The organism is Shewanella sp. SM101 (genome assembly GCF_025654465.1).
Lineage (GTDB): Bacteria > Pseudomonadota > Gammaproteobacteria > Enterobacterales > Shewanellaceae > Shewanella > Shewanella oncorhynchi.
In genome coordinates this window covers 1-57671 of the sequence record NZ_JAKKRH010000028.1, presented here as the reverse complement: position 1 = coordinate 57671, position 57671 = coordinate 1, and the positions used below count along the sequence as shown (strand labels likewise).

The 57671-nt window shown below is 45.5% G+C and carries 50 protein-coding genes and 2 pseudogenes; 29 read left to right on the top strand and 23 right to left on the bottom strand.

From position 1 onward, the window contains the following. The first annotated feature begins 308 nt into the window (after positions 1-308). From L5M38_RS15710 to L5M38_RS15690, 5 genes are all read left to right on the top strand, one after another. Positions 309-779, top strand: a complete 471-nt coding sequence (locus L5M38_RS15710) for a GNAT family N-acetyltransferase (RefSeq protein ID WP_105251887.1) — start codon at positions 309-311, stop codon at positions 777-779. Between the two features lie 152 nt (positions 780-931). Next, entirely contained in the window at positions 932-1141 is a 210-nt protein-coding gene (locus tag L5M38_RS15705) for a DUF3820 family protein (RefSeq protein ID WP_006082494.1), read from the top strand. A 125-nt stretch (positions 1142-1266) separates the two neighbouring features. Next, positions 1267-1569 carry a hypothetical protein gene (locus tag L5M38_RS15700; protein WP_006082493.1) on the top strand — a complete coding sequence of 101 codons (303 nt, stop codon included), beginning with the start codon at positions 1267-1269 and terminating at the stop codon, positions 1567-1569. A gap of 186 nt (positions 1570-1755) precedes the next feature. Continuing rightward, positions 1756-2277 carry a GNAT family N-acetyltransferase gene (locus L5M38_RS15695; RefSeq protein WP_219250966.1) on the top strand — a complete coding sequence of 174 codons (522 nt, stop codon included), beginning with the start codon at positions 1756-1758 and terminating at the stop codon, positions 2275-2277. A gap of 166 nt (positions 2278-2443) precedes the next feature. After that, positions 2444-2968, top strand: coding sequence for a GNAT family N-acetyltransferase (locus L5M38_RS15690; protein ID WP_173243682.1), 525 nt, complete (start codon positions 2444-2446; stop codon positions 2966-2968). A 242-nt stretch (positions 2969-3210) separates the two neighbouring features. On the opposite strand, the gene L5M38_RS15685 is transcribed toward L5M38_RS15690, so the two are convergent. Next, complete coding sequence (locus L5M38_RS15685) at positions 3211-3921, bottom strand: pirin family protein (protein WP_263179617.1); 711 nt, start codon at positions 3919-3921, stop codon at positions 3211-3213. A 12-nt stretch (positions 3922-3933) separates the two neighbouring features. Next, positions 3934-4377, bottom strand: a complete 444-nt coding sequence (locus L5M38_RS15680; RefSeq protein ID WP_263179616.1) for a DoxX family protein — start codon at positions 4375-4377, stop codon at positions 3934-3936. A gap of 183 nt (positions 4378-4560) precedes the next feature. On the opposite strand from L5M38_RS15680, the gene L5M38_RS15675 reads away from it, so the two are divergent. Next, positions 4561-5454: a LysR substrate-binding domain-containing protein gene (locus L5M38_RS15675; RefSeq protein ID WP_263179614.1), complete on the top strand. Its 894-nt coding sequence runs from the start codon at positions 4561-4563 to the stop codon at positions 5452-5454. Between the two features lie 84 nt (positions 5455-5538). On the opposite strand, the gene L5M38_RS15670 is transcribed toward L5M38_RS15675, so the two are convergent. Both L5M38_RS15670 and L5M38_RS15665 read right to left on the bottom strand, forming a co-directional pair. Next, on the bottom strand, positions 5539-7284 hold the full coding sequence (locus L5M38_RS15670; protein WP_263179613.1) for a bifunctional metallophosphatase/5'-nucleotidase: 1746 nt from the start codon (positions 7282-7284) through the stop codon (positions 5539-5541). 144 nt (positions 7285-7428) lie between these two features. Continuing rightward, a complete protein-coding gene (locus L5M38_RS15665; protein ID WP_028761257.1) occupies positions 7429-8520 on the bottom strand; it encodes a CNNM domain-containing protein in 1092 nt (363 codons plus the stop codon). A 151-nt stretch (positions 8521-8671) separates the two neighbouring features. Here L5M38_RS15665 and L5M38_RS15660 point away from each other — a divergent pair, with 151 nt between their 5' ends. From L5M38_RS15660 to der, 8 genes are all read left to right on the top strand, one after another. Next, the gene (locus tag L5M38_RS15660) at positions 8672-9793 is read left to right on the top strand and encodes a bifunctional tRNA (adenosine(37)-C2)-methyltransferase TrmG/ribosomal RNA large subunit methyltransferase RlmN (protein WP_028761256.1); all 1122 of its coding nucleotides are present in this window, start codon (positions 8672-8674) and stop codon (positions 9791-9793) included. 32 nt (positions 9794-9825) lie between these two features. After that, positions 9826-10614, top strand: a complete 789-nt coding sequence (gene pilW / locus L5M38_RS15655) for a type IV pilus biogenesis/stability protein PilW (protein WP_263179612.1) — start codon at positions 9826-9828, stop codon at positions 10612-10614. Further along, positions 10611-11681: a RodZ domain-containing protein gene (locus L5M38_RS15650; RefSeq protein WP_263179611.1), complete on the top strand. Its 1071-nt coding sequence runs from the start codon at positions 10611-10613 to the stop codon at positions 11679-11681. Before pilW ends, L5M38_RS15650 begins: the two co-directional genes overlap by 4 nt. Before the next feature lie 48 nt (positions 11682-11729). Further along, entirely contained in the window at positions 11730-12845 is a 1116-nt protein-coding gene (gene ispG / locus L5M38_RS15645; RefSeq protein ID WP_105251894.1) for a flavodoxin-dependent (E)-4-hydroxy-3-methylbut-2-enyl-diphosphate synthase, read from the top strand. A gap of 144 nt (positions 12846-12989) precedes the next feature. Continuing rightward, complete coding sequence (hisS, locus tag L5M38_RS15640; protein WP_113939438.1) at positions 12990-14267, top strand: histidine--tRNA ligase; 1278 nt, start codon at positions 12990-12992, stop codon at positions 14265-14267. 13 nt (positions 14268-14280) lie between these two features. Beyond that, the gene (locus L5M38_RS15635; RefSeq protein WP_113939439.1) at positions 14281-14901 is read left to right on the top strand and encodes a tetratricopeptide repeat protein; all 621 of its coding nucleotides are present in this window, start codon (positions 14281-14283) and stop codon (positions 14899-14901) included. A gap of 11 nt (positions 14902-14912) precedes the next feature. Beyond that, on the top strand, positions 14913-16100 hold the full coding sequence (gene bamB, locus L5M38_RS15630; RefSeq protein ID WP_113939440.1) for an outer membrane protein assembly factor BamB: 1188 nt from the start codon (positions 14913-14915) through the stop codon (positions 16098-16100). A gap of 79 nt (positions 16101-16179) precedes the next feature. Then, on the top strand, positions 16180-17646 hold the full coding sequence (gene der / locus L5M38_RS15625) for a ribosome biogenesis GTPase Der (protein WP_006082478.1): 1467 nt from the start codon (positions 16180-16182) through the stop codon (positions 17644-17646). Between the two features lie 241 nt (positions 17647-17887). Here the strand turns inward: der and L5M38_RS15620 are convergent, their stop codons facing one another. The 5 genes from L5M38_RS15620 to L5M38_RS15600 form a co-directional block, all read right to left on the bottom strand. Then, positions 17888-21010, bottom strand: coding sequence for an NAD(P)-binding protein (locus L5M38_RS15620; RefSeq protein WP_263179610.1), 3123 nt, complete (start codon positions 21008-21010; stop codon positions 17888-17890). Between the two features lie 237 nt (positions 21011-21247). Beyond that, complete coding sequence (locus L5M38_RS15615) at positions 21248-21409, bottom strand: hypothetical protein (protein WP_006080915.1); 162 nt, start codon at positions 21407-21409, stop codon at positions 21248-21250. Between the two features lie 288 nt (positions 21410-21697). After that, positions 21698-23089, bottom strand: coding sequence for an RsmB/NOP family class I SAM-dependent RNA methyltransferase (locus L5M38_RS15610; RefSeq protein WP_263179609.1), 1392 nt, complete (start codon positions 23087-23089; stop codon positions 21698-21700). A 236-nt stretch (positions 23090-23325) separates the two neighbouring features. Next, on the bottom strand, positions 23326-23994 hold the full coding sequence (locus L5M38_RS15605) for a glutathione S-transferase family protein (protein WP_011790070.1): 669 nt from the start codon (positions 23992-23994) through the stop codon (positions 23326-23328). A 78-nt stretch (positions 23995-24072) separates the two neighbouring features. Next, positions 24073-24699 carry a glutathione S-transferase gene (locus tag L5M38_RS15600; protein WP_263179607.1) on the bottom strand — a complete coding sequence of 209 codons (627 nt, stop codon included), beginning with the start codon at positions 24697-24699 and terminating at the stop codon, positions 24073-24075. A 196-nt stretch (positions 24700-24895) separates the two neighbouring features. Between L5M38_RS15600 and L5M38_RS15595 the strand changes: the two genes are divergently transcribed. Further along, positions 24896-25492, top strand: coding sequence for a TetR/AcrR family transcriptional regulator (locus tag L5M38_RS15595; RefSeq protein WP_263179605.1), 597 nt, complete (start codon positions 24896-24898; stop codon positions 25490-25492). Positions 25493-25586: 94 nt separating this feature from the next. Here L5M38_RS15595 and L5M38_RS15590 read toward each other — a convergent pair whose 3' ends face one another. Further along, the gene (locus L5M38_RS15590; RefSeq protein WP_168823266.1) at positions 25587-26300 is read right to left on the bottom strand and encodes a DUF2461 domain-containing protein; all 714 of its coding nucleotides are present in this window, start codon (positions 26298-26300) and stop codon (positions 25587-25589) included. A gap of 351 nt (positions 26301-26651) precedes the next feature. Here L5M38_RS15590 and L5M38_RS15585 point away from each other — a divergent pair, with 351 nt between their 5' ends. Continuing rightward, positions 26652-28871 (top strand): TonB-dependent receptor, encoded by a 2220-nt coding sequence (locus tag L5M38_RS15585; RefSeq protein ID WP_263179603.1) that lies wholly within the window; start codon positions 26652-26654, stop codon positions 28869-28871. Between the two features lie 134 nt (positions 28872-29005). Then, positions 29006-29569 (top strand): PhnA domain-containing protein, encoded by a 564-nt coding sequence (locus tag L5M38_RS15580; protein WP_011790067.1) that lies wholly within the window; start codon positions 29006-29008, stop codon positions 29567-29569. A 98-nt stretch (positions 29570-29667) separates the two neighbouring features. Here L5M38_RS15580 and L5M38_RS15575 read toward each other — a convergent pair whose 3' ends face one another. Beyond that, a complete protein-coding gene (locus L5M38_RS15575) occupies positions 29668-30873 on the bottom strand; it encodes an MFS transporter (protein ID WP_263172309.1) in 1206 nt (401 codons plus the stop codon). A 230-nt stretch (positions 30874-31103) separates the two neighbouring features. Here L5M38_RS15575 and L5M38_RS15570 point away from each other — a divergent pair, with 230 nt between their 5' ends. Together L5M38_RS15570 and L5M38_RS15565 are read left to right on the top strand one after the other, a co-directional pair. Then, positions 31104-31682 (top strand): MarR family winged helix-turn-helix transcriptional regulator, encoded by a 579-nt coding sequence (locus L5M38_RS15570; RefSeq protein ID WP_212600316.1) that lies wholly within the window; start codon positions 31104-31106, stop codon positions 31680-31682. A gap of 124 nt (positions 31683-31806) precedes the next feature. Next, positions 31807-32820 carry a succinylglutamate desuccinylase/aspartoacylase family protein gene (locus tag L5M38_RS15565; protein ID WP_028760658.1) on the top strand — a complete coding sequence of 338 codons (1014 nt, stop codon included), beginning with the start codon at positions 31807-31809 and terminating at the stop codon, positions 32818-32820. A gap of 26 nt (positions 32821-32846) precedes the next feature. On the opposite strand, the gene L5M38_RS15560 is transcribed toward L5M38_RS15565, so the two are convergent. Further along, entirely contained in the window at positions 32847-34874 is a 2028-nt protein-coding gene (locus L5M38_RS15560) for a methyl-accepting chemotaxis protein (protein WP_263179600.1), read from the bottom strand. Between the two features lie 208 nt (positions 34875-35082). Between L5M38_RS15560 and L5M38_RS15555 the strand changes: the two genes are divergently transcribed. The 3 genes and pseudogenes from L5M38_RS15555 to L5M38_RS15545 all read left to right on the top strand — a co-directional run. Next, positions 35083-35709: a fumarylacetoacetate hydrolase family protein gene (locus L5M38_RS15555; protein ID WP_263179599.1), complete on the top strand. Its 627-nt coding sequence runs from the start codon at positions 35083-35085 to the stop codon at positions 35707-35709. A 23-nt stretch (positions 35710-35732) separates the two neighbouring features. Beyond that, positions 35733-36344, top strand: a complete 612-nt coding sequence (locus tag L5M38_RS15550; RefSeq protein WP_263179598.1) for a Crp/Fnr family transcriptional regulator — start codon at positions 35733-35735, stop codon at positions 36342-36344. A 139-nt stretch (positions 36345-36483) separates the two neighbouring features. Continuing rightward, positions 36484-36837: pseudogene (locus L5M38_RS15545) on the top strand (YgjV family protein); the annotation flags it as partial. Here the strand turns inward: L5M38_RS15545 and L5M38_RS15540 are convergent. Further along, positions 36827-37240: pseudogene (locus L5M38_RS15540) on the bottom strand (MFS transporter); the annotation flags it as partial. The pseudogenes L5M38_RS15545 and L5M38_RS15540 overlap by 11 nt on opposite strands. A 513-nt stretch (positions 37241-37753) precedes the next feature. Here L5M38_RS15540 and L5M38_RS15535 point away from each other — a divergent pair. Continuing rightward, positions 37754-38683 (top strand): AraC family transcriptional regulator, encoded by a 930-nt coding sequence (locus tag L5M38_RS15535; RefSeq protein ID WP_263165776.1) that lies wholly within the window; start codon positions 37754-37756, stop codon positions 38681-38683. A 9-nt stretch (positions 38684-38692) separates the two neighbouring features. Here L5M38_RS15535 and L5M38_RS15530 read toward each other — a convergent pair whose 3' ends face one another. Next, a complete protein-coding gene (locus L5M38_RS15530) occupies positions 38693-40237 on the bottom strand; it encodes a tryptophan halogenase family protein (protein WP_263165777.1) in 1545 nt (514 codons plus the stop codon). A 66-nt stretch (positions 40238-40303) separates the two neighbouring features. Then, positions 40304-42940, bottom strand: a complete 2637-nt coding sequence (locus tag L5M38_RS15525; protein WP_263179597.1) for a TonB-dependent receptor — start codon at positions 42938-42940, stop codon at positions 40304-40306. A gap of 341 nt (positions 42941-43281) precedes the next feature. On the opposite strand from L5M38_RS15525, the gene L5M38_RS15520 reads away from it, so the two are divergent. The 3 genes from L5M38_RS15520 (at position 43282) to L5M38_RS15510 (ending at position 45945) form a co-directional block, all read left to right on the top strand. After that, positions 43282-44421: a polysaccharide deacetylase family protein gene (locus tag L5M38_RS15520; protein WP_263179596.1), complete on the top strand. Its 1140-nt coding sequence runs from the start codon at positions 43282-43284 to the stop codon at positions 44419-44421. Between the two features lie 213 nt (positions 44422-44634). Then, positions 44635-45411 (top strand): hypothetical protein, encoded by a 777-nt coding sequence (locus L5M38_RS15515; protein WP_105249748.1) that lies wholly within the window; start codon positions 44635-44637, stop codon positions 45409-45411. A gap of 129 nt (positions 45412-45540) precedes the next feature. Further along, complete coding sequence (locus L5M38_RS15510) at positions 45541-45945, top strand: DUF3224 domain-containing protein (RefSeq protein ID WP_263138089.1); 405 nt, start codon at positions 45541-45543, stop codon at positions 45943-45945. A gap of 265 nt (positions 45946-46210) precedes the next feature. On the opposite strand, the gene L5M38_RS15505 is transcribed toward L5M38_RS15510, so the two are convergent. Further along, positions 46211-46765, bottom strand: a complete 555-nt coding sequence (locus L5M38_RS15505; protein ID WP_105249747.1) for a BON domain-containing protein — start codon at positions 46763-46765, stop codon at positions 46211-46213. Between the two features lie 276 nt (positions 46766-47041). Beyond that, on the bottom strand, positions 47042-47497 hold the full coding sequence (locus L5M38_RS15500) for a glutamyl-tRNA reductase (RefSeq protein WP_219250161.1): 456 nt from the start codon (positions 47495-47497) through the stop codon (positions 47042-47044). 246 nt (positions 47498-47743) lie between these two features. On the opposite strand from L5M38_RS15500, the gene L5M38_RS15495 reads away from it, so the two are divergent. The 3 genes from L5M38_RS15495 (at position 47744) to L5M38_RS15485 (ending at position 51172) form a co-directional block, all read left to right on the top strand. After that, complete coding sequence (locus tag L5M38_RS15495; RefSeq protein WP_263179595.1) at positions 47744-49114, top strand: sigma-54 interaction domain-containing protein; 1371 nt, start codon at positions 47744-47746, stop codon at positions 49112-49114. A gap of 109 nt (positions 49115-49223) precedes the next feature. Then, positions 49224-50300: a major royal jelly family protein gene (locus tag L5M38_RS15490; RefSeq protein WP_263179594.1), complete on the top strand. Its 1077-nt coding sequence runs from the start codon at positions 49224-49226 to the stop codon at positions 50298-50300. A 212-nt stretch (positions 50301-50512) separates the two neighbouring features. Next, positions 50513-51172, top strand: coding sequence for a hypothetical protein (locus L5M38_RS15485; RefSeq protein ID WP_113941067.1), 660 nt, complete (start codon positions 50513-50515; stop codon positions 51170-51172). Positions 51173-51222: 50 nt separating this feature from the next. On the opposite strand, the gene L5M38_RS15480 is transcribed toward L5M38_RS15485, so the two are convergent. The 6 genes from L5M38_RS15480 to L5M38_RS15455 all read right to left on the bottom strand — a co-directional run. Further along, the gene (locus L5M38_RS15480) at positions 51223-52902 is read right to left on the bottom strand and encodes a diacylglycerol kinase family protein (protein WP_263179593.1); all 1680 of its coding nucleotides are present in this window, start codon (positions 52900-52902) and stop codon (positions 51223-51225) included. 144 nt (positions 52903-53046) lie between these two features. Continuing rightward, a complete protein-coding gene (locus L5M38_RS15475) occupies positions 53047-53241 on the bottom strand; it encodes a hypothetical protein (RefSeq protein WP_028760637.1) in 195 nt (64 codons plus the stop codon). A gap of 24 nt (positions 53242-53265) precedes the next feature. Continuing rightward, positions 53266-53442: a DUF1328 family protein gene (locus L5M38_RS15470; RefSeq protein WP_263179592.1), complete on the bottom strand. Its 177-nt coding sequence runs from the start codon at positions 53440-53442 to the stop codon at positions 53266-53268. Positions 53443-53969: 527 nt separating this feature from the next. Then, positions 53970-56804: an NACHT domain-containing protein gene (locus tag L5M38_RS15465; RefSeq protein ID WP_263179591.1), complete on the bottom strand. Its 2835-nt coding sequence runs from the start codon at positions 56802-56804 to the stop codon at positions 53970-53972. A 1-nt stretch (position 56805) separates the two neighbouring features. Continuing rightward, the gene (locus L5M38_RS15460) at positions 56806-57363 is read right to left on the bottom strand and encodes a hypothetical protein (RefSeq protein ID WP_263179590.1); all 558 of its coding nucleotides are present in this window, start codon (positions 57361-57363) and stop codon (positions 56806-56808) included. 69 nt (positions 57364-57432) lie between these two features. Then, positions 57433-57671, bottom strand: a 239-nt coding sequence (locus L5M38_RS15455) for a transposase (RefSeq protein ID WP_263179589.1), incomplete at its 5' end; no start/stop codon positions are given.

The window sequence follows — 57671 nt, the reverse complement described above, 5'->3', positions numbered from 1 at the left end:
AAATGTTTTTTTATCTTATTGGTTTTACATTGTTTTATCTGTTATCCGTCAGCTAAAAGGGTTGTTTGTGGTGATCGGTAACTGTGCATAGGACTTAGGGTGTAGTTTTTTATTTCTTCCTTGGTACAAATGTTAATTTTATATTTCTAAATGTTATTAACTGAACTGAGTAAATTATCAGCTTCTCAGTCGAAAGTGGTCTTGTTTGGTGAGGCACTTGTCATCAAACTGCCAAATGCTGGCTTTATCATCTCTATAGACTGACGTCTAAATCGCTTGAAATTTCAACCATGGAGAAGGGATGCCAAATGGATATCAAAACTATTATGCCTATTAAGTTTGAACTCGTTGAAACTGCACCGTTATTTCATGAACTACTTAATCTGCGGGCCACAGTTGGCCTCCCTTCTATTGGCGTTGAACTTGCGGATGTACAGGCATTGTTCTGGGTCTCTATTCGATTAAGTGACAAGACTGAATTGGAGCATGCCGGCGCTGGGGCCGCTAAGTCTAATCTATTGGCAACGGCGTGTGTTTATGGCAACAAGCCCGGGCATTTGATGATTGAAGATTTTATTGTCTTACCCGAATACCAATCCTACGGGCTAGCAAAGATAATACTTGAGCGGGTGATGGCTTTTGTTGATGACCATGCGAGTGCGGGAACTTGTGTCAGTATGACCGCCCATGGTGAGCATGAACGCTTATGTAGTGAATATGGTTTTCAGTATGCTCCCTGCGCTAACTTAGGGCCTAATCTGTTAAAAATTATCGCTTAATATTCGTGTGATAATGCCTTTTGGATGTTAGCTAGCGCGTATTTTAGCCCTTGGGTATATAGTTACTTTTGCGTGAGTTAACGGCGACATTCGTTCGCTTATGTTGTAGCATCCGTAGGATTATCGTGACGTTCTGTATGAGATAACAACCTATGGATCAGCAACTCCTTATTGATGCTGTTAATCAAAAAATGCCCTTTGGTAAGTACGCTGGACGTAAGTTGCTCGAATTACCCGAACCTTATCTGGTGTGGTTCCATAAGCAAGGTTTTCCTCAGGGGAAACTTGGTGAGCAATTAGCGCTAATGTACGAAATCAAACTTAATGGCTTAGAAGGCATGCTAAAACCGCTGTTGAAATGAGTTCCCGTCTTTTAAGAAAAATACTGCTTTTGCGATAAGTGTTGTATTTCGTGATAGAGATTAGCGATTTATTGTTTTTAGCGTGCTTTAATGCAGCATATTAGCAAAACAAAAGGAACGCAGGCATGATGGCAAAATGGGTAAAATTAGCGGCAGTAGCGACTTTAGCGTTAGGCATGTCAAGTGCTTGGGCTCAGGGTGTCACCCACGAAGGTACTGTTGTTGATACGATGAACGGTGGTGGTTACACCTACGTACAGATTAAAGAAGCTGATACCACTTTTTGGGCCGCGGGTCCTCAAACTGAAGTGAGCAAAGGCGATAAAGTGGCTGTGGTTGAGCAAATGTGGATGAACGAATTCACCAGCAAAACCTTGAACCGCACCTTTGATAAACTGTTATTTGTTGGCCAAATCGATAAGAAATAGTCAGCAGTATCGAGTGCGCTAACCTGAGCGCCTCTGTAATTCAACGGCTTCGATACTTTCGAGGCCGTTTTTGTTTTTAGCGTTCAATGCCGCTAAATCTGAGTTTGTGACTATCTCGATGGGGACAAAGGCGGCAAAATAGCGGCTATTTTTCTAGCCGTTATTACTCAGCAGGGGATCACTCAAGTGATGGCGTTTGAACAGTTCGAGATCCAGCCTTATCAGTCATGTTATGCACGTGAAGTGAGTGAGTTATTTCACCTTTGCGTGCACAGCATTACCCATGTTCGTTATGCGCAGGCGCAGCTTATGGCTTGGTCTGCGGCGCCAAGATCGGCTAAACATTGGGATTTACGGTTACGTCGCTCGAAGGCGTGGGTGGTTTTAGCCATAGATGAAGCGACTGCTTCTTCTGTTTGTTGCGGTTTTATCAATGTCGAAACCCATTTCCCCCGTCAAGGTTACTTAGATAGCTTATATATACATCCAGATTATCAAGGTCAGGGATTAGGTGAGCGCGCTTATCTTGTTTTAGAAGCTTGGGCTAAGGCACAAGGCTATGTGCGCTTGAGCTTGGACGCATCTTATCTCTCTAAAGGCTTGTTTACTCGGATGGGATTTATTCAAATACAGCGCAGTTATCAGCAAAAACTTGGGCAAGTGATCCCCGGTTTCTATATGGAAAAGAATATAGGAAAGAATATTTAACGCGCGTTTACTATGGTTTCAGCTAGAAAGTGATGTAAGGTATTCCACAGTAAAACATTAGCTTAACGCCGTTTAGTGACACTATTTAACTAAATAAGCACTGTTTAGCTTAAATTAGAATTCGGTTAATCTAAGTCAATTAATGATTCAAGATGGAGGGCAGAGAATGAAGATTCGACTATTTACGCCATCGGATGTCTCGCAGTTGGCGGCAATCTTTGAGGCGAGTGTAATGCAAGGCTCTGGCGAGTTTTACTCGTTTGCCGAGCGCTCTGCTTGGGCTTATATCGAAGGTGAGATCCGCAGTGAGAACTATTGGCTTGAACGCTTACAGGGAACCACTATTTGGGTTGCCGAAACCGATAATATGCTGGTGGGTTTTATCAATCTTAAGATAGGCGCCGACAGCGATGTTGAAGCCGCTGCTGAAGTGGAATGTTTGTTTGTTCATCCAGAATATGCCCGTTCTGGGGTGGCTACCTCTTTGTATTTTGCGTTGTTTGAAGAAGTTAAAATCTTAGCGCTGAAACGATTAACGGTTGAAGCATCCTATCTCGCGCGGCCTTTTTTTGAGAAACAGGGATTTCGCAGTATTCGTCGTAATGAACATAAGCGTTTTTTGAATGCGGCGGATAAAGCACAGGGCCAAGCTCAAGTGTTGGTTAACTTCAGCATGACGCTCGCCCTCTAACTCAGCTTATCAAGGGCTGTTCTGGTAGCTAAACGAAGCCGTTAGCACTGCTTTATAACATCGCCATAGAAGCGCCAATAAAAAACACTGCCAAAGATGACTTGTGGCAGTGCTTCTAGGTGAGTGCTTATTAAGCTGGCATCTAATCACTTACTCAATCGTTTGCTTGGTAGTTTGTGAATAACCAATAACTAATAAATAGTGAAGCCGCATTATTGAATCGCTTTGCTAAATCACTTGTATTATGCGTTAGGCGATAAATCGAACACTAATGCGGTAACTGGGTCGCTTGTTGCAGTAAAGTCGACACTCGCGAGTTGTGTCAGATGTGCGCCGTCCCCAGCCATGAGTGTTGTGCCATTGATATCCAACGTACCTTCAATCAATTGAACAAACAGATGACGATTTGCTTGAGCGGCGTTTCTGTCCATCGTCATTTTTTCGCCTTCACTCAACACTAAACGATATAGGGTCGCATCTTGTTGCACTTTGAGCGTGCCATTTTCACCGTTTGGTGTCACTACAGCCGTCAGTGGTGAGCTTTGCTCAAATGCTTTTTGCTGATAGCCCGCATCTATGCCTAAAGTATCTGGGCGGATCCAAATCTGTAAAAAGTGCAGCGGCTCGGTTTTAGAGGCATTAAACTCGCTGTGGTAAATGCCTTTACCTGCGGACATCAATTGAAACTCACCTGCGGGTAAGGTTTTGATATTGCCGAAGCTATCCTTGTGGGCGATAGTGCCGGATATCACGTAACTGATTATCTCCATGTCTTTATGACCATGGGTATCAAAACCTGCACCGGGTGCCACTCTGTCATCGTTGATGACTCTTAGGGATGATATCCCCATGTGCTCTGGGTCATAGTAGCTAGAGAAAGAGAAGGTATGTTGACTCTTTAGCCAGCCTAAGTCTGCTTGACCGCGATCCTGTGCTTTTCTTAATGTGATCATCTTGCTTCCCCTTTATTTGATGCGGTTAGCGAATAGGTTATCTACAGCGAACTTACCGGCGCCTGAAACCGCCAATGACACTGTGGCTGCGAGTAGGGCGAGACCAAATTCGTAACCGTTATTGGCAAGGAACAGACCGTTGCCTATATGTACCGAGAAAATCGCCACAACCATAGTGAATGACAAGACGAGGGCGGTTGGGCGAGTCAGCAGGCCAAGTAACAGGAATAGGCCGCCGAAAAATTCGCTTGAACCTGCCATCAGTGCCATTAAGTAACCTGGCGTCAAACCTATGGATGCCATCCATTGTCCAGTGCCTTCTAAGCCGTACCCACCGAACCAGCCAAACAGTTTTTGTGAACCATGGGCGATTAAGATAATCCCGATAGGAATACGCAGTGCCAGTGGGGCAAGACTAGGGGCTGATTTCAGTGTTTTTGCGATCAGTGCTTTCATGGGATATTCCTCATTTCAAATTATTTAACGAATAGTTAAGGGTATTGTTCACTCAGTCTTAAGTCAGTTTGGCTGCAGTTCCGTAGAACCTCTCCATTGCTAAGCAGTGTAGACTTGACCTTTGGCAAAGAAAATCGGAACATTTTCAATGTCGACTTCAAATAATTTGAATATGAGGTTTTTATGTTGCCATCTATTAGTCTCGATGGATTAATCGTGCTCGATGCTATTGATAAGAAAGGCAGTTTTTCCGCAGCGGCCGAGTCCTTGTTTCGGGTGCCGTCGGCACTGACCTACACAGTGCAGAAACTGGAAAGCGATTTAGGCACAAAATTATTTGAACGTAAGGGCCAGCGCGCCGAGCTGACCTTAGTCGGTCAACTTGTGCTGCGCCAAGGCAGAGAAATCCTTGCGGCAACATCAAGGCTCGAAGAGGCGGTGCGTCAACTCGAGACAGGCTGGGAGTCTTCATTGACCTTAGCTATAGATACAGTGGTGCCGGATTTACCCCTGCTGCAGTTGATTGGTGAGTTTACTGAGCTGGGTAAGCAAGTGACTGTGAATATCAGCGAAGAGTCCTTAGGTGGCGGCTGGGATGCGCTCTATTCTGGCCGTGCCGATATCGCCATCGGCGTAACAGGGGAGTTGCCCAAAGGCCAATATCATGTGGTTGAAATTGGGGAGTTGGAGTTTGTATTTGCTTTAAATCCCGCGCACCCATTGGCGCAACATGCTGGCCCAATTCCGACCGAGGCATTGTTGCAATTTCCTTCTATTGTGGTGGCAGACAGTTCGACCGCCCTAGCACAGCGATCAAGTGGTTTATTTGATAGTCGCCAAGTGATCCGAGTGCCGAATATGCAGACCAAAATTAAGGCACAGCAATTGGGATTAGGTGTGGGTTACATTCCAAAGCACTTGATCTTAGATGCGTTGGCGGCGGGAAGCCTAGTGGCTTGTCATGTGGAAATGCCGCGCCCAACGCAAGCTGTGTTTATGGCATGGCGTAAATATGCTGAAGGCAAGGCGCAGGATTGGTTTACTGCGCGTTTATCGCAATGTGATTGGCAATTTTAAGCTCAAGTTTGTTTAGCGCTTTGTAAGCAACCACTCACTTTGTTCCTCACAGCATTAATGCTTACGCCATGAGGATCATAGCGCCTAACCTATACGTTGGCTGTGGCTGGTGTAATGCACATGCTGTGACAATAAATCAGACAAATTCGGTGAGCGATTCAAGAATCGAATAAAGGCCTGTGGCAAAGTCAGTGACTCCATCGACTCCTGCCAGCGGGCTTGCAACAATGGAGAATAACCTTCTTTACCAGCGGCGGTATAAGATGTTGAAACTCCTACGTAAAGTGACTCAGGCTCAACCGGATACCAAAGAGATTGACTGTCTTGCTGCATCATCTCTAGTCTGAATAAACGTTCACCCAGTGGGCGTCGCCCATCGTAGTAATACCGTAGGCCGTAAGTGTAGGGGAAACTACCCGCACCTGTACCACGGACACTGTTGTTGGTTGCCGCGTTAATCGCCGATTCGAGCGCTTGATAGAGAAACTGACCTTGAATTTCATACTTAACTAATGGTAATTCGAAGGGGAGTAATTGCCCCATCACATCGGCTAGTGTCAATTGTCCTTGGGCCACCGATTGGCGCACACCGCCAGCATTATGCAGAGCAAAGTTCACTCTTGGGTCGACCAGTTTGGCTTCTTGGAACATGCTGCGACTCACCCAAGGTGCTATTTCACTGCCGTGGGGCAGGGCTTTAGAGGGTAAGCGGGTATGGACTAAGTTCTTCGGCACCAGTGCTAACACTTTGTTTTCCATCTCTGCGATAGCCGGTTTGTAGATATCTCGGATCACGCCATCGATATCGGCATCGGCATCATCCCAAAAGATATTCGGATGCTGATTAAGCTGCTGGCGCACAGCTTGGTAATCTTGGTTATCGACGGCCGTGTTAGCACTTAAGATAAAGTGTTGATCTAGCATGAAGTAGTTGCCGCCCTTTAAATTCAGCACTTTCCCATCAGCGTCAAACGTTATCTCGGCTAAGCCGACGACTTCGGCATACTTACCCGCATGCACTATGGGCGTGTTATTGATGACTTCACCGTAGGGCAGGTTGCTCAAACCTAAGGCGCGAAAATCCCCCTGTAGCGTATGCGTGTGACCGCCGACGATAAGGCTAATACCATCGACTTCGGCCGCGAGGCGTTTATCCTGATCTAAGCCTAAGTGACTGAGCACGATAATATGCTTAATACCTTGATTTTTAAGGTGCTCAACCGTGCGCGCGGTAGTGGCGATAGCATCGACAAAATGGGTGTCGGGATCGGGACGAGCGATCTCTTTCATCTGATCTAAGGTAATACCGACAATGGCTAAGGTCTTATCGTGGAAGGGCTTAAGCAGGTATTTCGCGCGTTTTTGCTCATGATCATAATCCAAGATATTAGGCAAACCTCGCAGGCAACCGTGTTTGTTGAGATCTTCTTGGCTTAAATCCATATTGCCCGCAAGCAATGGGAAATCAATTTGCTTGGCAAACTCGGCAAGTCTGGCGTTACCTTCATCGATATCGTGGTTGCCAATGACCATAGCATCAGGTGCCAACAGATTGAGTAAGTGGGCGTTGGCCTTACCTTTAAAATGGCTGAAATACAGCGTGCCCTGGAAGCAGTCACCACCATGCAGGAAAATAAAAGGAGTATTGGTTTGTGCAGCGGTGTGACGCGCTTTTGTGATGTGATGGCCGATGCGGGCATAACCACCGCTATGGCTGGTCACATCTAGCTTATGTTGGCCTATGTTAAGGCTAAATTGGACGCGGCAGGGTTCAAAATTCGAATGGGTGTCATTAATGTGCGCGAGTGAGAGTGTGTAGCTCTGTGTCATAACTTACCTCTATTACGGCGGGTGAGTATATACCCAAGCAACCTGAAAATGCGAGTTTCAGAGGGTTCTGAGTCATCCGCATTCTAAAAGAATAAAGGGAGCTAGGCTCCCTTTATATTAACAAGCACTAAACTTGGTTAGCCTTCAGCCGGATTTGGCTTCGTCATCATCGGATGCGGCTTCAAAATCACCGTCATCGGATAGGCGAATGCCTTTTTGCTTCATGCGCTTAGTCCAAAGTTTACGTGCCAATTGCTGCATATCGGTCGCGGGGTCGTTTAGATCGACAATCTCTAATCCTAACATAGATTCGATGATATCTTCTTGAGTTACGATACCTTGGCTACTGCCGTACTCGTCGACCACCATCGCAATTTGGGTGTTACGTTTAATCATACGCTCAAAAAGTGGCAGTATTTTTGCGGTTTCAGGCACCACAAATAAACTTCGTTTAAGTTCACCAATCGGTGCTTCTGGCGTGTAACGCTCTGCTAGCAATACATCGGTGCGGGTAATGTAACCAATCACATCATCATGATCTTGGTCGTAAACTGGAATTCGGGTAAAAGGCTTGTCGCGGTATTGGCGCACAAACTCATTTTGGGTGAGATCTATGGGCAAAGAAAACATCACAGTGCGCGGCGTCATGATCGCCGTGACTGGCATATCTCGCACCTTCAGCATTTGCGTCAAAATTTTTGACTCTTGCTCATCAAGCTCACCGGATTCATGGCCAATTTTGGCCATAGCACTCATCTCTTGGCGTATATAGTGGCCTTCATCACCTTTGCCCATTAGGCGAGTGACTTGCTGTGACATCCAGATCAGCGGTTTAGTGGTACGCTTCATCCACAGCACGGCAACAGAAACACTTGGTGCGAGGCGACGCCAATGGTTTGCACCCAATGATTTAGGAATGATTTCTGAGAAAAACAGAATAATAAAGGTTAATACGCCCGAGAAAACACCTAACATATCGTCACCAAATACTTTAGCCGCTTGCGCACCTGCAACGGCGGCACCGACGGTATGAGCGATAGTATTTAGGGTAAGGATTGACACCAAAGGGGCTTCGACATTCTCTTTCAATCTACGCAAGCGCGCGGCTGCGGCACTGTCAGTTTGTTCGAGTGATGCGATATAACTTGGGGTAACCGATAACAGAACAGCTTCGAACACACTGCACAGAAAAGAAACAGCGACAGCGACAAGCACTATAATGATGAGGGTTAACATATAGGTGGAATTACAACTCCGTATTTTAGGCCAATATTAGCCCTTGGAGATTCTATCATAGGTGAATTGAGTTACTGGCTAAAATTTATTTGCGTCTGTATAATTCGCCGCCCTGTTGCAGGATCCGGTTTTTGGTGTTGAGGTTAGCTATATGAGTGAAAAGAAGATCAATTTATTAGACCTTGATCGTAAGGCGATGCGCGCATTATTTGCGGAAATGGGTGAAAAACCCTTTCGTGCCGATCAGCTCATGAAATGGCTATATCATTTCGGTGTCAGTGACTTCGAAGAGATGACCAACATCAACAAAGTGTTACGTCAAAAGTTGGCGGCCCGTTGCGAGATCGTTGCACCAGAAATTTCGAGTTTCCAAAAATCGACCGATGGTACGATAAAATTTGCAATCAATGTTGGCCAAGGCCAAGAAGTGGAAACGGTTTATATTCCTGAGGATGATCGTGCGACCTTGTGTGTATCTTCACAGGTTGGCTGTGCGCTGGAATGTACTTTCTGCTCGACGGGTCAGCAAGGTTTTAATCGTAACTTAACGGTTTCTGAAATCGTCGGCCAAATCTGGCGCGTGTCGCACTTTTTAGGATTTGCAAAAGACACGGGCGAGCGTCCGATCACTAACGTCGTGATGATGGGCATGGGTGAGCCATTACTCAATTTAGCCAATGTGATCCCTGCGATGGACATCATGCTCGATGATTTTGGTTTTAGTTTATCAAAGCGCCGCGTGACCTTATCAACCTCAGGCGTAGTGCCAGCGTTAGATAAACTGGGCGATGCCATCGATGTGGCACTTGCTGTCAGTATTCATGCTCCCAATGATGAGTTGCGTGACATTCTGGTTCCGATCAATAAAAAGTATCCGCTGGATGAGTTTTTAGCGGGTATTCGTCGCTATATTGCTAAATCAAATGCTAACCGCGGCCGCGTGACGGTTGAATATGTGATGCTAGATCATATCAACGACAGCACAGACCAAGCTCATGAGTTAGCGAAGTTAATGAAAGATACGCCATGTAAGGTGAATCTGATCCCATTTAATCCGTATCCTGGCTCGCCTTATGGCCGCTCATCTAATTCACGTATCGACCGTTTTTCTAAGGTTCTTATGGAATACGGTTTTACTGTCATCGTACGTAAAACCCGTGGTGATGACATTGATGCCGCTTGCGGTCAGTTAGCTGGCGATATTCGCGACAGAACGAAACGTTTAGCGAAAAAACGCATGCAAGAAAACCAGATTTCAGTCACAATGAATTAACTCTTTGTTTGCACAGATTTATAGGCTTGCCCATGAAGCATGGATTGCCAAGGTTTTCGTTGATTTTAAGCCTGTCATTATTGATGACAGGATGCGTCACTGAGCGTACTTATACTGGGACAGATATTCCTGTTTCGGAACGAAAGTTAGACAAAGTCGCCGCCGCAAGAGAGCGGATGCAGCTCGGTTTAACCTATTTAAATCGAGGTAGCACGGAACAAGCCAAATACAATCTTGATAAAGCATTAGAATATGCTCCAGAGCTCGAAGATGTGCATACCGCTCTGGCTTATTACTATCAAACCGTGGGCGATTTAGTGCGTACCGAAGAGTCGTACATGAATGCCATTAGTACTAAGGACGCCTCTGGCGATTCCATAAATAATTTCGGGGTGTTTTTGTGCCAACAAAAGCAATACAACAAAGCTGAAAAAATGTTTTTGGCCGCAATTGAAATGCCCAAATATACGCGCACTGCCTCAAGCTATGAGAACTTAGGTCTTTGTAGTCGCGAAGCAGGACAAGCAGAAAAGGCACGACAGTATTTTCAGATGGCGTTAAAGTATGACCCGAGACGCTCGGTGTCATTACTGGAGTTGGCAGAGTTAGAAGTCGATCAAGGTGATTTTATTCAGGCGCGAAACCAATTAGCGCGCTATCACCAAGTGGCTGAGCAAACTCCAGAAAGTTTAGCGCTCGGGATCAAAATAGAGCAGGCAGTGAATGATGATGCCGCTGTGAAGAGATTTGGTATTTTATTGCTTGCCAAATTCCCAGCATCACCTCAGGCCAAGCAATACAGAGTTAATTTGCATCAATGAAAGATCATGAAACCAATGCGCCAGTTGAGTCGGTAGCACCGCAATCAGTCGCGCTAGATGTCACGCTTGGTACTTTATTAAAAGCCGCCCGCGAAAAAATGGGCCTTAGTATTCAAGATGCCGCTGTAAAGCTGCATCTACGTCCTCGTATTATTGAAGATATTGAAGCTGACAATTTTACGAATATAGCCTCATCGACTTATGTACGTGGCTATGTGAAAAACTACGCGCGTATGGTCAGTGCCGATGCGGCTTTGATTGAAGCTTGTCTTGTGCAGCAAGTGCCAGTTGTGACTGAGCCTGCAATGCAAAGTTTTTCACGCAAAACCACATATCAAGCTCGCGATACACGTTTAACTTGGCTGAGTATTTTTATCGTCATAGTGTTACTCGGTTCGTTAGTCGTCTGGTGGATGCAAAAAACGACCTTGCTAAGCACTATTGATGTGTCGCAACCCACGGCTGAAGAGGTCGCAGCAGCGAATCAGACGCTGCCAGGTGATGTGTTATTGACCGAAACGGATGCCAGTCCTCGTTTGACTGAGATTGCCGCAAACGGCTCAATGTCTATCGATGGTCCAATTAAAGATACTGATGCAAGCACTATTGATGTCAGCACAGGACCAACGGACAATAATTATCCTCAGACCGTTGATACGAGTAATGAAGATGGCGGTTCAGCAATCGCAGCCACTACGACAACGCCATCGGTTCCGCAAACGACAGCTCCTGTGGTCCAACAGCCTGTTAGTGCAACGCCTTCACCGACCACAACATCAACGACCACTGCCACTGCAGTAAGTACTTTAGTTGCTGTTGCAGGACAATCGATTATAGATGTCCAGTTGACGGGTGATTGCTGGATAAATATTGTTGATGCTAAAGGTAAAGCGTTAGTCGATGGTGTTAAAGGCGCTGGCGCAACAGTGCAAGTGAGCGGTGTACCGCCGTTTAAAGTCATTTTAGGTGCACCCCATGTAGCGACCTTAAGCTTAGATGGTCAAATTGTTAGCCTAGCGGATTTCCCCAAGGGACGAGTCGCGCGTTTAACCTTGCCTAAAGCCTAACGACCGCGTAATGATCTGCAGCACGTACCGAAATAGAGCGTATTAAGCATGTATAATGAAACTCCCATAAAAAGACGTCCTTCCACCCGCATTTATGTGGGTAATGTACCGATTGGTGATGGGGCGCCGATTGCGGTTCAGTCAATGACCAATACTAAGACCACAGATGTTGAAGCGACAATTGCTCAAATTCGTGCCTTAGAGAAAGTCGGTGCCGATATAGTGCGTATCTCTGTACCCACTATGGATGCGGCTGAAGCCTTTAAACTCATTAAGCAAGCGGTCAATGTTCCTTTAGTGGCCGACATTCATTTTGATTATCGCATTGCTCTAAAAGTTGCTGAGTACGGTGTCGATTGCCTTCGAATCAATCCGGGTAATATAGGCAATGAAGAGCGTATTCGTAGCGTGGTGGAATGTGCCCGTGACCATAATATTCCCATCCGTATTGGTGTGAATGGTGGGTCATTAGAAAAAGATCTAATGGACAAGTACAAAGAACCCACACCTGAAGCCTTGCTTGAATCAGCTATGCGCCATGTGGATATTCTGGACAGATTGAACTTTGACCAGTTTAAGGTCAGCGTTAAAGCCTCCGATGTATTTTTAGCGGTCGAATCCTACCGTTTATTAGCAAAACAAATTCGCCAACCCCTGCATTTAGGCATTACCGAAGCTGGTGGCGCGCGCGCGGGTTCAGTGAAATCGGCCGTAGGCTTAGGTATGTTATTGGCTGAAGGCATAGGTGATACCCTACGTATTTCCTTGGCCGCTGATCCGGTCGAAGAAATCAAAGTCGGTTTTGACATTTTAAAGTCGCTGCGTATTCGTAGCCGTGGGATTAACTTCATTGCCTGTCCATCTTGTTCTCGTCAAGAGTTCGATGTGATCAGTACCGTTAATGAGTTAGAGCGTCGCCTCGAAGACGTGACTACCGCCATGGATGTGTCTATTATCGGCTGCGTAGTTAACGGCCCAGGTGAAGCCTTAGTGTCGCACATCGGTTTAACTGGTGGGCACAATAAGAGCGGTTACTATGATGAGGGTGAACGTCAAAAAGAACGCTTTGACAACGACAACATTGTCGATTCCCTCGAAGCGAAAATTCGCGCAAAAGCCAGTCAAATGGCGAACCGTATTCAAATCAAAGATACAACTGAGTAATATGTACCCGCATTTGGGCATAGATTACGCCTAATGATGTTGAGCTAGGCCCCGAAACCGACGGGGTCGTTTTACGTTTTACGCTCAAAAGCCTATAATGCGTGACATTTTTATTAATTTAGAGAAATCGGACGAGTCGATACAGTGGCAAAACAGATCCAAGCGATTCGCGGAATGAATGACATTCTGCCAACTCAAAGTCCTCTATGGCAAAAAGTGGAAGCGGTACTACGTTCGAGCGTCAGTGCTTACGGTTACAGCGAAATCCGCACTCCAATAGTGGAAAATACCGATCTTTTTAAACGCTCTATCGGTGAAGTAACTGATATTGTTGAAAAAGAAATGTATACCTTCGCAGATAATAACGGTGACAGCTTAACGCTACGCCCTGAAGGTACCGCGTCGACAGTGCGTGCAGGTAACGAAAACGGTCTGCTATATAACCAAGAGCAACGTCTTTGGTATATGGGTCCTATGTTCCGCCACGAACGTCCACAAAAAGGCCGCTATCGCCAATTTAACCAATTTGGCGTTGAAGTGTATGGCATTGGCTCGGCTGATATTGATGCTGAAGTCTTGATGCTATCGGCACGCCTGTGGGAAAAACTCGGTATTAGCGAGCACGTCTCGCTAGAGCTAAATACCTTAGGTGATCCTGCTGAGCGCGCTGTTTATCGTGATGCCTTGATTGCGTTTTTAGAGCAGCATAAAGATGCGCTCGATGAAGACAGTAAGCGTCGCATGTACAGCAATCCGCTGCGAGTATTGGATTCAAAAGATCAAAATGTCCAAGCCATATTGGTTGATGCACCTGAGTTAATGGATTTTCTCGGTGAAGAATCGAAGACACATTTTTCACAATTGCGTGAACTACTTGATGCTGTGGGTATCAAATACACCATTAATCCGCGTCTAGTACGTGGTTTAGATTACTATAATCGTACTGTATTTGAATGGGTTACATCTAGTTTAGGCTCACAAGGTACTGTACTTGCGGGTGGTCGCTACGATGGTTTAGTCGCCCAGTTAGGTGGTAAAGATACTCCAGCGGTCGGTTTTGCTATGGGCTTAGAGCGCATTGTCTTGCTGCTTGAAACCTTAGAGCTGACCAAAGATATTCCGCCAGAAGTGGATGTGTATGTCACGGCCATGGGTGATAGCTGTCTGGTTGAAGCCATCAAGGTCGCGCAGGAATTACGTAACGCACTGCCAAACCTTAAAGTGATGAGTCACTGTGGCGGCGGTAACGTGAAGAAACAAATGAAGCGTGCCGACAAAAGCGGTGCGAGTGTGGCACTACTGATAGGTGAAGATGAACTTGCCGAAGGTATGGTTACGGTTAAACATTTACGCAATGACATCGAACAACAACGGGTAGCTCGAAGTGCCTTAGGCGCATTTTTGGCTGAACTGATCAAATAAAGGGGACGTGCGCGTGGAAATTTATAGCACAGAAGAACAACAAGTTGATGCTATCAAGCAGTTCTGGAAAGATTACGGAAATTCAATTTTAATCGGTGCCGTAGTGGGTTTAGGCGGCCTATATGCGTGGAATTATTATTCTGACGTTAAAGTGGCGCAAGCGGAAGAAGCTTCAAAAGCGTTCCAAAATTTGACCACTAAATCTGCCGATGAAGCCGCTATGCTTGCGGGTGTCGCCGAGTTTTCTAAAAATCACGATCAAAAGGGCTATCAAGCCTTGTTAGAATTGATCGTGGCCAAAACTGCGGTAGAAGCGAAGGATTATCCAAAAGCGATTGATGCTTTGAACAAGGTGATTGCGGCTAAACCTGGTGCTGGTTTAGATGTGATTGCGACTTTGCGTGTAGCACGAGTACAAGCAGAGCAAGGTCAAATTGATGCAGCTCTAGCGACCTTAGATCAAGTAACAGATAAAGCTTTCTTTGCTCAGCGCGATGAGTTGAAAGGTGATTTCTTAGTACGTCAAGGTGAAGTTGAGAAGGCAAAAACAGCTTATCAAGCTGCCATGGACAATGGTGGTGTGGTGACAAGCCCTGCGCTTAAAATCAAACTTGATAGCCTAAATCAGGCATAAGGGATCCCTTGATGAAGTCTTGGTGCAAAAACCTGCTAGCCGCTGGATTAAGTCTGGCCATGTTATCCGCCTGTTCGTCGAGCGATGTCGAAGAAGAACCGGTAAGTGAGTTAACTGCCATTCAGGCGACAGTGTTTCCTGAAGTGAGTTGGAGCACCTCTGTCGGCAATGGTGTTGGAGATTATTATTCTCGCCTCGCCCCCGCCGTTAGTTATGGAAAAATTTTTGCCGCCGACCGTTATGGTGAAGTGGTTGCCTTCGATGAGGCCACTGGCGAGCGCGTTTGGACTAAAGATTTCAGCGAAGAGTTTCGTGATAACGCTTTAGCTAAAAATAAAGGTGCGCGTATTGCTGCTGGTGTGACTGCTGCGCGTAATAAAGTCTTTTTAGGTGGTGAAAGTGGGCTGCTTGCTGCACTGAACGCTGAAGATGGTCAAGTGTTATGGCATGTCGTTGCGGGCGGTGAATTACTGTCTGCTCCCACTGTGGCCGATGACGTCGTGGTGGTCAGTACCAGCTCTGGTTCACTCGAAGCGTTTAACGTCGATACTGGCGCCAAGCTGTGGGTGTATGAAATGCAATTGCCGAATCTGACCCTGCGCGGTACAGGTTCTGCAGCTTACGAAGCGGGTGGTTTCTTCATAGGTACCGCCGATGGCAAAGTGGCTGTTGTGATTAAAAACAATGGTCAAGCTGCGTGGGAACAGGCGATTTACAATCCAACGGGCGGTAACGAGTTTACGCGTATGGCCGACGTGGATATGACCCCCTTGATCCTTGGCGACAATTTATATGTGGTGAGCTACAACGGTAACTTAGTGTCGATGGAACTGCGCACGGGTCGAGTTGTGTGGACACGTAAGTATTCTAGCTTTAACGAGTTAGCATCAGCGGGCCTAAGCTTGTACTTAGTTGACGATCACAGCCGTATCTACTCAGTTGATAAACGTAACGGTTTGGAACTGTGGAGTAATTCTGAGTTAGCTAACCGCACTCTGACATCTCCGGCTGTGTATAAAGACTATTTAGTTGTGGGTGATTTCGAAGGTTATTTACACTTCATCGATCGCAGTACAGGGACGATTGTCGGTCGTGTCCAAGTGGACAGCTCAGGATTATACAGCCAGCCGTTAGTGGTGGATGATAAAATCTATGTTCAAGGTCGCAGCGGAAAGTTGGCTGTTGTAACACTTCCATAGTTAAAAGTGTTATCCTTGCTGAGCCCCTGGAAGTGTGTTCCGGGGGCTTTTTATTGAAAAGTTTTTTAGAGGCAAAATCATGATCCCTGTAGTGGCCCTTGTTGGTCGGCCGAACGTCGGTAAATCCACCCTATTTAATCGTCTTACGCGCACGCGTGATGCGCTGGTTGCTGACTTTCCTGGCCTAACACGTGACCGTAAATATGGTCGAGCATTCTTATCCGGCTATGAGTTCATTGTGGTCGATACCGGCGGTATCGATGGCACTGAAGAAGGGATCGAGACGAAAATGGCTGAGCAATCCCTTGCTGCCATTGAAGAAGCCGATGTCGTTTTATTTATGACCGATGCGCGCGCGGGTTTAACCGCTGCGGATCTGTCGATTGCACAGCACTTACGTAGCCGTGAAAAAACCACCTTTGTGGTTGCTAACAAAGTTGACGGTATTGATGCTGATTCTGCTTGTGCCGAGTTTTGGTCTTTAGGTCTAGGTGAAGTTTACCAAATGGCGGCGTCTCAAGGACGCGGCGTGACTAATATGATCGAATACGCGCTGACCCCTTATGCCGAAGCGATGGGCATTGTGCGTCAAGGTGAAGACGAAGTTACTGAAGAGCGTGAATATACTGAAGAAGAAGCGGAAGCTGAGCAAAAGCGTCTGCAAGATTTGCCTATCAAGCTGGCGATCATAGGTAAACCTAACGTCGGTAAGTCAACCCTGACTAACCGTATTCTAGGTGAAGAGCGTGTCGTGGTATTTGATGAACCCGGTACGACCCGTGACAGTATTTACATTCCAATGGAACGCGAAGGTCGCGAGTACGTGATTATCGATACTGCGGGTGTTCGTCGCCGGAGTAAAGTACATCAAGTCATTGAGAAATTCTCAGTGATCAAGACCTTGAAAGCGGTTGAAGATGCTAACGTGGTTTTGCTTATCATCGATGCCCGTGAAGGTATCGCCGAACAAGATTTAGGTCTGTTAGGTTTCGCACTCAACGCGGGTCGCGCTTTGGTTATTGCTGTCAACAAGTGGGATGGTATCGACCAAGGCATTAAAGATCGCGTGAAGAGTGAGCTTGACCGTCGTCTTGGTTTTATCGACTTTGCCCGTATTCACTTTATTTCGGCGCTGCACGGTACTGGTGTTGGCCATTTATTTGAATCGATTGAAGAAGCTTACGACAGTGCCACACGCCGCGTCAGCACTTCTATGCTGACCCGTATTATGCAAATGTCGCAGGACGATCACCAGCCGCCATTAGTGAATGGCCGTCGTGTGAAGCTTAAATACGCTCACGCCGGTGGTTACAATCCGCCAATCGTGGTTATTCACGGTAACCAAGTGAGTAGACTGCCTGACTCGTATAAGCGTTACATGATGAACTACTTCCGTCGTTCATTGAAAGTCGTAGGTACGCCAATCCAGCTGCGTTTCCAAGAGGGTGATAACCCATTTGAAAACAAGACTGAGAAGTTGACTATGAGCCAAGAGCGTCGCCGCAAGCGCGCACAAAGCCATATCAAAGACAGAAAAACCAAATAGTGTTTTTTACCAGACACATTTGAAACAAAAGGAACCTTAGGGTTCCTTTTGTGTTTTAAGACTGTTTAATCAGGGTTTACATCAATATCAATGTCCTCTAGAGAGTAGATTCCAATAATTAGATTAAATATGGCTAGCAGATTAAACCAGCAACATACCTAACTTAATATCTCGAATATTTTAGACAACTGTTTGTATCGGTCGTGCTCTTTTGTTTAGCATTTAGCTGCTCAACAGGAACTTAGAAGTCTTTCTCGCCTTTTATTAAGGCAGGATGACCCGATATCGCTTTTGATGTGTACATTCCCGCCATCGTCGCCGCTTCGACGCAGCCTGCATTAAGGCCTGTCTTTATCCAATCGCCCGTCATATACAGGTTATCTATCCCTGTGCCATCTGTCGTGATGCGATACTGCGAGCTGTCTTTAACCGATAAGACATAACGTTCAGATGGGTCTACATTTGCGCGCCAATATTGGCTATCGAAACGGGCAACGCCTTGGCGGTCTTGTTCATCGTGTAACCATTCCCAAGGGAAGCTATCACCGACATTTTGCCAAAGTTTATGGATTTCGGTATTGAGTTGATGGATAGCGCCCGCTTTTGCTTCTAAGGTTTTCCGTTGTTGGAAATCTACATCCGAGCTTGGTGGATAGGCCTCGACAGGCAATGCCGAGCAAAAGTAACTGGCATTTTTAGGTTCTAAGCCGCGCCAATCTTCTTTGTCTAGCAGTTGGTTCATTGATGCCCAAGTATCGAAGGGTTCGGTGAAGCCCGATAATACGGGTTCCTCGCCATCTTCAGAGTAATTAGGCCAGCCTATTCCATTCAGATCTTGGTTCATCCACAGTTGATAGGCTTGAGTGGCGACAGTTTGCACCTTATCAACGCAAAGCTTAAGGGCTGGGCTTTGTGCCATGACTTCACTCGCCACATGGGGCACAGAACCTATGGATAGACCGAAGATCACTTTGTCGAAATCTACGCCTTTGACTAAGCGTTTTTTCGGCAGGGCTTTGCCAAAGTGAGTTTCATACACGCTGTCCCAATCGCTCCAGAAGTGTTCAAGATTGATATTGTGGGCTTTAAGCAGTGCCGCTTGTTCAGGCTCAAGTTGCTCATAATTGGGCGTACTCGGCCAGCAAGCGAGACCTTTCACATCGACCAAAGGATCATAGTTTGTGACAGTCGGTGCCAGAGCTACTTGTTCAGTGATCTCAATCGCTTGAACGCTTTGATTACGGCATTCGAGATTATCAACTCGATTGAAGTAGTGGAAATTGACTCCGCGGCGTTTGAGCACTTCGTAAAAAGGTGTAAACACAACATCACCCATGCCCGCCTGCATTTTCCACATCACGCCACCTTGATAGCACAGGGCAATACGCAGCATAGCGCGGATAATTGTGCCCGCTTCTACATTGGGTTTGTCGAAGTTGCCTTTCTCATAGGCAAACACTAAGTCGTAAAAACCACGCACGGGGGCGCTGTCGACTGTGTACTTAAGACTGGCGCCGTGTTTGGTTAACCATTCGCGGTAATCATAACCATTGATGGCATCGAAACCTTTTTCAAACACATCGTCGGCAAACATGCCCTTGAGGATCGTGAGCCCCAAATCGGCGGCTATATATAAGTGGCGCAGTTCGTCATTATTATCTAAATGTCCGCTAAAACGTTTCACGAGTCTTTGATGCAGGGCATCGACAGCTGATTCTACAAGACCATCGTCACTTTCACTGTGTACATGCTCATCGCACTCGCGGCCAATCATTTGATTAAAATGGCATTCAAGCTTATCACCGAGCGCGTCGAGTGATTCTTTGGCATCTTCGACTGAATCCTCTAACTTATCTTTTAAGCGTTCAAACCAGCTGCTATCGAGCCAGTTTTTAGGTGTTCCCATGGCTTTTTCATCTGCATCGAGCAGGTCATCCATGTCTTTGAGCCATTCTTTGATCCACGCAAAGGCGACTTTAACGACTTTCCAGAAGGTGAGGGTTTCGGTGCCATCACCTGGGATGCCTGGTAGCATTGGGAAAGTGATTGGCCAACTTACAGAACGGCCATCAACTTCTTCCTGTAAGACGATGAAGTTATGGGGTTTAAAGGCATCAAAAAAAGTCGCAAGCGGCGCATTTGCTGGCCTATCCAATTCCTCATATGCTTTACGCATTAAGGCAAACGCGTTTTGATAGAAACCAAACCAAATATGTAAGCCATGTTCTTCAATGCGTTGTCCCATTGCAGCATTGCGGCCGCTTGCCCCTTTGCCACCGATACGCCAGCCGAGTTGATAGACATCAATCTCATATTGATTCTGCCAGCCGGGTTTGTCGGTTAGATAACAGGCTGCTGTCATGGCCGCGACACCGCCACCGAGAATGGCTATTTTCTGTTTTTTGATTTCGGAGTTATCGACTAATACCTCGCCGGGCGGCACTTCAAAATCAAAGTTAACATGGTAAGGCAGTAAGACGTGCTGCTCGCCAATCTCAACCCCGAGCGTATCCTGTAACGGGAAGCTGGCATTATCAAAAATGGTCGCGACAAAATCATTTTTGAGTAGGGCAACACTGTGCACTTTATTCACTTGGGCAGGTGCGGCGACGATGGCCTGATAAACGGCTTTTTGCCCTGATGAGTCGGGGAACTGCTTTAGAAATACTTGATCGATGGCGGGTTTAAATAACAGATGAAACAGCTGTTCTTCGCCGAGCTGGTCGAGCTCTGGGATGAAATCGGTTTGTTCTTTAAAGAGTTGCCAGGTTTGGGTTATCGCTTCAAGGGTTGAAAGCTGCGCCTCGGGTTTGGTATCGCAATTCACTTCAATCAATGGATGCAGGGCGAGTTCAGTTTCTGGCGAAAAATGTAAAAAACTTTTGGCAGCAAGGGATAATCGCGTCAGAGGCTCACCCACAGCTGGCATAGTGTATTCACATAAATATTTAGGATAACCAAAGAGTTCACGGCCATTAATTAAGGCCATGGCATCGTTCACCCAAATGTGTAGCGGCTGAAAATAGACTTGGCTAATTTGTGTGCTGTCGCTGCTATCTTGGCGCCCGACCATGACCCAAGTGATGATGTCCGTTTCTTGGATCCAACCTTTGGCTCTGTCTTCTGGATACGCGGAGTAAGCTTTTTCAATCTGAGTAAAGGTTGTCAGTACGTAGGGCGATAACACTTTAAAATACATTGCACTACCGGCAACTTGATTCAAGGTCTTATCGATAAAGCGTTGGAGATTTGCCTGTTTCCCCTTCAGAAAAAAACCGTACATATCGGCTTTATTTAACACTAAGGGGGAGTGCATCAACATACTGCCTTGGGGATAAATAAAGTCGGGGCGCTGTTTTTCCATGGCGTTCATCCTTAAATTTCAGTGTAAGTCCAATGATTTGAAAGCTATAACCCAAAAAGCATAGGGCAAATAAGCCATTAAGCCCATTGATTTTACAATTGAATGATTAAGTATTTGAGAGAGGATAACGGGGTTGAGTAGCAAGTTGGATATTATCCAACTTGCTCAGATTTGGCAGGTTTAGCACAGAACGAATTTGTAAAACAAACCCGTGAGAGCAAGGGTACTTAGATTTAGTTACTTCGATTTATTTTGGTAGAAATCCACCTCTGTATTATCGTCCGAGTAACGTCGCTTAGTATCTCTGCGGCGCTGTTTCACGCGTTTATTCTTTTGCTTACCTTTGACGTTATCGCCCCATGGCGCATCATCGTCGTCAAATTCATAGGAGTGTGACATGGTCAAAATTCCAAAAATACCTGTGCCATTCGCAGCACCCGATCTTTTTACCCAAAGGAGAGATGAAGCTAAAGCGAAATATTTCATCACTGATGGTGAAAAGTTTTGTCCAAAGGCTATATCTTGCCACTGAAATGGCCGCATCTGAGATTTTAATGGGGAATGTGTGGATTATCCTTATGATAATTAAAGGGTAAGTGTAATTATCATCGGAAATTATATTATATGATTGGAACTGGCGCCCAGAATGAAAGGCGCCAAGTTTTGATACAAAATAATGAGTTAGTGTTACTTGCTGCGCAGCATACGCGCGACAAACATACCATCACTATTCGCTTCAAAGGGCCACACGGTCAACATTTCTGTTTGTTCACCGCTAAAAGGATGGCGTATCGGCGTGAGCGTGAACTCTGGATGTTGCTGTAAAAACGCCGTTACCACGTCTTGGTTCTCGAGCGGCGACAAGGAGCAAGTGGCGTAAACGAGGATGCCGCCGGCCTTAACTGCGCGGCTACTGCGGCTTAAAATATCGAGCTGTAACGCGGCTTTATCGGCCACGGCTTCAACACCATCCAACCAACGCATATCAGGATTACGTCGCCAAGTGCCAGTACAACTACACGGGGCATCGACTAACACACCGTCAAAATGGTCCGCAGGCACGGGCAGGGCATCACTTTTCCAACGGGCCACGCTAATGCCGTTAAAGTGCGCTCTTTGGGCGCGTTTAGTGAGTTCTTCTAGGGCATTGGAGCGAATATCGGACGATATGATGCTGCCCGCAGATGACGTTTGGTTATCAGCAGCTTTAGCTAGCATCAAAGAGCGCAGTTGCAGGGTTTTTCCGCCAGCACCGCTACAAGCATCCCACCAATGGTCATCGGGTTCAGGCGCGCAAATTTGACCAATAACCTGTGAAGCCAAATCTTGGATCTCGATGTTACCGTCTTTATACAGGGCTATTTCATTAAGATTCATACTCTTACTGCCAAGATTGATGGCATCGCTAAAGTAGTGACCATCACTCGCTTCTATACCGAGCGCTTGAAGTTGTGTTGCCGCATCTTGACTCGTGATCCCTTGCGCGCGTCCCCAAATCGGCGGGCGACTAGACATAGCAGCAATTAATTGCGTTTGCTGCGCCGCATCAACAGGGCACACTTGCCAGAACCAGTCGGGTAATAAATCCTGTGATTTAAGCTTAGCCGCTGGAAATAAATGCTGCATTAGCGTGAGTTTGTCGTTGAGACTGTCAACTGCAAGTGCTTGAGCCTGTTGATAATCGATAGGCGACTGCGATAACTCATGCCAAGCAGTGGCGATATCTTGCCAGGCATGGGCTTCCAATAACGCACTGGCGCTTAGGCTGGCAAAATAAACGGCTGATTCTTGCTGATCGCCTAATCGCTGAAACCATCCCCACCAGCGGAACAGACTAAATAAGGATTCACGAATGACTTTACGATCCTTCGAGCCGTGTTTTTTATGTTCTCTAAAGTAGTTTGCCAGAATACGGTCGGCGGGCATTTTACTGCTTTGAATTTCATCGAATAATTGCTTAATTGTACTGGCGTAACTGAGTGCACGTTTTTGCGCTGGGGTGTTCGCCTGAACATTTAACGCCGATGATGTGACTGAGTTGGATGCCATACCGGAAGAGAAGCTGCTTGGATTACCCATAAATTTAGCCTAGATCATGCTTCTGTGACTGCGCCTTATGTAAGAGGCATAGTTGAACAGAGGAGAAAAATAAGTGGCGCAGAGTGTAGCAGTTTTGCCCGATAACAGGCAGTAAAAAAGCCCCGAATTAGCATCAGCTAACGGGGCTTTTTGTGGTTGAGTCACTGGGACTCATGGTGCATTCAGTACCAAAGGGTTATTTGGAGGCTATCGCGCAATGACCGTTTAGCAGATGACTATTTCGTCACCATCTTTTGGATTTGCTTAGCCCGTTCTTCATCGCTCATTTCCACCGGTGGCGGCGTGATTATGCCTTTTTGGCACGCAGGTCTGAGCGCTAACTCATCTAACCAACGTTGCAAATGTGTCAGACCTTCCATATTGATGCCGCTCCACTCGTGGATCCGCACCCAAGGCCAAGTTGCAATGTCGGCAATCGTGTATTCGTCACCAGCAAGGTATTGATTTGTAGCTAGTTGAGTATTCATAACCTCGAATAAACGTCGACCTTCTTTTTGATAACGGTCAATGGCTGCGGGGATTTTTTCAGGGAAGTACCTAAAGAATACGTTGGCTTGTCCCATCATGGGGCCGACGCCGCTCATTTGGAACATTAACCACTGGATCACCTGTGAGCGCTTTTTCGGATCGGCTGGCAGGAATTTACCTGTTTTTTCGGCGAGATACAGCAGAATAGCACCCGATTCGAATACCACAAAATCTTCGTTATCGCGGTCGATAATGGCGGGAATGCGACCATTGGGATTGATGGCGATAAACTCGGGCTGTTTTTGCTCACTGGTGCTGAAATCTAATTTATGGACGCGATATTCAAGTCCCATTTCTTCCAGTGCGATGGAAATTTTAAAACCGTTAGGGGTCGCGGCTGTGTATAAATCTATCATGATGATTCCTTTAGGTTATAACGCTTATAGCTACTCACTTTAGTGTCTATGAATATTCATCATCAGGCATTAGCGCCGCTATTTTTTAGGGGTTAACGATACTATGGCAGGACGCTGCGCCATAGTGATGAACCAAGCCTTAAGGTGCGGCAAGCTGTCAGTGACTTCAATATCTAAATTCTTAATAAAACTGATAAAAACGTAAGCCGAAATATCGGCAATACTGAATGCATCGCTTGCCACAAAGGCTGACGTGTTCAATTGTTTGTCTAAGCTTGGTAGGAAGTCAATGACCCTTTGGCGTGATTCTATGCCCCAAGACTCGACACAATTTTCCCTGTCTTTATAGACACCGCTTAAATTACGAAAGGCTTGAAACCCGACCATTAATCCTTGTAACTCTATGATACGTTGCCACATTTCTACTTTGGCGCGCTCAAGCGGTGTATTACCAAACAGTGAACGCTCACTCGGGTGGATTTCGTCTAAATAGCGGCAAATGGCAACAGATTCACACAGGTAGCTACCATCATCGAGTTCGAGCAGTGGAATGCGGCCATTTACACTTTTGGCTTTAAACTCGGCGCTTAAATTTTCTCCTCCGCGGATATCGACGTTCACTCTTGGCACTTCTATGCCTTTTTCCGCAAGAAAAATACTGACCCGGCGTGCGCTGGGAGTCGGAGCTAATTCGTAGAGTTTCATCTAAAGTCCTGTAGTTTTTATCAGTGCTTTATGCTCGATTCGGGCATATAAGGCTTTTTCTGAACGTTCGGTTAGGTTATAATTTACGCTATATCTAAACGAACAGTCAAGAATGATTTACCCCTCAACTTTCTGTAGTAAAGAGGAATGGTGAAGCTGATCGTGAACGCGTATTCAAGAGATTAGGTCGCAGGCTATGGCACGAAGTTGTAATTTTGATCGGCAAGAAAAACTCATATTGGCGATGGAGCTTTTTTGGCAAAAGGGCTTTGCCGAAACCTCGATTTCCGATCTCGTCGGCCATTTAGGCATTAATCGATTTAGTCTCTATAACAGTTTCGGCGACAAGCAGAATCTTTATCGCGAGTGCCTCAGTTTCTACCTCGATAACTACTCCTTTGGCGCTTCAGATACTTTGCTGCATGAAAAAGCGGGCTTAGCTGAAATAGCAGCTTATCTAGCGCGCTTTGTTGCTTTGCAGCGGGAGCAAAAGTACGGCTGTTTTATGCAAAATGCCGTGCTCGAAAAGAGCCTTAACGATGAAAGTGTGCTGCAGGAATGTCAGCGATTATTTTGTCGATTACAGACCTCATTCACCCAAGTGTTACAAGTTTGCCAAGCGCGTGGAGAGCTATTAGCCCATGTGCAACCACATCAAGTTGCTGCTTTTTTAGTGCTGCAATTACAAGGGATTAGAGTGTTAGGCAAGGCGGGCGAATATGAGTTATTAGACAATGCGTTTGTTGTATTGCAAAACTATTTACGTAGTTTGAGTGCTAATCAGACGGCATAACTGCAAATGACATAGTTTGATTGGCCTAGGTTTTTGCCTAGGCCATGTTTTTTAGAAATCTATTTTTTAAAAGTTTATTTTTAAAAGTCTATTTCTAAAAGTCCAAGTCCAGCGCAAAACACAGATAGGCCATCAGTTGAGTACAGTGTGCAAATTGCTCGGCACAAAAACTGGCTGCATCTGGGCGGCAGAGTTCCTCAAAGGCGATATTTTTAACTGCGATAAAATCTTTTCGTTTTAGCTCTATCAACATAGGGTGGTTTTTATCAAATCCCTTTGGTGGTCGAGTTAAGCTATCGCCATCCATATTAAATCCATGACTTTGTAAGGTTTGTAGCGCCTTTTTATAGCCGTTGGGATTCTCATCGATACAAGTGCGAATGGCATTTAAGGCTTTCGATTCTGGGTGCCAAATCCCAGCAGCAATAAAACAGCCATCTTCAGCGATATGTAGATACAGTCCTGGGGCATGTACGTCTTTGCCCTGAAAATGGCGAAATTGAATGCCGACATTGGTTTTATAGGGCGTTTTATCTTTGCTAAAACGGCTGTCTCGCTGGGGACGCATCAAGCTGCCGCCGACTTTTTTTGGTACGGCAGTGAGCCTAGGCGAGAGGGCGAGGATACTGGGCTGCATTTGCTCGATAAACTGCAGTGCAGGCGTTCGCACTGTTTCTTCGTATTCCGCCTGATGGGCTTTAAACCAGTCGCGGGAGTTGTTTTGTGCCAGTTGATTTAAAAATTGCAGGCTCGCCGCGCTGAACGTTGCACCAGTCGCGATGGGGATTTTAGTTGTTAGAGTGGCCATTATCAGGGAACCTTATTAATGCCGATAAACCGAGCATAAGCAGTATTAATGCCGATTGAGGAGCAAGGTGAGTTGCTGACATATCCTTCCATATCGCCCGCTCGTTCTTACTCACGATAGTTAAGACACTATAGTTAAAACACGATAGTTAAGACTGCACAAATAGGGTGCCAATACTGCCATCCTTCGGCAAGATCTTCACTTAAATTTTTGCATTGTGCCGCTTCTACCTTGTTTTCAATAAGTCGGTTATTTACACGTAAAGCTAAGTGAGAACTATTCTTATCTTTCTCGTTAGTGCCTATAATGCCGCCCTATTTTTAGATTGGTTTGTTAATAGGATGACGTTGAATGGGTTGCCTGCCTAAGTGTGATAAGTGGAAAGCGAATAGAAATCTGTCGCTTATGGGATTATGTATATTGCCCTCAATGCCGTTGTACGCCGCTGAGGTATTGGGCGAGCCTAAGGTTGAGCCGATTGAGATCCTGCAGGTTCATGGGCAGCAATATCGCAGGGCTATCACAGTCGCTAAACCCGGTGAAGCGATTATTTCCATGGATCAAATCGAGGAGATGCAGGCGACAACTTTCGCCGAAGTGATCGATGATATGGCGGGGGCGCATATCGATGGCGGTACCCGCAGTGGCGGTGAGCGGATTAATATCTGGGGCTTTGGCGAGACTGAAGATTTTAACGTTTATGTGGATAATGCCCCGGTGGGATTTGAGCAGTATCGTTACGGATCATTTTTCCTCGATCCTGACCTCATCAAACGAGTGGAAGTGATTAAAGGTGCCCATGATGTACGCTCGGGCAATGGGGGTTTTGGTGGTGCCATGTATGTGGTCACTAAATCGGCTGATGATTTTCTTAAATATGATCAATCCCTTGGCGCGCGAGTCAAAACCAGCTACGCCAGCAATAATGACGCTATGGGTTATACGGGGACAGTTTATGGCCGCGTGAATTCACATCTATCTGGCTTGCTGCATCTTACGCGTCGCGATGCGGGGGATGTCACTTTAGCCAATGGTGAAGAGTTTGAATATTCAGGTTATGAGCAAAATAACTACCTAGGTAAGATGGATTACACGCAGGGCGATCACCAATTAGCCTTGAGCGTGACCCATTATCTTGATGAGGGCCGCAAACCTTGGGCTAACCGCCGTGGCCCTATGCCTGCAATTTCGGACTACAACATCAAAAAGTACGGTTCCTACGAGCAGGCTCTGTATGCCACAACTGCCTACAACACCTATGAAGACAACACTTGGTCGGCAAATTATCGCTATTCGCCGAGTAATCCCCTGATCGATACCCAAGTGGTGATTTCCCATTCGGCGAATGCACGCCACTGGGTAAGACCCGATATCGCGTGGGAGAAAATGACGGTTTCTGTAGGCAACTTCGGTCACGAATCTTGGCTAGACTATAAACGTGACTACATTGATATCAACAACTTGAGCTTGATTGGTGACCATGAGATCACCACCGGATTACAGTACCGTAGTCTTGACCGCACTTCGTTAGTGTTTAACAAAAGTTATGAAACAAATCCCGAGAAAAACTTTGGCTGGTACACGCCTTATTATCAACCTGAAGGCCGTCAAGATACCTATGCTGCCTATATTCGCGATGCAATTCATCTTACTAATGACTTAACTGTGACTCCCTCGCTGCGATATGACTTTATCTACAGCATAGGTCGACCAAATATTGCACCAGATTACAATGATATTGCTGCGGGCCATGATTATAGCTCAACCCATCATTCGGGGTTCTCACCAAGATTAGGCATAGATTATCAACTGACAAATCACGCTCGGTTAAACTTTGATTACGCTTATAGCTTGCAAGCCCCTGTGGTGGATGAGATTTATGCCGTGCAATACGCTAAAGCCAGCATTACCGGCACGAGTCGCGACATTGATGTCGAACGCTTACATGCCTTCAAATTAGGCCTAATGACGCAGCATCAGCATGTACTTGCCAATGAGGATGCTTTGTCGACGCAAATCACCCTGTTTGCCAATTTAGGTCGTGATGATATTGCCCAGCGCCGCGGAGCTAAGTCTGATAAAAACCAGTTAATTCAAAGTGGTTACACAAATCTTGATGGTTACCATATTTACGGTGCCGATTTTGAAGCCCAATATCGCTATCAAGATGTGTTCAGTGATCTTGCGGTTTCATGGCTACAAGGACAGCACAATGGGTCACTCAGAGACAGCCAAGATGACGATGAATATTTAGCTAACATAGCCCCGCTCGATATTCGATTGCGTTTAGGCATGTATATCACAGATGACATTTCTATCGCTTGGCAGGGCGCTTGGTATGATGCGCAAACCAATGTTCCCCACGGTGATATCTTTAATGCCGAGTCGCCAAGCGAGAATTATTTCCTACAGAATGTGTATCTCGCCTATGAACCTCAAGCCATCTTAAAGGGATTAAGTGTGCGTTTGATGGTAAAAAATCTTACGGATCTGCAAGTGGTGCCGTTTCTCTCCGATGGGATCCCCGCAGCTGGGCGTGATGTTCGTTTGAGTTTAGCCTATGAATTTTAAAGACTAATCACCAAGGCTGTGTGGACTAGGCATATATAGCTCATAAAAAATAGGGTTATATTGCCTCAGCCCCCTGCCGAAAAATGCCAGTTTATGGCATAATCCGCGTTTTACTAGGCATATAGAACAGAAAAATGACTGAAAATGAATTGCTAAGTCGCTGTGGCGGCAAGTGTGAACTGTGTGGCAGCGAGCTTGAACTCTCTATTTATGATCTGCCAGCCTCCGATGGCCGTGACAATGAGATCATGATTTGTGAAACCTGCAGTGGCCAAATTGCGGCACCGGATACCATGGACATGAACCACTGGCGTTGTCTGAATGACAGCATGTGGAGTCCTGTACCGGCAGTTCAAGTGATGTCATATCGTATGCTTAAGCGCTTAAATGGCGAAAGCTGGGCGCAAGATTTGCTGGATATGCTTTATCTTGAAGACGATTTAAAAGCGTGGGGTGATGCCGAAGTTGCCGCAGCAGGTGACGATGCGACGCCAACGTTAGACAGTAATGGTGCAGTGCTCAATGCTGGCGATACTGTGGTCATCATCAAAGACTTAAACGTGAAAGGCACTAGCTTTGTGGCTAAGCGTGGCACAGCTGTGCGTAACATTGCTTTGACCAACAACCCAGAGCATATCGAAGGCCGCGTTAACGGTACTCGTATTGTGATTCTGACGTGCTTCGTTAAAAAGTCTTAAGTTTCGCTTAGTGTGAGCGCGATTTATTTAGCTCAACACAATAAAAACCGCCATGATCGTTAGCCGACATGGTGGTTTTTTTATGTTGAGTTAGGTAGTTAAGATACGCAGCGGGTGATTTGATATTGGCGTGCATAGCCCTGCGGATTAAATTGCCAAGATAATATCCACGCGATCACACTTAAGCCACCGAGTAATAACCAAGCACTGTTAAAGCTGTTGAAATTATCGCGAATTAATCCGGCAATCCAAGGCGAGATAGCCGCTATGGTATATCCCACACCCTGCACGAAGGCGGTTAATTTACCTGCTAACATAGGATTCTGTTGATGATCCATAGTGACAATCAGCCCGAGTGGAAAAATCCCGCCAATACCTAATCCTGCAAGTCCCGCCCATAAAAATAGCGATACTTGAGGGGCGAGTGCCAGTCCCATAAAGCCAATGAGTTGTAGCAAGCAGAGTAGGGCTATGATGGCGCGTCTGTCCGTCGACTTGCTGGCAAGCCAAGGAAACACTAAGCCCGCGATCACTTCCATGCTGGTTAAGAAACCTAACACTAATCCCGATTGAGTTTGGCTATAACCTAGCTCGACCGCGTAGGGGGCTAACCATGCAAGTACGCAGACATAACAACTTGTGCCTAATGCAAAAAATATCGCCAATAGCCAACTGCGACGAAAACGCCAAAAGTTAAGTTGCAAAGCTTGCTCTTTTGCTTGGCTCGGTAATGCGGCTTTATGTTTAATCAGGAGCCACAGCACGAGTGCGAATATGCCTAACCAAGTCCAATGACCTAGACCCGCGCGCCAACCTAAGTTCATCCCGATAAAAGGTGCGCTACTCGCCGCTAATGCCGCGCCACCCATAATGGCGGTGACGTAAAGCCCCATCATTAAGGGCACTCGTTCACCGAAATTAAGCTTAATCATGGCGGGCATTATGGTTTGAATGAGGGCGATTGCGACCCCTGCCAGTAATGCCGAGCAGATAAGCCAATTGGCATCTATCGCCCAGAAGCGCATTGCAGTGGCGCCGATCAGCAGTAGCAATGATCCTGTCATTACGGTATTGAATCCTAAACGTTTGGCGATACTAAAGCCTGCAAAACAACCCAGTCCCATGGCGAGCACGGGCAGCAATGTCAGCATAGATGCTAAGGTAAAACTTAAGCTGATATCCTTTTGTATGCTGGGCAGTAAAGGCCCAACGGAGGCGAGAATGGGTCGTAGATTTAGACCAATAAGGATGAACGCGAGTCCGAGCAGCAATAAATTCGCTTTCTCTGTCTGGGGGGATCGCATGGATTGTCTCCAAAAATAAGCTGAGTTTGATTTGCTGAAAAAGTGATTTGTAGCAGTATTTAGCATACTCATGATGATTTCCTTTCAACAACAGTAGGTTGAAACTATATCACTACAATTCAAAAAGAATCTCTTTCAGATGTATCTCGATGTAAAGATATTTTAATTCTGCGAGAAAATGACTAAGATGTAAAGAATGATGTAAAGAATCTTTATGTTGAGATAAACCTATGACAGCTAAAATGACGCTAACTAATGCCAGTCCTGCGGATACTAACGCGAGTTCTACGGATAAAAAGAAAGCGGCTTCGAATACTAAAGAAGATGGCCTCGATAGAATTGTTGAACAGTGGCAACAGCAAGGGGTTACTGAGGATTTGATCCCTATGGCTGTGCTCGGGCGAATCGCTCGTTTAACGAAATATATCGAAGTGGTACTGCTGCAATGCCACGCCGAATTTGGCTTAGGTCAGGGGGAGTTCGATGTGCTCGCGACGTTAAGGCGCTCGGGAGAGCCGTTCACACTCTCGCCTTCGCAACTTTATCAGAGCATGATGCTAAGTTCTGGCGCTATGACCAGTCGTTTAGACAGACTCGAAAATAAGGGGCTGATTGAGCGGGAGCACAGTAAGGAAGATCGCCGCGCCGTCCATGTTTCGTTAACTGCTGAGGGTAAGGCGCTCATTGATAAGGCATTACCTCAGCATATTCAATGTCAAAGTGCGTTGTTCGCGGGCGTGAGCGTTGAAGATAGGCCTGTATTACTGCAGATTTTAAAATCTTGGCTGAACCAATTTGAGCCGCAATAATTCGTTTAAAATCCCACTTTAGTCTTTAAAGTAGGCTGATATGTAATAGCGGATCACTTTGGCAAAATGCGGTAAACATGAGCCAACCGCGCGGGATAACATTTTATAGAACAAGGGAGTTGCCATGGTAAAAAGACGTGAAGCATTTGAATTAGCGGGAAAACGAGTCACAGCTGGGACGCAATTAGGGATCAAGCTGCCAGCCGCTAAGTTGTATACCGATACGCAACTCGATATTCATGTGGAAGTGTTTCACGGAGCCAAACCTGGCCCGACTTTACTGGTTTGTGCCGCCATTCATGGGGATGAACTCAATGGTATCGAAATTTGTCGGCGTTTATTAGCCAGAGTGAATCCAAAGAATCTGACGGGCACATTAATTGTGGTGCCAATAGTGAATGTGTTTGGTTTTATTCAGCAATCCCGTTATTTACCCGATCGGCGCGATTTAAATCGTTGCTTTCCAGGTTCTAGCAAAGGGGCGCTCGCAAGCCGTTTAGCTAATCTGTTTGCCACTCAGTTATTAGTTCATGCAACCCATGTGATTGATTTACATACAGGGGCCGTCCATAGGGATAATTTGCCGCAAATTCGCTGTGATACTAATGATGAGACTATGCTCGCCATGGCGAATGCCTTTGGTGCGCCGCTTATTATGCATTCTAAAGCGCGCAGTGTTTCTATGCGAGGTTATGCTAATCAACAGGGCATTCCTTGCATTTTATATGAGGCTGGAGAGGCGTTACGTTTTAGCGAGTTGTCGATAAAATCTGGCCTCAAAGGTGTGCTCAATGTGATGCGCAGTTTAGATATGCTTAAAGGGCGAGTGAGTAACAAAGGCGCGAGTGTCAGTGCTATTCGCAGTTATTGGGTTCGCAGTGAATCCGATGGTTTAGTGAATATGAAGCTTAAACTCGGCCAGCGGGTGACTAAGGGCTATATCATTGCCCATATCGTTAGTCCCCACGGCGGTGACAGTGTGGCCATTCGCGCGCCAACCGACGGTATTATCATAGGAATAAGTAATATCCCTGTGACTAACGAAGGTGAGGGGATGTTTCATATCGCCCAGTTCGAAGGTGATGAGATTGAAATTGCCAACGAACAGCTCGATGAATTCCTGATGGAATATGCCTAGATTCTAGAATCTAGATCTCATCACCCCTACAGTTTAAACCGCTCCACTGAGCTGGTGAGTGAATGGGCAAGCAGAGTGACTTCGTTGCTGCGTTTAGCCATGTCCATGGCTTCATTGGCATTTTGGTCTGCAGATTGTGCCGCCTCACTCATGCTCGACTCAATCCGTTGGCTGTAATCTAACTGCTCGTGGGCGGCGTGGGTGATCTCTAGACTCATTTTATTGAGGGTATGTAAGGTGCTTTCTATGTGAGCGATAGCATCCTGCAGGGTTTGGCTTTGTCCGACACATTCGTTTGCCTGATTTTGACCTGTGGTAATTGCACTCGCTGCCGTGGACGTTTCTTTTTGCAGGGCCGTGATCATGGTTTGAATTTCGGCGGTGGCGGCTTGGGTGTGTGAGGCAAGTGATCGCACTTCATCGGCCACGACGGCAAAACCACGACCATGTTCCCCCGCTCTGGCGGCTTCAATGGCGGCGTTCAGTGCCAGCAAATTGGTTTGTTCGGCAATGCTGCTAATGGTGGTTAAAATGCTGCCAATATTATCGCTTTGAATGCTCAAGCGAGACATGACTTCAACTGAGCTACTTAAACGGGCGCTCAGTTCGGCAATTTTATTGCGATTATCATCGGCAATTTGCTTCACTTGATTACCGTATTTCGAGGCTTGACTGATTTGTCTCGCCGACTCACTGGCCTGTTCTGTCACTAGATTTGAGCTAGTAAACATCTGTTCTGCCAAGGCTTTCGTTTCATCGACTCGACTGATTTGCGCCGTTGCGGCATTGGCGATGCGCTGGCCTTGCTCATTGGTTTGGGTGGCAGAGCTGTCCAATGAATGGGCATTTTGGCTGATATTGGTTAACAGCTTGGCAAGATCGTCACTCAAGGTATTTATGTTATCGATTAGGGCACCAAATTCATCATTATGGCGTTTATGAATGCGTTTAGATAAATCCCCTCGGGCGATACTGGCGAGTGCGCCGTTCACTAAGGCCAAGGGATTGAGCATGGCCTTGGAGGTGAAGAAAGAGATAAAACTCACCATGGCGATAAATACCAGTGCTAGTACAATCGCTAAGGTTTGACCCTGTTGAATATCATTACTGGCGATGGTTTGCAGGCTGGTAAATCGGCGGTCGGCTAAGTTGATTAACTTATCTAAGGCGAGATTATTCGCATTAAACTCTTTATCGGCATCGAGGTAATGTTGCTCTGCTTGTCGTTGTGCCTCAACTACGGCTTCCTGCACTTTATAAAGTTCAGCAGGCGCTGCGAGTAAGGTATTGATAATCGCATATTCTTGTTCGAATATTTGCAGTAATCCTAAGGTATCAAGCCCATCAGTTTGTTGTTTTAAAAAGGTAAAGTTAGTGGTGAGATTTCCCAGTAAAATACCGACATCCTGTTGGTGCGATTGAATAACATCCAAACTTTGAGTGTGGATCAGTTCCCCCATAGTGTTGGCTAGCGTATAGAGCATGTCGTCAATGCGAGTACCTGTGCCGACAATTTCTTCGAGTAAAGTGGGATTATCGGGGATGGAAAGAGTTTCGAGATCAATCATCGCATTACTGGCGTTGGTCTTGGCATGGTTAAAGCGCTCAAAGAGTTGCAGGTACTGCCGTTTTGCTTGTTCATTGGCGAGTTTAGCGCTAAACATGGCTTGGCTTTGCTGCAAATAGGCTTGGTATCTTGCTTGCGCTTCGTTCAGGGATGTTTGCATCTTAGGTTGATCTGCAACTCGCTTAATTAACTCATTTTCGATACTTTGATATTTCTTCTGCAGCGCGGTAAATGCTTGCTGACTTTTGGTTAAGGCGACAGTGTCTTGCTGACTATGGGCTAGGGTGGCAAGGCGTGACATTTTTAATAGCACTAGTTGTAAGCTATTACTCTGCTTTTGCACGGGTACGGCTAAGGTTTCAATATTTTGATAGGCAGTTTGTACTTGGGAGAGTGAATAGTAGAAAAAGCTACTGCCAGCGATGAGTAGTGCGCCAATTGCACTAAAACTAAAGATGATTTTTTGTTTTATGGTAAGCGTTAACATAGTGCGAAAACCTCTTCTATGACTGTCCCTGTAAAATGGGTTTATTAATGGTTAGATCGCTGTTTTCGTTGAAATATTGATTTAAGTGTAGCAGAGTTCGTCACAAGTAAAGTGAATTATTCTATTGAGAGTTTAGCGCTAGTTAAGGTTAACTTCTTGGTTTGATTATTTAAAAATAATCTCGACCGTATCGTAAAAAGGATTAAAAATGAAATCTGTCGTTTTGGATGAAAAGCGTATCGTACCGACAAAAATTATCTGTATTGGACGTAATTATGTCGACCATATCCATGAGTTGGGCAATGACATACCCGACGACATGGTGGTGTTTTTAAAGCCCAATTCGGCGATGTCGACTGTGCTACTTTCTGAGCATCAAGGCGAAGCCTTGCACTATGAAACCGAGCTGTGTTTTATGTTTCAAGATGGCCGTTTTAGCAGCGTTGCCATTGGCTTAGATCTCACTAAACGTGATTTACAAAGCAAGTTAAAAGCCAAGGGATTGCCTTGGGAGCGGGCAAAGGCCTTCGATGGGGCCGCATTATTTAGCCCCTTTGTGGCGATTGATGATGCCGAGGCACCGCTGCATTTTACCTTGAGTATCAACGACAACTTGGTTCAAGAGGGGCATATCGATTTAATGATCTACAAACCTCAGACCATTTTGTCCGAACTACAAGCGTTTATCAGTCTCGATGAAGGCGATATAGTGATGACAGGCACCCCCAAGGGCGTGGGAGTGATTCCCGCTAAAAGTGTATTTAACGTCACGCTGAGCCGGGGTCTGCAAGCGAGTGCTGAGCCCTTACTCGAATGGCAATGGTTAAGTGTTTAGTGATAAATCGCTGAGTAGCTCGCATGATTGAACCTGATGACGTAAAAAAGACTGCTGTATTGCAGGTGTCAATTTGCCAGCCTCTGCAACAATTTTTGCTTGCGTTAGGGGCGAGTCAAGCTGCTGTTGAACGTTACTTACCACAGTTTAAAGCGTTGAACGTGCCGGCGGGAGAGGTGCTTCTTGGCCAAGGAAATGAGCAGTCACAGGCATATTTTGTTGTGGATGGTATCGTGCGCGCTTGCCATTATACTCAGGAGGGCACAGAGCGCTGTAAGGAGTTCTATTTCGAGGGTGAATTGTGTTTTTTGTATGTCAGTTGGCTGAAGCAAATTCCTGCTCGTTACCAATTAGAAGCTTTAAGCGCCTGTAAACTTATCCAAATGCCCTTATCCGTGTTGGATGATACTTTGCTGCAGGCCGTGCAACTTGGGTTACTTAAACAGCAATTATTGTATAAAGAACAAAAGGAAGCCTTTTTGCTGCTGCACACACCTGAGCAACGTTATCTGTATTTACGCGAACATTCACCACTTTGGCTTGAGCGGTTAAGCCAAGGTCAGCTAGCTAATTATATTGGTATTACGGCAATCAGTTTGTCGCGTATGCGTCGACGACTTCAAGACTCTTTTTAACGTTTTTTGCCCTCAGTTAACTTAAGTTAATGCGCTAAAGCGCGATTCCCATGATGCTGCGCCTTAAGTTGCGCTCTCAAGTCTGTAAGGCTTGCAATCTGAGTGCGCATTATTGCTTAAAGCTAAGGGGCTTAATAAGTTGACTGCGTTTACTTTGTCTCAAATTTTGGTGGCGATAGCCATTATCTTCGATCTGATTTCGTTTCAATTTAAGGCGCGGGAGCGGATAGTCGCCTGCCTTTTTGTATCGGGTATTCTGATTTCTATTCATTTTTGTCTGTTGCAGCAATGGACTGCAGCAGGCTTAATGGGCATAGCCACAGTGCGTTATCTCACCAGCATGTTTACAACGTCAAAGGTGGCCATGTGGTGTTTTTCTTGCGCAGCAGTGGCAATGAGTATCGTGACCTTCAATGGCATAACGACAGTGATCAGTTGTATAGGTACCTTGTTTCAAACCCGCGCCGCATTCTGTCAAAGGGATAGGCAAGTTGGGCCAGTACGGAGAAAAAGGCAAAATGCTCAGGCCCCGCAGCTTGTCGCAATAAGGGATTCACTGCTACCTGCAATAAACTCATGCCAGTGCCAATACAAAACAGGCTAAACATGGCGATGCTAAAGGTGGGCAGACACACAAAAGTCACGGCGCCGATAAACGCCAGGCTAAAGGCTAAGATGATCACCCGCTTTTCACCGTACTTGTCCACCAAAATCCCCGCAGGAATCGATGTCACGCCGTAGGCGATAAAAAACGCAAAGGGAAATAACCCCGCCAACGTCAGGCCGATAGCATAACTGTCAATTAACGCAGGGAAAATCGGCCCCATGCTGTTGGTCATCAAAGAAATCACAAAGAAAGTGCAGAGAACAAACAGAATGATGAGTTTGTGTTTCATGTGCTTAGCCAATTGAATTAAGTGAAATTCATTGTGGCTTGACGCTCGCCTTGGTGGTGATACGAATGGTGCCTCTGTCGATACTTTTCTCACATAGTCAAATCGTGTTCGCGCTGATTTAGCTGATTTAGCTGATTTACATCAGGTGCTGTAAATACTTGCTGTAGATAGTGGGCAGCAGATAGCTGCTGCGGATGAGCATAGATAAAACGGTGTTTTAGCCTCTGCTGATAATGTGTTTACTTGTAAAATAGTTACCTTTAATTAACATTGGATAGAATAGTATTGGAGTGGCGGATTCTAGTATCACTGCAAGGCTGACTTGCTATAGACAATAGTGCGCGTGGCACTGCTATTTCTCGGCTCAAATAGGTCACAGCTGGCATTTAAAAATAAGGACTAAGTGGTTGAATAATTAAACAGGGTGGAATAACCGCTAGCTTGAGTGAATGCGTTGTTGTGTAAGGGCTGATTGAAGCTAAAGAAAAGGAATGAGCAACTGGAGTTTAATGGATGAAACCTCTGTGTGAAAAAGTGATCCCCGATGAAAATAGCTCTTGGCGTTACTTTCGTTATGAATGGGACCACATGGATCTCAATTGGCATTATCACCCCGAGTACGAAATCTGCTTAACCCTCAACAGTTATGGTATGCGTTATGTGGGCGACCATATTGCCCGTTATGGCGATTATGATTTAGTGATCATAGGCCCAGATATGCCCCACGGCTGGCAATCCGAGGTTAACCTTGGTGTTTCAACTGACGAGATATCAAATGGCAACGCGCTAAAAGACGACACTTCGAATGCGAGAGTGCAGGAAGTTGTTTATGTGGCACAAATTCCAGCGGTCTGGCTACACCAAATTGTGAATGAGCAACGTGAGTTAGCGTCTTTGCATTCACTTTTGACCCATGCCAAACGAGGTGTGTTGTTTAGTGAGGAAACGGCGCGTAAGGCCCATAGTGTGTTTATCGAAATGGAGACGGCCAATCCTTTTAGACGCTATATTTTGTTATTGGAATTATTAGCGTTATTACAACAGGATAGTCAGCAAGAACTCTTGTCGAGCACCTTGTTTACCCACGGTAGTAAACTCGACTTTACCGTGAAAAAGCTCGATAAAGTGATTGAGCATATTTATGACAATTACACTCAGGCCTTGTCGGCACAGGATTTGGCAAAGTTAGCGCACATGAGCACCAATCATTTCCATCGATTCTTTAAAAAACGCACCGAGAAAACCTTAACTGAGTTTATCAATCAACTCAGGATAGCTAAGGCGTGCAAGTTACTGCTGTCAAATCAAAGCCCGATATCAACCATCAGCGATCAGTGTGGTTTCAACAACTTATCCAATTTTAATCGGCGTTTTATTCAATTTAAAGGTGTCACGCCGAGTCGTTTTCGTCAGTGCTTTAGCAGTAAACAAAGGGCAATTTAACCATCCTTATCACGGATGCTTAGGCTGAAAATACTGCTCCACTAAGGTTTGGCTGTAGCGTATCGCTTGCGCCGTGATCTCCGCTGAAATCGGCTCAAATGGACGCTTCAGTTTTGGGTCGCGGTAATCCATTCCCGCTAACAGCGCATACCAAGAAGGGCGAAAGTAGGCGAGTTGCTGATCGTATTGGTAAAGCAGTAAATCAAAGTCTTCCCCTTGATACCAAGCTTGCAATAGTTGTGTCAGCCTTTGGGAAATGGTGACTTTTCTCGCCGCCGACCAATAGGGTTCACTGCGCTGGCTGGTGACATAATGGGCCTGAATATAATCCTTTATGCCGAGCACTAACTGCATGACTGCCTGATTGAGTGTTTGTCGACTTAAGGTCTCTGCCTGCTTATTCAATTGATAGCGTTCGAATAACGACATAAATTTTTCAAGGGTGAATTGGGTCATCATGATCGATGTGGCTTCGAGTGGTTCGATAAAACTTTGCGCAAGTCCTATCGCCAGCACATTGTTGTGCCAAGCCTTGTCACTGACACCGACCCGCATCTTGAGAAACCGTACTTGGGTTGATTCAGGCAGATTAACACTGTGCAATAATTCTTTGGCCGCGGCATTGGCACTGAGGTGGCGACTGCTATAAACATAGCCATTGCCAAGCCTGTGGGTGAGAGGGATTTGCCATAGCCAGCCTGCACTGAGCGCCGTTGCGCGGGTATGGTACTTGGCCTGCTGTGCTTGTGTTTGCAATGCTTGGGCTTGCAGCATTTGGGTTTGCTGTGTTTGAGTGGTGTCCATTAATGCAGGTACAGTGACGGCGCTGTCGTTGAGCAGTTCATTGGCGAAGGATTGAAAGGGTACGCCTAGGGTTTTATGAATCAACTTAGCGCTAAAGCCACTGGCATCGATAAAAAAGTCGGCGTTAAGTCGTTCGCCATTCGCCAGCATTAAGGTGTCTATATGTTGGTTTTGGGATGTTGAAACTTCAATGACATCGCCGATGAGGTGTTTTACGCCGCGTTGGCAAGCGTATTCTTTTAAGTAGTTGGCAAGTTCAGTGGCATCGAAGTGATAGCCGTATTCGTTAGCGTAGGGCAACGCTTTATTCGGCCTTGGGCTGAGATTGTGTTTGGCCAGTACGCCGCTGGAGAAGAACGCGTCGGGTTTAACGGCACTGCCATGACCGCGGCGTCTTGCATTGGCGTTGATAAAGAAAACTTCAGCGGGTTTCACATCCATTTGACAATAGAAGGGATGAAAGTATTGCTGCCCGTCCCCATTCCAGTTGATGAAATCGATGCCAGTTTTATAGCTGGCGTGGCATTGTTCCATCCAATCTTTTTCGCTAATGCCTAAGTTGTCCATAAAGCGTTTCAAGTGTGGCGTTGAACCTTCACCAACGCCTATGGTGCCTATGTTGTCCGATTCCACTAAACAGAGTTCAATGGCGGCAAATACGGGATTATTCGCGAGGGCGGCCGCGGCCATCCAGCCTGCGGTGCCGCCACCTAAGATAATGATTTTTCTGATTGCTTGTTTCACTTTCATGGCTTATACCTCTGCATTATCAACGCAAAAAGCCGACCCTAAGGTCGGCTATGCTGTGACTTAAGTTTAGAATTTATAGCTGGCACCGACGAAATAACGTGAACCAAATTCGATGGTATTTTGCGTCAATCCGTATTTAACATCATAGGATTGCACCACTTCATTGGTTAAGTTAACCCCTTCGAGTGAAATATCTAAGTTCTCCATTGCATGCCAAATAATCGAGGCATCCACTTGTTGATAGCTGTCGTTTAACACGTTTTGAATGTTACCTACGCCTAAGTATTCTGAACGCCAGTTATAGGCGATACGGGCGCTGAACAGATCATCTTCGTAGAAGAGTGAGCCGTTGAAGGAGTTTTCTGACACACCTTCAATCATCTGCTCGGTGCCATCGGGGCGCGTGCTCTTACTGTCCACATAGGTGTAGTTGGTTAAGAAGCCAAAACCGCTTTCAAAGTTATGTTGTAGCTGGATTTCAAGCCCAGTCACTGAGCCGCTACCGCCGTTGGCTGGGGCTGTGACACGGCATTTATCCCACTCGGATTCTGACGCGCCGCAACCTTCGATATATTGCGTCGACTCAGTGACAAACACTACGTTATCAATATCTTTGTAGAACAAGGCCGCCGACAGCATAGAAGATTCAGTGAAGTACCATTCGATACCAAGATCGGCTTGATTCGCCTTATAGGGTTTTAAATTTGGATTACCGCCGGTCGCAGTACCAAAGTTTTTCGCTATCGCTAACCCAGGTTTAAGATCGCTGTAGTTGTTACGTGCCATCACAGCAGAGGCCGAGGCGCGTAGGATTAAATCTTCTTGCAGATCGAAGGCGACGTTGATACTCGGTAACCAATTATCGTAATTAACGGATTCATTGTAGGGTTTGCCATCGGCAAAACCGGTTGAAGTTTGGTCAGTGTTAACGTAGCGCACGCCAAAGTTACCACGGTAGAATTCGCCGCTGAAATCCGCTTGGGCGTACAGGGCCAACATATCCTCTTCGACAGTGAAGGTGTTACCGAGATCGGCGACTTCCACTAACTCGCCATTGGCGTATTTCTCGCTGATAAACGCCCACCATTTGTCTTCATCTAACTTGGCATAGGAGTCGAGCACATTGCCGCCGCTCTGGGAATGCAGGCCAGACAGTACGCCATCGCTCCAGTTGGCTAGGTTGCCATTAGGCACGAAACCTAGGATTTCTGCGGGGTTACGGTTGAAGGCATTACGCTCGAAATCACTGGTGTTGTACTTAATCCCGACCGCAATTTTATTAATAAAATCATGATCGAGTTGATATTCGAAGTCAGACTGTGCGTAGGTGACTTTATGATCTTGCACTGTGGTTTCGTAGTTGGCTTCCTGCGCATGCTTGAACTGGCTAGCATCGTTGGCATCTAGGCTCGTGAGCACCACTTGATAGGGACCTGTGGCATCGTAACTAAAGCCACCATCGACACTGCCTTGACCATTAGGGAAGGCGGGATCGCCAATTTTGCCACCTTGGTCCGTCGCAGGGATCCACCAAGAAGATGAGCCGCCTTGGGTGCCGCCATCTGAGGTCGATTGGCCAATGACGCCGCTAAGGGTGAAACTGTTCCCGACGTATTTTCCGGTTAAGTTGAGTACGTCAGACTTCATATTGACCGCGTGGCGTACCACAGGGTTATAAATAATCGACGCATACGCTGGCAGAATCGTTGCCGATGCTGTGCCGCCTTGGGCGTTATTTACTACATTGGTGGAGCCCGAACCGCGGGCGCCAACGGTTAAGAAGTTATGGTTTACGTGGGGGATATCGAGTTCAAAATTAAAGTAATCTAAGGTGAACTCTGTTTTTTCAGTCGGTGCAAATTGCAGTGTGACTTGGGCACTGGTCCGTTCACGTTCGGCCCTAAATGCTTGTGAGCCAATCCCCCACGCCCCTACAGTTGATTCTTGGTTTTGTGCAGGATCAGCGGAAAAGTACTCATAATAACCGCTGAGCGATTCCAGTACTTGGCGGCCGCTGGTAATTTTCTCTACTGAATAGGCGCCTAAAATGCCGAACTTTTCATCGTCATTTTTCCAGCTTCCGACGAAAGATCCACTCGGATCTGTTTCATCGTACAGGCTGCTTTGGCTCAACTCACCCGCCACTTGATAAGTGTGAGCATCGAGATCTAAGGGCTTACGGGTTTTGAGATCGACAGTGCCGCCCAGCGCACCTTCTTCAAGGCTAGCGGTTGGCGTTTTGTGGACTTCAACCGCACTGACTTGCTCGGCTGACAATAATTCCATGTTGAAGGTACGAGTGGCAGGACCAAGATCATACCAAGAGGTGCTCGCAACGGTTTGACCGTTCAGCAAAATACGACTCTGTTCAGGCGCTGTACCACGAATGGTGACCCCGCTCACTTCACCGTATTGTCTATCGACCGTCACCCCAGAAATGCGCTGCAGCGCATCACCAATGTTTTTATCGGGAAACTTACCGATATCTTCCGAGGTGATAGCATCGACCGTGGAGTCGGCGAAGCGTTTGGTATTCATTGAGGCTTCAATCGAGCGACGTATGCCGCGTACTTGGATTACCTCAATATTTTCTGCAGTTGCCTCTTGTTGCTCCGCCGCGACTGCGGTTGAGCTCATCCCGAACAAGGCGTTAGCGATACATAATGCGAGCAAAGAGCTCTTAAATAGTTGACCTTCTGACATGTTATTGCATCCCTGTAGTGCTTTTATGTTGTTTTTTTCTCCAGTTAACTTACCTGTTATCGAATTGTTGATGCGGTACTTTTCACACTAGGATTGGTATTTTTCTATTGTCTTTGAAGCCTTGGGTAAGAGATGGTTAACTGGGTGCAAAGGCAGAATTTATCGACTTAGCGTAGAAAAGTATGGCTTGTTGCTAGGATGGTATAACTAATGCTGGTGGGATTACTCACTATAGATAAGCTAAACGGATGAGTGAACTCGCTGTCTACAGGTTATGAATTAACCAGTGCGTAAAGAGAACTAACTTATTCATCTTTAAATATTATTTATAGGATGAAATCATGAAACTGAAATCGATAGCCGTTGCAGTTGGGCTTTGTGTTGCGAGCTTGAGTGCTGGCTTAAGTGCGGCCTACGCCAGCGATAAGACCATTTATCTTACCTTTGATGATGGTCCAATTGATGCGACCTTAGGGCTGTTAGATGCGTTAAAGGATGCCAATATTAAGGCGACGTTCTTTATTAATGCGTTTCATATGTATGGCGAAGGGGATGAAAACGAGGCGTTAGCGGCTGTCGCCCTACAACGCTTGCTAGATGATGGTCATATTTTGGCAAACCACAGTTACGATCATATGCTGCATAACTGCACTGATGGCGTGCAATCTGGCGCGGCATATTGTAATCAAGTTGGACTCTGGCCTGTAAAATCCTATCAAGATGCGGCCACCGATTTCACCTATTTCGTGACGAACACGGCCAAAGTGGTTGAGCTTATTCCTAATGCCGCCAGTTATCCCAATAACAAGATGACTAAGTTGGCACGTTTGCCTTACACCAATGGTTGGCGAGTGACCAGTAAACTCAAAGGCGACGGCTTGTGTGCGACATCCGATACTGTGCCGCCTTGGGATCCTGCTTTTGCTTGTACCGCAGAAACCTCGACCAACAGTTCGCAAGTTGCGGTGCAAATTCAAAACATGCTCGCCGAGAGTGACTATAAAATATTTGGCTGGGATCTAGACTGGGGACCAGAGGATTGGGGGGTTGCCTTTCCCGCTGAATCTATGGCCGATGGGGTTGAGCTGGTGGCAAAAGTCAATCAAGTGATCAACACCTGCGCAGGAACGACGATGAATCCGCTTAACAGTCGTACGCAGAACTTAGATTGTAGTGATGGTTTACATAACGGGAAAGTGGTTATCTTGACCCACGACTTCCTGTTTGAGAATGCTCACCGCGGACAAGGTGCAACCATCAACTTGCCTAAAATTAAGCGTTTTGTTGAAGAAGCTCAACGTCAAGGGTATCGTTTTGATACGCTAGATAACTATGCCCCTGCTTGGCAGGATCAGCATAATTATCAACTACCTGAGTTTGTGTCCTATCAAGATAAAATCTATTCCCTAGTGCAAGCACATTTCTCCCAAAGCAATTGGCAACCGAACCAAACCCCAGCCTTGTGGAAAAACGAAAAGTAGTGATGTATTGGGCTGAGTATTTACTCGGCCCATCATATTTGTCGAGTAAAAGGCATGTTGCTGAACTTAGCCTGACAAAATTCAAAATAGCGGCATTTTTTACACTTTACCCACTTCGCTTTAACTCAGTATCTGTAATACTGCTCCGACATTGATTTGAAGTTTATCGGTGTTAGAAAAGTAGCGCATAACGAGCGCGATTGGGGAGAGAAGATGAGTACGTTTGTAAAATTAACCATAGCGGCAACCTTAGTGGTATTAGCCTTACTTGCTGCGGGTATTTACCGTTTCAACATGACCAATGATGATATTTATATGGTGATGGAAGATGGACAGGTGATGCAATACGATGAAGCCATGGCGCATGAAAAAACTCAGGCTCAGGCGAATGAGATCGAAACTGTGACACCTTTTGAGGTAAAGCCTGTGGCGAATGCATCGGAAGTGATGCTCAAACTCTTTAGCTTAAATACCGCCAATCCTGTTGAAATAACGCTGCCTGAGGGCGGCAAGTCCGTTGCATTGACTCATTTTATTAAGATCAAACAAACAGAGTTTGCTATGGGCGACTACCAAGATGGTGAGGTAAAAGGTCGAGCATTACTTGATTACTTACGCATTACACCGTTAAATTTCGATCCAGCTCTAGAGCCGGACACCCAAAGTGACGCACCGATTCAAGATGATCCTAAAATGCAAACTATGCCCTTTGTGGCGCCCTTTATTGTGACGACTCAAGGTTCAGGCGTATTTTGGTATCTTGGATTGTTTAATCTGGATTTTAAACACAATAGCTTGAAACACTTAGGCAGTGTCATGCTTGGCGATCGAATCGAAGTTGATAGTATTGAACCTGTTTATCCTTTTGAAGCCCCATTCAAAATTGCTGTGACTTATCGCGATAGAGCGTCTGACCAACCCATGTCTGAAAGCCCTGAAATAGTCAAAACCATAGAGATGGTAGTGAGTGAGACCAGCATACATAAGTAGCGTGTAAATGCCATTATGGATCTACGCAGGCTTATGCTAAGTTGTTTTTCGGTCAGTGGGTGATGTTTGCTTCAATAGCAAGCGTTAGCAGGTAATAGGTCAGCATAAGATTTCGACAAGGAGAGTGTCATGCAAGTTAGCAAAATCACTGGGAAATTTGATGTTAAGCTCACTCCTGATAGCCCCTATGCTACTGGTATTGGTGGTGTGACGTTAGGACGTATGGGCTTAGATAAAACCTTTTATGGTGAGCTTGAGGGTCGCAGCAAAGGGGAAATGCTCAGTGCTATGACGTCAGTCAAGGGCTCAGCTGGCTATGTGGCCATTGAACAAGTGGTTGGTAATTTGTGCGGTAAGCAGGGCAGTTTTGTATTACAACATTTTGGCATTATGACCGATGGACAAAATCGTCTGATCTTAGAAGTGATACCCCATTCTGGGGCGGGGGAGTTGCTGGGGTTAACTGGCACTATGACCATCAATATTGAGAATGGCCAACATTTTTATGCATTCCAGTTTGGCTTTGAAGCTTAGTTTGGCTTTGAAGCTTGAGTAACGCCTGTGTGTTAGCTCAGTTTTCTGTAACTCTTCTCCTTTATGATCATTCAAGTCATCTGAATGCTCCCTTCTTAATTTAAGCGAGTAAGTCTTTTGATTGAGTTTGGAAATGGACATAAAAAAACCAGCTGAGGCTGGTTTTTTGATTCTTTTTTCATAAAGCACTATCGAACCTTGAGTCTAGATCGGTGTGCTGTTACTTAAAATACGTTCAATTTAAAAAGTGCCGTTGCCGCGAGAGTTAAGACACTTTTTTAACAACTTTAATTTTATCAACGACCTTTTTCACATCGTCGGTATTTTCGGCAATTTTCAGTGCTAGTTGACGTTCGGCATCGCTGGCAACTTCACCTTTCAATGTGACTATGCCATTGGCAACATCCACATTAATTTGGGTGCCGGATACGTCAGTTGAAAACAGTAAACGCGTTTTGATGACTGTGGCAACTTTAGAGTCAGTTAAGGTGGCAACAACTTCACTGGTGCCTTCTTTTTCATTCATCACAGTGAGTTGGTTATCGACATCTTTCACCCCATCTAAGCTCTTGATGAGCTCTGTGGCGAGGGCTTTATCCACACTGCTTTCCACTTTACCTGTTAACGTCACTTTACCATCTTTGACATCTGTAATGATGTCGAAGGAATTGAGATTCGTGTTGAGCAGTAAAGTGGTTTCTGCTTTACCATCGATCCACGCATCCTTGGTTCCGCCTTTCCAATCTTGGGCGGCAGCCACATTTAAACTGATTGAACCGACAAGTAAAGCCACTAGTACTGATGCTGTTGTAGTTTTCATAATCATATCCTCCGTTGTTTTCTCGAAACTAGATAATGCGCCAATCGTGCCAATGTTTTTAAGGTAATGATTTTTAATGTTTAAATTGTTTTATCTGGCGTTTTTATACCTTGGCATTTTCCTTTAGGTCGGTCTTTTTTACCGACAAAATGTAATTTTTTCTGGCATGCTGAGCCATCATTCGAGCATAAAAAACCGCACTCATCAGTGCGGTATTATGTCTGTAGTAAAAGTGGAGGGGAGTCGGTTAAATATGGCTCACTTAGCGACAGAGAATTAATGGTGATTGAGCGATCCCGTACCGTCGTAACTCATTTGCAGCCAAGCGGCACCCTCTGCAAGTTGGTTTGCAAGTTGTGGCTGATGCGCTTGCCTTACTGCTTGTTTTATTTGGATTAGCACTTGCTGCTCTATGTCGACAAGGGCGGTCATAGCCTGCGAAATTTGGCACTGTTGCAGCAATTCTGTTGCTTGAGCATAAGTGACGTGCACGGTGTGACTTAGGCCATTAATTGGCTCATCAGCCAAACGTCTCAGCTGTTCAAACCGAGTTAACATTCGTTGGTGGATGTTAGCTTTGGCGGAAAAAACACGTTTAAGATTATAGTCTTCGACATACCTCCTCGCTTGGTTGTAAAATGTGAGTCCTTCTTGATTCAGCTTGATGATTTCATCGATCAACATGATATCGGCGCGGATATCAGTCTGATGTTGCACAACATTAGACTTCATTATGGGCCTCCTAATGCCAGTGTTCGACATAGATTGTTTAACTGCTTGGGTAAACTGATTTTGTTTCGTTCAGCTACCATGCATATTCTGTTCTCGTTTTTAATGATATTTTAACAGGCTGATTTTTAGACTGATATTCTCCGTTCATCGAGATATCATCTTAGAACATCGGCAACTATTACCGTTGCTGTTGTTAAAATTTCATGGCTGACATACAGTAGTTTTTCATACAGGGAGTAGATACGCATGGCTCGACTGACACTTTTTTATCACTTGCAGGATGTTAGCGCCGAGCAAGCAATCATCGAACTTGCTGGTGCTGCTGGCTTTAATAAGCTACGCAGTGTCGATGACTTGCCTTGGATAGAGCAGCTAGGGGCAAATCACGTCGATGTTGCCATTATTGAGTTATCCAGTCTTAGTCGTGAAGATTACCTTGTGCTGCTGGATAATGCGGCCATGTCAAATATTGAGTTTATTTTTCTCTCCGACGGTCAGCCAAACCCCAATCTTGATCAGTTAATGTCTCATTTTGCGGGTTACCACTTTCGCAAACCTTACGATATGCCGCTAATCAGCGAAATTTTTGCTGATTTTGCACAGTTTTTAGCATCATCGCCTAATCGACTGCATCCTTTTGCTAGCGAGCTAGACCAATACGGTTTGCTTGTTGGTTCATCAGCTCCTATGCACAAGCTATACCGCACAATTCGTCGCGTCTCTGCTACAGGCAGTAATGTGCTGATTATTGGGGAAAGTGGGGTCGGGAAAGAACTGGTTGCTAATACCATACATCTTGCCAGCCCTAGGGTGAACGAGCCTTTTATTGCGATTAACTGTGGTGCATTAAGCCCAGAATTGGTCGACAGTGAGCTGTTTGGCCATGTCAAAGGCGCATTTACGGGGGCGAATCGCGATCACAAAGGCGTATTTGAACAGGCTGAAGGCGGGACCTTGTTTCTCGATGAAGTCACCGAAATGCCGATTGATCATCAAGTGAAGTTACTCAGAGTGTTGGAAAATAGCGAGTATCGTCCTGTGGGTGGCGACAAAGTGCAACGTGCAAACGTACGTATTGTGGCAGCGACTAACCGTGATCCCATAGTGGCGATAGAGGCAGGGCTATTTCGAGAAGATTTGTACTTTCGTTTGGCTCAGTTTCCCATTCGCGTTCCGCCCTTACGGGAACGTGGCGAGGATATTATTGGGCTTGCGCAGCATTTTCTTGCCTATCGTAACGTGGCCGAAAAGCAGAATAAGAGCTTAGCTGAAGACTGTATTCAGATGATTGCTAAGTACCCTTGGTCTGGTAATGTGCGCGAATTAAAACATGCAATTGAGCGAGCCTATATTCTGGCCGATCAGGATATTTTACCCAGCCATTTACAGCTACCTCAGACAAATGAAGTGGGTTTATGTGGTGGTGAACAAGTTGTTATCCCCCAAGGCATGCGCTTAGATGATTTAGAGAGAATCGCTATTTATCAAGCACTAGAAACCACTCAGGGTAATAAAACGGATACCGCCGAACAACTGGGGATCAGCGTTAAAACCCTCTACAACAAGCTCAGCAAGTACGAGCAGCAAGTCGAGACCGGTGAAACGACTGCTGAATAAATATTAATTATCAAATTAATATTGAAACAGAGCTAAACTTTATACTCTTTTTTTTGTAAATAATAACTCCTATTCTACAGCCCTTAAACAGAAAAAGCGGAGATAGAATATGAAACAATTATTAACAACAGCATTATGGCTTTCTTTGACAGCCAGTAGTTTTGTAAACGCCACCCCAGTAGTAGGAAGTCTTGAAACAGTCGCTGAATTGCCAATACGACCTGGCAATGTCAGCGTCACTGCACAAGGTCGGATTTTTGCCACAGTACATCCATTTGATACACCATCAGGTTTGCAATTGATTGAAGTTAATAGTGAGACTAACGCTTATAAAGCTTGGCCTTCAATGGATTTGCAAAAAACATCGACAGCCAATACTGCTCAATTTGATACCTTATTAGGTATTGCTCAGGACAAGGCTGGACACCTCTGGACCGCAGATATGGGGTTAGAATTAGGCCAGACAAGGATTTGGGGATTCAATATTAAGGACGGCAGTCTATATAAACAAATCGTCCTACCACAAGCTCTCGCGCCTAAAGGCAGCTTTATGCAAGATCTGGTTGTCGACTCTCAAAAAGGCTGGATTTATTTAGCCGATATCGCCAACCCAGGCCTCTTAGCGGTGCGTATCGACGATGGTCATACAATACGTTTTTCAGGTCATAGCTCGCTGCAGGCCGAAACGGATGCAGTAATGAACATAGATAACAAAACAACATTGTTTAATGGCAAAGTTGCCAGTGTAGCGGTCAATCCAATCAGTTTATCTGCCGACGGAAGTACACTCTATTATGGTGCAATGAATGGTACTCACTGGTATCAGTTATCGACTGCGGCTTTACAAACAGGCAATAATGATAAAATTATCGCCACGGTAAAATTAGTCGGAGCCAAGCCAGTATCAGATGGCGCAGCAACGTCCAAACAAGGTAATCATTACTTTACCAATTTGAACCACAATGCCATTTCTATGCTAGATAACAAAGGCACGCTAACAACAGCGGTCAGTTCTCCACTACTGGATTTTCCAGATAGTGTGCAATTTGGTGAAACAGGCTGGTTATATATTTCAGTGAATCAATTACATAAAGCAAAAGCCTTTAATGGAAAAGCCGAAACCGCCAAACCGCCTTACCGCATCATGCGACTCTGGACCGGTGAGGATACTGCTGCGGGTCAATAACACCTTAGCTGCAACTGCAAAGTTGCAGCTTATATTTGCAGTATGAGTTATATCGCAACTGGTATTTACGTTGATGTGAGTCTTTGGTTTAACTCGAAAGCGTCTAGAAATGAGTTAGGTGTTGATTATGCAAATTATCAATGCCTCTTATTGTTACTGGCACAGGTCAATATTGAATGGTGAGATAATTTTTGGAACAAGGAACAAGTTCAGTGAAACTCAATCAACCTTCTAAAAATGCATTTTATATTCAAACTCTGAGTACTCAGTACCGACCTCTATTATGGCTGTTTGCTGCTGGGTTATTACTGCTTGGTTTACTCTGCGCCAGAGCAACCTATTTACAACCCGATCCGATACTACAGCTCGTTCTCGGCTGGGTAACACTGTTTCTATTGTTACCCGTGTTACCGACTGCGTTTGTTCAGCAACAGTGTTGGTTAGACGCTGAGCAACAGCAATTGTGGCTCGGTAAAGGTTTATTCAATGGGAGGTATATGGGATTGTGGCGGTGGCGTTCCTATGCCTTTTCGGATATTCACTCCGTGCAACTCTATCTGCTGCAAACAACCCATTGGCACCAGTTCGAGCGTAATCGCCAAGCAGAAGATATCGTTGAGCATTATCTCGCCTATCTACAATTGCAGCAGCCTAAGGGCGCGCAACTAAAATTGGCTAACAGCACTGATAGAAAGGAATTACAACAAGTTCTACAGCAATGTGCGCAGGCGATAGATTGTAAATTTCAGGATTTTAGTAACACCACTCAAAAATCACTTCCCAAAGGTAGTGAATTTAATTTCATGCGGGTACTGGTTCTGCTGGTTATATTTATTTTGTTGAATATTTTATATTTTTTGTTCGTCCTATAAATTCTCAGTCATCCAGCCTAAAAAGTTAGGCTGGATGTCCTCCACAACGATCACTCATCTTGCTCAGTGGTTTCCTGATAAGGAACAAACACTTTAAGAGATGCTGGCTGGACTTCTATAGTGAGATCCGCAGGCTCAAATACTTCACCATCAATCACATATTTACACTTAGGCTGGCTGCTGATAGTGACCTTTTTAGCATGGGCATGATGGACTTTACTTGCACTCGCTTGTTGATCTCGCACATTTTTATTACCTTCTTTCACCCATCCTGCAATCGCTAATTCAGCGAGGCTAAGCAACTGCTCTTTGGGTTCATCGCCAGCATCCAACCAAGTAATGTCGAGCAAACCGTCGGTCATGTTTGGTTCGCCATCGCCCTGCGCCAACACGCTGGTAAACGGTGCGGCATTGGCAACGATTAGGCTATGGGTCGTCAATGTTGTGGGTTTTGCATCATCTAAGCTGAGCTGGATGGTTAAAGTGATATCGGCATTCACTGCGCGCCATAAGCCATCGAGGTAGGCAAACTGGCCGAGAGCATTTTTACGCTCACGGTTTGCGGATTCAATCATTTGTTGCTCAAACCCTATGCCCACAAGCAACAACACTAACTCCTCATTACAACGCGCGGTATCAATGGCTTGGCAATGCCCTTGAATAATATTATCCAGCGCCTGAGAGATAGGAATAAGCTTACTGCCTAAACCAAAGAGGGCATGACTGAGGGCATTAGTTGTGCCAAGAGGAATGATGCCTAAGACGATATCCGTATCAACGATTTGAGAGGCAACTTCAGTCACAGTACCATCGCCACCACAGGCGATAATAATATCAGCGCCTGCATTACGGGCTTGCTCGGCGAAGACATTTGCGGTTTCGTCTGCTGTTGTGAGTTTTAAAGTCAGGTCAAAATAGGCTTTGAGTTCATCTTGGATTTGCTCGCGGTATTCTTGCCATTTCCCGCCACCAGAAACTGGGTTGGCGATAATCCACGCCACTTTGTGGATGTTAATTTTCCCTTGACTGAGCATGCGATCGAGCGCGCGTAATTGCCATTTGTTTAAGCCGGCGGTTTTGCGAATTTGCTTTATCTGCTGCAGTACTTCGGCGAAGTGCTGTTGTTTATCTTTACAAACCAAATAAGCGGCGAGTACCAGCACTGAGCGGCCACGACCCATAGCACAGTGGATGAGTACCTGTTTATTGGCGCGCACTTGGCGGTGCAGCCAGTTAACGGCTTGATTGAGTTGGGCGCTGGTCGGTACGCTATGGTCGAGGATGGGAATATTTAAATACTCGATATGATCTTCAAATTGCGACCAATCTAAGCCATCAAATTCAGCGGTGACATCCAGAATGGCAGTGATCTTATTGGCTTTAATCGTTTCCAGATCTGCGGAAAAGAGTCTACAGCCGAGATACAGATGTTCATCAATCCTTTGCATGGGCGGTACTGAATCGTATTTTCTGGCCCAGTGGTTATAGAGTCGACTGCCTAATAAAAAGGGAATAAAACCCCAACGAATATACCAAGGAATAGTACCATCTTGGCGTTTTCTAAAAATACTGGCGAGATTAAACCAATAGGCTGAACCGACTAAAAACAGTGACAGACTTGTCCATGCACAAATAAAAGTGAGCAGGGGAGAAGTGTCTGTTACTGCAAAATAGGCTAACAATACTGCACCTGCAGTGTACAAATATTTGATGTGGATCTTCGTTAGCATGCAAGTCCTCCAATGCCATTGTTCTTGGTTAAAATCGTTGCACTTGAATGGATAGATGTCGAGATGAGAGATGCAGAAATGAGCGAGTCTAAACCAAAAGGGTGGCAGTAGACGAGTCTATTGCCACCCTAAAGTCAGGTTTGTTTAGCACTTAGTATCTTTAGCTTTAACACCTTCTTTGACTTCTTCACAGGCATCTTCGATAGCGTTACCTGTATCAGTCATTACTTCATCGATTTTTTCGCCCGCGTCTTCGGCTTTGTTATCACTACAGGCCGTTAAACCTAGGGCGAGTAATAATGCGAATGCTGCACTTGTCATCAGGGTAAATGGTTTCATATCTATCTCCTTTTCTAAAAAAAATTATAGTCGCGGTGATTTACCCTTAAGGGCATTGATCAGCAGAGAAATCACTAATAACACAATAAATATGAAGAAAATGATTTTCGCTATTCCCGCCGCTGCGCCAGCAATCCCAGCAAATCCTAACAACCCGGCAATCACGGCAACAACTAGAAATAATAATGTCCAACCTAGCATAATAACCTCCTGCCCTTGTATTAATCCTTCTCATGACCGTTTGTGTCACTTGTAAGGTAACGGCTAATGGCTCTTACTTGATTGCGATCTTAATGCCAACTTTAAAAATTTTAAGTAGTTAATTGATTTTAAATATAATTTAAATCATTTTATTTAAAATGGTGTGAGTGAATTAAAAGAGGGGTAGGCAATTTTTACCTAAGCTTCGGTAAGAGTTTCAGCCTAATACGTTGAATCAAAGACTGTGAGCTGATGTCGTTCATAAGTAAAGACAAATAAAAGCCGACACTGTTAATTCGTGAATCAATTCATTAATTAATCAGTGTCGGCTTGTTCTCTATGGGCTTTTTAACGCCAAGCAATTACTGTGGTTAAAAACGCGTGGCACTTAATGATTGCAGTCATCAAAACCTTCCTGTTTTGATGGGCCACCAGCGAGTGTGCCAGATGCGAGCGAGTGCAGCGGTGCAAATCGGATGGCATCATTACTTGCCAATATGTTGAAATTAATAAGCAATCTATCTCAGTCAATCAAAATGCACTTTGATATGTTCGGGTAAGTTTTGCAGGCTTGCCGGATCAAGCTTACATCCGCTAGCAAACACGTCTCTTAAGCTTGGTAGTTTGGCCAGAGGCGTGAGATCGGTCACTTGAGTGTGGGATATACTAAGGTGGATTAGTCCAGTTAAATTTTCTAATGGCATTAGGTCTGAAACCGCGGTGTTGGCAATATCTAACATCTCTAACTTAGGCATGTTAGCCAACGGGGTTAAGTCTGAAACCGCAGTGTTGGCAATATCTAAAATCTCTAACTTAGGCATGTTAGCCAACGGGGTTAAGTCCGAGACCTGAGTTTTAGTTAGTGAGAGTACTGTTAGCTGAGTTAATTTTCTAAGCGGCATCAAGTCTGCAACATCAGTATTGCTGCAAATCAGAAAATCTATTTTAGTCAAGTTGGCTATGGGGGATAAATCGGTCACTTTAGTGCCCTTGAGCATTAGAAACTCTAGTTGTTGTAGTTCCACCAATGGCGTTAGCTCGGGCACTTGGGTGTTGTGCATATTAAGAGATATTAGTTTTGTTAGCCCTGCGAGCGGCGTTAAATCCGCCACGGCAGTGTTTGAGAAATACAGACTTTTAAGTTCGGTAAGCAGGGTTAACGGTGCTAGATCTAATACTTGTGTGTCACTGAATTCAAGCCTCTCTAGCTGATTGAAATCTTTCAATAACTGCAAGTTGTTCACTTGGGTATGGCTTAAATTCAATCTGTTTAAGTTGGACCACAGCTTGAGCGGACGTAGATCGGCCGATTGTACGCCACTTAAATTAAGACTCGCTGCATTCTCTTGGCCATAATCTTTGAAAGCCGCCGAGATCGCCCTGCGGCTCACACTGTCTTCGTTATCATAATCGCGGCAAAGCTCGGGCCACAGGCTATAGATTGATGCTGAACCATCAAACTGTCCTTTGGCGAAATTATGTATCCATAATTTAGTAACTTGCCCTTGGCGGTAGTTGGGGGAGAGCTTAACCGCAGGGTTGAGGATAATTTTGCTAAGCAGATGCAGCGCATGATCCACTTTGCCTCTAAATTTGTCATTTTTGTTGGATAATTCATCTGCAAGCTGCTCAACAGTACCAAACAGCTTGCTGATAAATTGGCTGTGTTGCTGACGGCTATTGCCGTTTTGGGAATAGTCTTCAAATACCAGCTGCCAGCACTCAAACCAGCTTTGGCTATTACAACTTAAGGTCAGGGAGTCGACCAATTTCTGATTACCACTCAACTGTGACCATTGCCCACTAATAAAGTGGGCGGCAAAATATTCTTGAAAAGACAAGTGACTGAAAGCAAATACTGTCTCGTGCCCTTGCTCGGCATCCTGCCCCCTGTCGATCAAAAAACCGGTGCGGCGTTTGATATAATCGATCAAATTTTTGGCAGTTTTCTGGCATTTGTCTTTATCTTCATAGACTTCTTCTAGCTCTTTAGCGAAGAATCTTGTCAGTTCACTTTCTGTAAGGCTGGTGACGCGGCTAACCTCATTATCAAAATAGAGGTTTTCAATTTGAACAGTGTTGTTACCAGTTTTATCTAATAATCCACTCAGCTTGCCTAACTGCATCGCATAGGCCAGTTTCGCTAGCCAGTTGCGTATGTCGGTATAGTCAAAATCTTCGCTGTCGATAAAGTTATTTTTTATGCCTCTGGCCCTGTCCATGCTAACCAAATAGGTCTCGATGATTTTCTGGTAGAGTTCTGCCCGACCATTGGGCAGGCGACCACGGCGTTGTTGAATAAAGCAGATCATATTCAGCAGTACAGGAGTGCGCGATAAGTTATTGAGAGCATCGTTACCGTCAAAAGCGGCCTGTAGATCGTCAATAAACTGCGCTTGTGCATCGCTAGTGTTTACATAAATGTGGCACCATTTCTGGCTGAACTGCAGTCGCTGCTCATTATTGAGGGGCTGGATATAATAGAGCAGAAAGTCATGTAGTTGGGATGCATCAGTCTTACGCTTAAGTCTGTTTGGATTGGCTAGCTTAACGTTAAGCCCATCTTTAGCCTGAATATCAAATTCATCCGCCTCATGTAATTCGTGTAAATCTAGTGGCTGATTTTTATCAATATTGGCAAAGGGCCAAAGCAAGGATGCATCGAAACCAACAACCCGCGCGGTCATAATGCATCGGCATGATGGATATTGGCTAAACAGAGTTGCTAGAGTTTGCCCCAGATTCAGCATTTCCTGCTTACCGATTTCATCCAATCCGTCGACCAACAGTAAGACCTGACCATTGGCCATGGTCTCAGTGAGCTTATCTAGATCCAACAGTTCACCAAGGGATCCTAAATAGCCCCTTATATTGGTGAGAAATTGCTCCGTATTATTGGGCACAGTGAGAAAGGTACGAAAATCCCTCACCCTTAAAAGGATTGGCAGTAAGGGCCCCATGGCCTGTTGGACATAGTTACTTCTATGGTGGGCTAGGCTTATTGCCAGCCAATGCAGAAAAGTCGTTTTGCCAATACCTGGATCACCTAATATAAATTGCCGTGGTTTTGCAGCTAACAGCTTGGCTAGGCTGATATTGTCCTTGGCCTGCAGCGTTTGCTGCGCAGTATCGAAGTTCTCGGCGCTGGTGGCACTTGTGCCAAAGCTTGGCAGCACGAAGAGATCGTCGATAAAGGCACTGTCTTGGTCTATATCTGCATCATCATCCAAGAGTGCTAGGCCTTGATTACTCAGGCAACCATAATGGTCTGCTAACTGGCGGCAATAACGGTCAAATCCTTCACGGTAAAGGTCAATAAATTTGCTTTTATCCGAGGGCTCAAATTCGGGGAAATACTTCATACTATTCGACCTCTGGGACTGCGACTGCGGGAGTGGATGTATTATAGGATTGGATAAGATTATGCAGGTAATCTCCCCAAGCAGGTAAGTTAGCATTTGCCTCTATTTCTGTTAGCAAACTGGCGAAGCGAAATTCAGTGATTTTATTGGGATGTATAAATGCGCCGCGCGCCTCGGTATTCGAACTTGTGAGATGTTTAAAGGCGGGTATTGTAGACTTGCCATTTTTAGTAAATTCAGCTACATCATTAATTGACTTAGCGCTGACGCTGAGCATCTCGTATACCTCCCTGTAGCTTACATAAGTGCTAGCAAGGAAAAGCAGGGATTGAGCATGACGCTGGCTTTGTTCTTCATTCATGGTTTTGCTGATAAAGGCTGCCAAACGATTACAGATCATTTTCAGGCGCCGCGGATTGGCAGGCAGGTAGTTTTGTCGTTCGAGTTCAAGTTTTATTGCCGCAATAATGTCGCTGTATTTGTCGTGTTCATGTGTAAATATTTTGTTTAAATTGTTCGCTATAAAGTCGGCAATTTGCTTCTGGTTAGCAATGGGCAACCTGTGGGCGTCTTGGCACAGTTTCTCTAGATATTCTGTTGCATCGTGATTCGATACATCTATACCCAATCAACCTGAAGATGCGTGGGTAAAGAGCTGAAAATTATCATTGATCCGCGACGCTAAACTTTCACCAATATCGGGTAATGTTTCTTTGAAAAATTTATCCAGTGCGGACCTGAAATCTCGCTTATTTTTGAAGTACACGCTGTTCCTCGCGTGCTCATTCATGACCTTCCACAGTCTTTCTATCGGATTGAGGTTCGGGCTGTAAGGCGGTAAATAATGCAACTCAATATTGTGCGAAA

What these genes read in the sequence shown, in the direction of transcription:
- L5M38_RS15710 (WP_105251887.1), top strand. Translation starts at nt 309, where the DNA reads ATGGATATCAAAACTATTATGCCTATTAAGTTTGAACTCGTTGAAACT.
- L5M38_RS15705 (WP_006082494.1), top strand. Translation starts at nt 932, where the DNA reads ATGGATCAGCAACTCCTTATTGATGCTGTTAATCAAAAAATGCCCTTT.
- L5M38_RS15700 (WP_006082493.1), top strand. Translation starts at nt 1,267, where the DNA reads ATGATGGCAAAATGGGTAAAATTAGCGGCAGTAGCGACTTTAGCGTTA.
- L5M38_RS15690 (WP_173243682.1), top strand. Translation starts at nt 2,444, where the DNA reads ATGAAGATTCGACTATTTACGCCATCGGATGTCTCGCAGTTGGCGGCA.
- L5M38_RS15685 (WP_263179617.1), bottom strand. Translation starts at nt 3,921, where the DNA reads ATGATCACATTAAGAAAAGCACAGGATCGCGGTCAAGCAGACTTAGGC.
- L5M38_RS15680 (WP_263179616.1), bottom strand. Translation starts at nt 4,377, where the DNA reads ATGAAAGCACTGATCGCAAAAACACTGAAATCAGCCCCTAGTCTTGCC.
- L5M38_RS15675 (WP_263179614.1), top strand. Translation starts at nt 4,561, where the DNA reads ATGTTGCCATCTATTAGTCTCGATGGATTAATCGTGCTCGATGCTATT.
- L5M38_RS15670 (WP_263179613.1), bottom strand. Translation starts at nt 7,284, where the DNA reads ATGACACAGAGCTACACACTCTCACTCGCGCACATTAATGACACCCAT.
- L5M38_RS15665 (WP_028761257.1), bottom strand. Translation starts at nt 8,520, where the DNA reads ATGTTAACCCTCATCATTATAGTGCTTGTCGCTGTCGCTGTTTCTTTT.
- L5M38_RS15660 (WP_028761256.1), top strand. Translation starts at nt 8,672, where the DNA reads ATGAGTGAAAAGAAGATCAATTTATTAGACCTTGATCGTAAGGCGATG.
- pilW (WP_263179612.1), top strand. Translation starts at nt 9,826, where the DNA reads ATGAAGCATGGATTGCCAAGGTTTTCGTTGATTTTAAGCCTGTCATTA.
- L5M38_RS15650 (WP_263179611.1), top strand. Translation starts at nt 10,611, where the DNA reads ATGAAAGATCATGAAACCAATGCGCCAGTTGAGTCGGTAGCACCGCAA.
- ispG (WP_105251894.1), top strand. Translation starts at nt 11,730, where the DNA reads ATGTATAATGAAACTCCCATAAAAAGACGTCCTTCCACCCGCATTTAT.
- bamB (WP_113939440.1), top strand. Translation starts at nt 14,913, where the DNA reads ATGAAGTCTTGGTGCAAAAACCTGCTAGCCGCTGGATTAAGTCTGGCC.
- der (WP_006082478.1), top strand. Translation starts at nt 16,180, where the DNA reads ATGATCCCTGTAGTGGCCCTTGTTGGTCGGCCGAACGTCGGTAAATCC.
- L5M38_RS15620 (WP_263179610.1), bottom strand. Translation starts at nt 21,010, where the DNA reads ATGGAAAAACAGCGCCCCGACTTTATTTATCCCCAAGGCAGTATGTTG.
- L5M38_RS15615 (WP_006080915.1), bottom strand. Translation starts at nt 21,409, where the DNA reads ATGTCACACTCCTATGAATTTGACGACGATGATGCGCCATGGGGCGAT.
- L5M38_RS15610 (WP_263179609.1), bottom strand. Translation starts at nt 23,089, where the DNA reads ATGGGTAATCCAAGCAGCTTCTCTTCCGGTATGGCATCCAACTCAGTC.
- L5M38_RS15605 (WP_011790070.1), bottom strand. Translation starts at nt 23,994, where the DNA reads ATGATAGATTTATACACAGCCGCGACCCCTAACGGTTTTAAAATTTCC.
- L5M38_RS15600 (WP_263179607.1), bottom strand. Translation starts at nt 24,699, where the DNA reads ATGAAACTCTACGAATTAGCTCCGACTCCCAGCGCACGCCGGGTCAGT.
- L5M38_RS15595 (WP_263179605.1), top strand. Translation starts at nt 24,896, where the DNA reads ATGGCACGAAGTTGTAATTTTGATCGGCAAGAAAAACTCATATTGGCG.
- L5M38_RS15590 (WP_168823266.1), bottom strand. Translation starts at nt 26,300, where the DNA reads ATGGCCACTCTAACAACTAAAATCCCCATCGCGACTGGTGCAACGTTC.
- L5M38_RS15585 (WP_263179603.1), top strand. Translation starts at nt 26,652, where the DNA reads ATGGGTTGCCTGCCTAAGTGTGATAAGTGGAAAGCGAATAGAAATCTG.
- L5M38_RS15580 (WP_011790067.1), top strand. Translation starts at nt 29,006, where the DNA reads ATGACTGAAAATGAATTGCTAAGTCGCTGTGGCGGCAAGTGTGAACTG.
- L5M38_RS15575 (WP_263172309.1), bottom strand. Translation starts at nt 30,873, where the DNA reads ATGCGATCCCCCCAGACAGAGAAAGCGAATTTATTGCTGCTCGGACTC.
- L5M38_RS15570 (WP_212600316.1), top strand. Translation starts at nt 31,104, where the DNA reads ATGACAGCTAAAATGACGCTAACTAATGCCAGTCCTGCGGATACTAAC.
- L5M38_RS15565 (WP_028760658.1), top strand. Translation starts at nt 31,807, where the DNA reads ATGGTAAAAAGACGTGAAGCATTTGAATTAGCGGGAAAACGAGTCACA.
- L5M38_RS15560 (WP_263179600.1), bottom strand. Translation starts at nt 34,874, where the DNA reads ATGTTAACGCTTACCATAAAACAAAAAATCATCTTTAGTTTTAGTGCA.
- L5M38_RS15555 (WP_263179599.1), top strand. Translation starts at nt 35,083, where the DNA reads ATGAAATCTGTCGTTTTGGATGAAAAGCGTATCGTACCGACAAAAATT.
- L5M38_RS15550 (WP_263179598.1), top strand. Translation starts at nt 35,733, where the DNA reads ATGATTGAACCTGATGACGTAAAAAAGACTGCTGTATTGCAGGTGTCA.
- L5M38_RS15535 (WP_263165776.1), top strand. Translation starts at nt 37,754, where the DNA reads ATGAAACCTCTGTGTGAAAAAGTGATCCCCGATGAAAATAGCTCTTGG.
- L5M38_RS15530 (WP_263165777.1), bottom strand. Translation starts at nt 40,237, where the DNA reads ATGAAAGTGAAACAAGCAATCAGAAAAATCATTATCTTAGGTGGCGGC.
- L5M38_RS15525 (WP_263179597.1), bottom strand. Translation starts at nt 42,940, where the DNA reads ATGTCAGAAGGTCAACTATTTAAGAGCTCTTTGCTCGCATTATGTATC.
- L5M38_RS15520 (WP_263179596.1), top strand. Translation starts at nt 43,282, where the DNA reads ATGAAACTGAAATCGATAGCCGTTGCAGTTGGGCTTTGTGTTGCGAGC.
- L5M38_RS15515 (WP_105249748.1), top strand. Translation starts at nt 44,635, where the DNA reads ATGAGTACGTTTGTAAAATTAACCATAGCGGCAACCTTAGTGGTATTA.
- L5M38_RS15510 (WP_263138089.1), top strand. Translation starts at nt 45,541, where the DNA reads ATGCAAGTTAGCAAAATCACTGGGAAATTTGATGTTAAGCTCACTCCT.
- L5M38_RS15505 (WP_105249747.1), bottom strand. Translation starts at nt 46,765, where the DNA reads ATGAAAACTACAACAGCATCAGTACTAGTGGCTTTACTTGTCGGTTCA.
- L5M38_RS15500 (WP_219250161.1), bottom strand. Translation starts at nt 47,497, where the DNA reads ATGAAGTCTAATGTTGTGCAACATCAGACTGATATCCGCGCCGATATC.
- L5M38_RS15495 (WP_263179595.1), top strand. Translation starts at nt 47,744, where the DNA reads ATGGCTCGACTGACACTTTTTTATCACTTGCAGGATGTTAGCGCCGAG.
- L5M38_RS15490 (WP_263179594.1), top strand. Translation starts at nt 49,224, where the DNA reads ATGAAACAATTATTAACAACAGCATTATGGCTTTCTTTGACAGCCAGT.
- L5M38_RS15480 (WP_263179593.1), bottom strand. Translation starts at nt 52,902, where the DNA reads ATGCTAACGAAGATCCACATCAAATATTTGTACACTGCAGGTGCAGTA.
- L5M38_RS15475 (WP_028760637.1), bottom strand. Translation starts at nt 53,241, where the DNA reads ATGAAACCATTTACCCTGATGACAAGTGCAGCATTCGCATTATTACTC.
- L5M38_RS15470 (WP_263179592.1), bottom strand. Translation starts at nt 53,442, where the DNA reads ATGCTAGGTTGGACATTATTATTTCTAGTTGTTGCCGTGATTGCCGGG.
- L5M38_RS15465 (WP_263179591.1), bottom strand. Translation starts at nt 56,804, where the DNA reads ATGAAGTATTTCCCCGAATTTGAGCCCTCGGATAAAAGCAAATTTATT.